This is a genomic window from Pseudomonas sp. IT-P100 (assembly GCF_949767185.1).
Lineage (GTDB): Bacteria > Pseudomonadota > Gammaproteobacteria > Pseudomonadales > Pseudomonadaceae > Aquipseudomonas > Aquipseudomonas fluorescens_B.
This window is the reverse complement of the sequence record NZ_CATKQK010000011.1, coordinates 511,133-568,390: the sequence shown is the minus strand read 5'-3', so window position 1 is coordinate 568,390 and position 57,258 is coordinate 511,133. Positions and strand designations below refer to the sequence as shown.

Below are 57,258 nucleotides of genomic sequence, written 5' to 3'. Positions count from 1 at the left end.
TCAGGGTGAAACCGAGCACGTCCAGGGACACGCTTTCGGAGGCGATCATGTACTCGACGCCTTCGTCGGTGTGACGCTGGCCGAAGACGATCGGGCGGATGCCGTGCGGGTCGCGGAAACCGACGATGCCGTAGCCGGTCACCATCGCCACGACGGCGTAACCACCGACGCAGCGGTTGTGCACGTCAGTGACTGCAGCGAACACGTCTTCTTCGGTCGGCTGCAGCTTGCCGCGCTGGGCCAGTTCGTGCGCGAACACGTTCAGCAGCACTTCCGAATCGGAGTTGGTGTTGACGTGGCGAAGGTCAGATTCGTAAATCTCCTTGGCCAGCTGTTCAACGTTGGTCAGGTTACCGTTGTGCGCCAGGGTGATGCCGTAAGGCGAGTTGACGTAAAACGGTTGAGCTTCGGCCGAGGTCGAGCTGCCCGCGGTCGGATAGCGCACATGGCCAATGCCCATGTGGCCGACCAGACGCTGCATGTGACGCTGATGGAACACGTCACGCACCAGGCCATTGTCCTTGCGCAGGAATAACCGGCCGTCATGGCTGGTCACGATACCGGCAGCGTCCTGGCCGCGGTGCTGGAGGACGGTTAGCGCGTCATACAGCGCCTGATTGACGTTCGACTTACCGACGATACCGACGATGCCACACATGCGACGCAACCCCTACTTAATGGATCTGAACTGAACACAACTCACTGAGGCGTTTTGGCCGTCGGCAAGAGGTGCTCCTTGAACGGTATTTCAGCGGGTACGCTGATACCGCTGGCAAGCCACTGACTGCTCCACCCGAGGATCAGGTTTTTGGACCAGTCTGCGACCAATAGAAATTTTGGCACGAGCTGCGACTGTTGCCACCACCCGTCCTGCTGTACCGGCCCCAGGCTCAACAGCCCGACCGCCACGACCACCAGCAACACGCCACGCGCAGCGCCGAAGGCCATGCCGAGGAATCGATCGGTCCCGGACAACCCGGTAACGCGAACCAACTCGCCGATAAGATAATTGATCATTGCGCCTACGATCAGCGTGGCGACAAACATTATTGCGCAGCCCGCGATCACGCGAGCCGATGGCGTTTCGATGTATCCGGCGAGGTACTCGGACAATGCACCACCGAACATCCAGGCAACGACTCCTGCGATGATCCAGGTCACCAGCGATAATGCTTCCTTGACGAAGCCGCGGCTCAGACTGATCAATGCGGAGATGGCGATGATTGCAACGATCGCCCAGTCAACCCAGGTAAATGGCACAGTGCAGCCTACAGACGGATAAGGCGGCGCATTTTAGCAGAGCCCATGCTTATCGGTAAGCTGCGATTGTCAGTGCATTTCAAATCGGGGCGATAGTTTTTAACCGCGCTCAGGCTGGAAGCGCACCACAAAACCCTTGAGGTTCTGCTGACGGTTCAACAAGTCACGCAGACGATCGGCTTCTGCCCGCTCGATCAGCGGCCCGACGAATACCCGATTCTTGCCGTCAGCCGTGCGAATGTAGGCGTTGTAACCCTGGCTGCGCAGGGTTTTTTGCAGATTTTCAGCGCTGGCACGATTCGACAGGCTGGCCAGTTGCACGGACCAGCTGACCGACAGGCCATTGGCGTCGACCCGGCTTTGCGTCGTGTCCGGTTTACCCGGTGCGGCAGTGATCGGCTGGCTTGGCGCAGTCGTTGGTTTGTTGACCGGAGCCGGTGCCGGAGGCGGTGTAACCGGCTTGGCGGCGGGCGCAGGTGCAGGCGCAACGGGAGCCGTCGGTGCGATCGGCATCTCTGGCTCTTCCTGCTGGGCGATTTCGTCATCACTCGGCACAGGCTCTTGCGGCAAGGCTTGAGGCTCAGGCACGACCACCGGCTCAACCTGAACCTGCGGCACCGCAGGCACTTGCGGCGCAGCCGGCGCTTCGACCGTGACCTGACGCTGCTCATCCTGACGGGAAAACAGCATCGGCAGGAAAATCACTGCCAGTGCCACCAGCACCAGGGCGCCGACCATGCGCTGTTTGTAGGCCTTATCCAGCAATGCCATTTGCCGCTTCCTCCGTGGAGCGCCGGGCCAGCCATTCAAGGGCCTCGGCGACACAATAAAATGATCCGAACAACAGAATCTCGTCGTCGCTCGTCGCTTGCGCGCACTGCCCGTCCAGGGCAGCGGCCACGCTGTCATAGGACGTTACCGAAGCACCAAGGTTCTGCAACGACCCATGCAAATCGGCAACCGGCCGCGCCCGCGGTGAATCCAGCGGCGCAACAGCCCAGTGCTGGACACTAGCATTCAATTCGCTGACAACACCATCCAGATCCTTGTCCGCCAACAACCCGAACACCGCCAGACGCCTGCCGACCGGTGGACGACTAGCCAGACGGCGGGCCAGGTATTCGGCTGCGTGGGGGTTATGCCCCACATCCAGCAACAGGTTCAGGCGCTTGCCTTGCCAGTCAAACTGGCGGCGATCGAGACGACCGACAACCCGCGTGGCCTTCAGCGCAGCAATAATCTGCGCGTCCACCCAAGGCAAACCGAGCAACAGATAAGCCTGTAGCGCCAGTGCGGCATTTTCCATCGGCAGATCGAGCAGTGGCAGATCATGCAACTCGACTACTCGCCCCTGAGCGTCGAGACCGCGCCATTGCCAGTTGTGATCGGTAACGCCGAGGTCAAAATCACGACCCCGCAGGAAAAACGGGCAGGCCAGCTCGCGCGCCTTGTCCAGCAGAGGTTGAGGAGGATTCAGATCGCCACAGAGCGCAGGCGCGCCCTGGCGGAAGATGCCGGCTTTCTCAAAAGCCACGGACTCACGGGTGTCACCCAGATAATCGGCGTGATCAACGCCGATGCTGGTCACCAGCGCCATGTCGGCATCCACCACGTTGACCGTGTCCAGACGTCCGCCCAGGCCGACTTCCAGCACCACGGCATCAAGCCCGGACCGTTGAAACAGCCAGAACGCCGCCAGGGTGCCCATTTCGAAATAGGTCAGGGAAGTCTCGCCACGCCCCGCCTCTACCGCAGCAAAGGCCTCGCACAGCTCAGCGTCAGTCGCTTCGACGCCGTTGACCTGCACCCGCTCGTTGTAACGCAGCAGATGCGGGGAATTGTAGACACCGACTTTCAGACCCTGCGCCCGCAGCAACGAAGCCACGAATGCGCAGGTAGAACCCTTGCCGTTGGTGCCAGTGACCGTGATCACCCGAGGCGCCGGCTTGCCCAGCCCCATGCGGGACGCTACCTGTTGCGAGCGCTCAAGGCCCATGTCGATGGCCGAAGGGTGCAACTGCTCAAGGTAGGCGAGCCACTCGCCAAGGGTACGTTCAGTCATATGTTGGCTGGCACCGGTGGAACCACGATCGGCTCGATGGGTGCAGCAACGAATTTCGGCGTCGGCTTGCCGGTCAGTTGCGCCAACAGGTTGCCCAGACGCGGACGCAGTTCCTGACGATGAATGATCATGTCGATCGCACCGTGCTCCAGCAGGAATTCACTGCGCTGGAAGCCTTCCGGCAGTTTTTCGCGAACGGTTTGCTCGATCACACGCGGACCGGCGAAGCCGATCAGGGCTTTCGGCTCGCCGACGATCACGTCGCCGAGCATCGCCAGGCTGGCGGAAACGCCGCCGTAGACCGGATCGGTCAGCACGGAGATGAACGGAATGCCTTCTTCACGCAGACGCGCCAGCACCGCGGAGGTCTTGGCCATTTGCATCAGGGAAATCAGGGCTTCCTGCATCCGCGCACCACCGGAAGCGGCGAAGCAGATCATCGGGCATTTGTTTTCCAGGGCGTAGTTGGCGGCGCGCACGAAGCGCTCACCGACGATGGCACCCATGGAACCGCCCATGAAGGAGAATTCAAAAGCCGAAACCACCACCGGCATACCCAGCAGCGTGCCGCTCATGGAGATCAGTGCGTCTTTCTCGCCCGTCTGCTTTTGCGCTGCGGTCAGACGGTCCTTGTACTTCTTGCCGTCACGGAATTTCAGGCGGTCGACCGGCTCCAGGTCCGCACCCAGCTCGCTGCGGCCTTCGGCGTCGAGGAAAATGTCGATACGGGCGCGCGCGCCGATACGCATGTGATGGTTGCACTTGGGGCAAACGTCCAGGGTCTTTTCCAGCTCCGGACGATACAGCACAGCCTCGCAAGACGGGCATTTGTGCCACAGACCTTCAGGCACCGAGCTCTTCTTGACCTCGGAACGCATGATCGAAGGGATCAGTTTGTCTACTAACCAGTTGCTCATGCTTTCTTTCTCCAGTACCGGCGGCCCGAACGCTCTGGTTCGCAGCCCCGCGTATGCCCTTGAGCTAAATTCATGTGTGTGGCGATGATCGGTGGATAGCCGGGTCAATGAAGCATGACCTGCGTACAACCCATCAATCCTCAGCCGTGCCTGCTTTGTGCAGCGCAGTGCATTTTGGGACGGCGGCAGTCTGCCAGCCGTCACATCAACTACGTGCTACTGCGTACAGCCTTGATGAATGCCTGAATCTTTGCGTGATCCTTGATGCCCCTGCTCGCCTCCACCCCACCGCTGACGTCCACGGCGTAAGGCCGAACCCGGGCAATCGCCTCGGCGACGTTATCCGGCGTCAAGCCGCCCGCCAGGATGATCGGTTTGCTCAAGCCTTGAGGTATCAGAGACCAGTCGAATGCTTCGCCGGTTCCGCCGGGTACGCCTTCAACGTAAGCGTCGAGCAGGATACCGCTGGCACTTGGGAACGCATTGCATGCCGCGGCAATGTCGTCGCCGGCCTTGACCCGCAGCGCCTTGATGTACGGCCGGTGCCACCCCTCACAATCGGCAGCGGTTTCGTCGCCATGGAACTGCAGCAAGTCCAGCGGCACGGCATCGAGCAGTTCGCCCAACTCGCAACGGCTGACGTTGACGAACAACCCCACAGTGGTCACGAACGGCGGCAGCGCCCTGATGATGTCGCGCGCCTGCTGAAACGTCACGGCCCGTGGGCTCTTGGCGTAAAACACAAACCCGATGGCATCAGCCCCGGCCTCGACTGCCGCCAACGCATCTTCTATGCGGGTAATCCCGCAAATCTTGCTGCGAACGGCTGACATGTCGATAAAACCTCAGGGCAAATCCGGGAAAGTCCCGGATGGTAACAAATGCGTTCGAGGGCGTCAGCCGTCAAGTTCGGCGAAACCGGTCAAGAAGTGTGGACCGATGTAACGCTCGGGCAATTCGAACTCGTCGCGGTACTCGACCTGCACCAGGTACAGGCCGAATGGATGCGCCGTCACCCCGCCGGAACGGCGAATCCGGCTCTCCAGCACTTCCTTCATCCACTCCACCGGACGCTCGCCGGCACCGATGGTCATCAGTACTCCGGCAATGTTGCGCACCATGTGGTGCAGGAAAGCGCTGGCGCGAATATCCAGCACGATCATCTTGCCGTGGCGCGTGACACGCAGGTGATGCAATTCCTTGATCGGCGACTTGGCCTGGCACTGACCCGCACGAAAAGCACTGAAGTCGTGGGTGCCGACCAGGTACTGCGCGGCCTCGGCCATGCGCTCGGCGTCGAGGGGGCGGTGATTCCAGGTGATTTCTTCGTTCAGGTGCGCCGGGCGGATCTGGTCGTTGTAGATCACGTAGCGATAGCGCCGGGCGATGGCCTTGAACCGAGCATGGAAATGCGCGGGCATGACCTTGGCCCAACTGACGCTGACGTCGTGGGGCAAGTTGATGTTGGCGCCCATGACCCAGGCTTTCATCGAACGCTCGACTTGCGTGTCGAAATGCACCACCTGACCGCAGGCATGCACGCCCGCATCCGTGCGCCCGGCGCAGAGCAGCGACACCGGTGAGTCGGCGACTTTGGACAAGGCCTTTTCCAGGGTCTCCTGCACTGTGAGCACACCGGACGCCTGACGCTGCCAGCCGCGAAAACGCGAGCCTTTGTATTCAACGCCCAAGGCGATGCGGAAAAAGCCGTCAGCCGCCATTTCGGCAGCCGGGTTATCTATATTTGCCAAGGAGTAACAGCCTGCTGATCAACGCAAAGGCGGGCATTATAAGGCCGCCGGACCGGGACGCCAGAGGCGCGTGCCGTTTGTGCCGCTGCAGCGCCCATACCGACCTCTTTATATAGATAGCCTACCCGGCCGTTCGGTGCGCTTTATGAGGATTTGCTGGCTTAAGAAAATCAAATGTCGGTGCGGGCTTGCTGGCTCGCACATTGAATTTCGCCACTCCCAAGAAACAAAAACGGCAGCCTCAAAGGGCTGCCGTTTTGTTTACGCTTTACCGATCAATCAAGCCAGACGCGCAAGCATTTCCTTGGCTTCGCTCTTCTGACCCGCATCTCCCTCGGTCACAACCTCGTTGAGGATGTCCCGTGCGCCGTCGGCGTCGCCCATGTCGATGTAGGCCTGGGCCAGGTCGAGTTTGGTGGCGACTTCGTCGGTGCCCGAGAGGAAATCGAATTCCGGCTCGTCTGCGGCGGAGGCCAATGCGTCTTCCGCGGTGAAGGTCGGCTCGCTGATGCTCTGGGACAGACGATCCAGCTCGGCGTTGACGTCATCCAGCTCTGCCGCGAAGGCGTCCGGAGCATCCATTTCATCGGCCAGCGACAGATCGAAATCAGCCGGCAGCTCCAGATCGTCCAGCGCCACCTCAGGAACGACTGGCGCTTCAGCGGCAGGCAGGTCCTTGACGTCGTCATCCAGGCTCAACAGGAAATCGTCTTCAGCGAGGGTCGCTGGCGACGCGTCGCCACCGAGGTCCATGTCCAGGTCGAAGTCCGACAGGTCGTCGAGATTTTCCTTGATTTCAGTCTGCTGCTGCAGCACCGACTCAAAGCTCAGGTCGTCGTCCAGCGGGAATTCATCCAGTTCGGCCAAAGCCTCTGGCGAAGGCGTCGGCTCAGGCGCAGCCACCGCCGGAGAAGCATTTTCCAGATCATCCAGACTCAGATCAAACGCGCTATCGAAATCGTCATCAGCCAGTGCCGGGGCCGGGGCTTCGGGCTCGTCCATCAGCAGGTCCTTGACGTACTGGGCGTCCAGTTCGGCGGCGACAGCCGCAGCCGCCAGGCCACCCGCCACGACGACCGCCATGGCCGGGAAGCGGCTTTTCAGCTCTTCGACACGGGCAAAGTTTTCGCCGTTGGCCACGAGCTGACGCTCCTGGGCCACGAACGCATCGCGATCGCCCTGCTGACCGTAGACTTCCATCAGCTTCAGACGCAGGTCACTGCGCTGAGGTTCTTGTTTGATGCCGTCTTCCAGCAACGCAGCCGCCTGATTCAGGCGACCGGCAGCCATGTGCGACTGCGCCTTGGTCAGCACGTCGTCATCGCGATCAGCGGCAGGCGCGACCAATGGCGCGGCGATCGGTGGCGTTACCACCACTGGTGCAATCACTGGAGCCGGTGCCGGTGCCGGGGTCGGCGCTGGCGCAGGAGCCGGTGCAGTCGCGAGCTTCACGCTTGGCGGCGGCACTTCCAGACCTTCAAAGCTGCTTTCAGGCAAGTCCAGATCAGCAGAGAACTCCTGCTCCTCGGACAACGCACGCGCCATGCGCAGGTGCTTCTCGGCTTCCTGCTGGGCTTTGCGGCGACGGGCCAGCAATAGCAGCAACAGCAGCAGAACCACCGCCCCGCCACCGACCATGCCCAGCAACCACGGATTGGTCAGCAGTTCATTAAACTTCTGGTCGTCAGATGTTGCAGGCGCTGGCTCGGCAGGCGTCTCGGCCGGGGCCGGCGTTGCTTCGGGGGCCGTCGCCGAAGGGGCTGGCGTCGCCGGCGCGCCTTCGACAGGCGCAGGGGTCGGGCTCAATTCGGCCGAGATGGCCGGCGCCGTCGTCGCAGCAGCCGGCGCACCCGCAGCACCTTCAGCCTGTAACTTGGCCAGTTGATTGTTCTTCAGCTCGATCAGGCGTTGCAGCTTGTCCAGCTGACTTTGCAGATCGGTCATGCGGCTTTTCAGTTCAGCGTTGTCACGACGGGTCGTGTCGAGGCTTTCCTGGGTCACGGCCAGCTTGTTGTTCAAGGCTTTGGCGTCGCCGCCCGCACCTTTGCCACCGGCCTTGCCGGACTCGGCGGACACCAGGCTCAAATTGTCCTTGGCAGCCTGCGCAGGAGTGCCTTCACCGCGAGCGCGTTTGGTCGCGTCGAGTTGCTGCTGTCCTGTTCCAGGCTTGGCTACATAGCGACGGCCCTGACGCCACGCGGTGTTCTGCGCGGCGACTTCAGCAATGGCTTTGGGTTGCGGCACGCTGGTGGCCTGCGCCTGATCCGGCAGGCGCAGGACCTGACCGGTCTTCAGCAGGTTGATGTTGCCGTTGATGAACGCATCCGGATTCAGCGCCTGGATGGCCAGCATGGTTTGCTGAACCGAGCCGCCATTACGCGCCTTCGCAGCGATTTCCCACAGGGTATCGCGCGGCGTGGTGGTGTATTCGGTCGGTTTGGCGGCGCCCGTCACGGGAGCAGTGACCGTCTGGGTCGGCGCCGGTTGCGCAGCCGCTTCAGCGGTTTGCGGCGAGAATTTGGATGGATCGAGCAGCACACTGTAATCGCGCAGCAGGCGACCATTGGGCCACATCACCTGAACCAGGAATTTCACCATCGGTTCGGACAGCGGCTTGCTGGAGGTCACACGCAGGACGCTTTTACCACTGGCGTTGAGCACCGGGGTGAAGCTCAGGTCATTGAGGAATGCCTGGCGGTCGACACCGGCCTTGGCGAAATCTTCGGGCGACGCCAGGCTCGGCACCACTTCGGCAGCGGTGAGTTCCTTGACGTCGAGCAATTCGATTTCCGCCACCAGCGGCTGGTTCACCGACGACTTCAGGGTCAGCTCCCCGAGTCCGAGGGCATGCGCCATACCGGAGGACAGCGCCGAGGCGGCCGCTATTGCTAACACCAGTTTGCGAACTTGAACCATAGCCTCATCCTTTGTTTGAACATTCCTCGGCCAGCGAGAAGGTGTTGATAGTCGCTGCCGCAAGGCATTGCGCGCGACGGCGAAGTGTCGTCGCGCGCGAACTTTTCTTGCATGCCCCGGAAAGCCCCGCAGGGTAGCTCGCCTTCAGCAATCCGGCCAGGCATCGCCCGGCTAGAATCATTCTGTAATTTGTTGCCAAGTATCTTTTACAGCAGGTCTTTTATCAACAATTCAGCCACCTGCACAGCATTGAGCGCCGCGCCTTTGCGTACGTTATCTGACGTCAGCCACAAATTAAGTTCCGACGGGTCGTCGATTCCAGCGCGAACCCGACCGACGTAGACCACATCCTGCCCTACCGCATCGCCGACAGCGGTCGGGTAATCACCGGCTTCCACCAGCTCTACACCGGGTGCGTCTTCCAGCGCTTCGTTGATTTTTGCCAGGTCCACGACGCTTGCTGACTGCAAGGTCACACTAAAGCTATCGCCAAAAAACACCGGGGCTTGAATGCAAGTGACGGAAATCTTTAATAAAGGCAAAGCCATGACCTGACGCAGCTCACGCACCAGACGTTTTTCCAGCAGCGTATGGCCTTGATCATCCGGCTTGCCGACTTGCGCCAGCAGGTTGAAAGCCATCTGCCGATCGAAAAAAGTCGGCTCCAGCGGACGCACATTGAGCAGTTCGGCGGTTTGGCGTGCCAGCTCTGTAACGGCTTCGCGGCCCTGGGCAGAAACGGCCAGACTGGCGGTCACATTGACGCGTTGCAAGTCGAGCAGACCCAGCAACGGTGCGAGCACCACGGCCAATGTGGTGGCCGACGGGCTTGGGCTGCTGACCTGGAATGGCTTTTTCAGGCCGGCCAACACCCGGGCATTGGCTTCCGGCACCACTTGCGGCGCCTGATCGGCCGGCAAGGCGCCGGACAGATCGATCAGCGAGCACCCGGCGGCCGTGGCGCGCGAGGCGAAACTCAAGGTCACCGCCGGGCCTGCGGCGAAAAACACCAACTGCACTTTGCTGAAGTCGAACTCATCGACTTCCCGCACCCGCACGTTCTTGCCGCGAAACGGCACCGAATGCCCGGCGGATTCGCTACTGGCCAGCAGGTGCAAATTGCCGACCGGAAAGTCGCGTTCTTCGAGTATCTGCACCAGCGTTTCGCCAACAGTACCGGTGGCGCCGATCACGGCAATATCAAAGGACTGGCTCATGGTTCTACCTCTGGCGAAACGGGGGGAGCGGCACTTTACCGGGTGGGTGGCGTGCAGGCAATTCGGCCTGGGTCTGCGGCGTCTGTTCCGGCCCCTTCGCGAGCAAGCCCGCTTGTGTCTAGGCCTAGGGATAAACCCTGGGGTGAGAGGGGTGGATGGCAAGCACCTGATCAATGTCAGACTACCGGGAATAAAAAAACCCGCACCTCTTTCAAGGCACGGGCTCTTTCATTGCTTCAATCAATCAACGCTCAAGCAGAATCCGCAGCATGCGACGCAGCGGCTCGGCCGCGCCCCACAGCAGCTGGTCGCCGACGGTGAACGCGCCGACGAACTGCGAACCCATGTTCAGCTTGCGCAGACGACCCACCGGAACATTCAGGGTGCCGGTGACCTTGGTCGGGCTCAGCTCCTGCATGCTGATGTCGCGGTTGTTCGGCACCAGCTTGACCCATGGGTTGTGCTGGCTGATCAGCCCTTCGATGTCGGCGATCGGCACATCTTTGTTCAGCTTGATGGTCAGCGCCTGGCTGTGGCAACGCATGGCGCCGATGCGTACGCAGATGCCATCCACCGGGATCGGGCTCTTGAAGCGACCGAGGATCTTGTTGGTCTCGGCCTGGGCTTTCCACTCTTCGCGGCTCTGACCGTTCGGCAGTTCCTTGTCGATCCACGGGATCAGGCTGCCGGCCAACGGTACACCGAAGTTTTCGGTCGGGTACGCGTCGCTGCGCATGGCTTCGGCGACACGGCGGTCGATGTCGAGGATGGCACTGGCCGGGTCTGCCAGTTGATCGGCGACAGCGGCGTGAGTCACACCCATTTGCTTGATCAGTTCACGCATGTGCTGCGCGCCGCCACCGGAGGCCGCCTGATAAGTCATAGCGCTCATCCACTCGACCAGACCGGCCTCGAACAGACCGCCCAGGCCCATCAGCATCAGGCTGACGGTGCAGTTGCCGCCGATGTAGTTCTTGGTGCCCGCGTCGAGCTGCTGATCGATGACCTTGCGGTTCACCGGGTCCAGCACGATCACCGCGTCATCCTGCATGCGCAGGCTGGAAGCGGCGTCGATCCAGTAACCCTGCCAGCCGGCTTCGCGCAGTTTCGGGAAGACTTCGCTGGTGTAGTCGCCACCCTGGCAGGTCAGAATCACGTCGAGGGTTTTCAGCTCTTCAATGCTGTAAGCGTCCTTGAGCGGAGCAATGTCCTTGCCCACGGACGGGCCTTGGCCACCGACATTGGAAGTGGTGAAAAACACCGGCTCGATAAGATCGAAATCCTGCTCTTCCAGCATCCGCTGCATGAGCACGGAACCGACCATACCGCGCCAACCGATCAGACCTACACGTTTCATCGCAACTACACCTTCTTAAAAAGTGGGCCGCTGCTTTCAAGAGTGAAAGTTGCAGCGGGCCCGAGAGATTACAGATTCCGCAGCGCGGCGACTACTGCGTCACCCATTTCCTGCGTACCGACTTTAGTGCAACCGGTCGACCAGATGTCACCCGTACGCAGGCCTTGGTCCAGAACCAGACTGACGGCTTTCTCGATCGCATCCGCCGCGCCCTGCTGGTTGAAGCTGTAGCGCAACATCATCGACACCGACAAAATGGTCGCCAGCGGGTTGGCGATGCCTTTGCCCGCGATGTCCGGCGCAGAGCCGTGGCACGGCTCGTACATGCCCTTGTTGTGGGTGTCCAGGGACGCCGAGGGCAGCATGCCGATGGAACCGGTGAGCATCGACGCCTGGTCGGACAGGATGTCGCCAAACATGTTGTCGGTGACGATCACGTCGAACTGCTTCGGTGCGCGCACCAGTTGCATGGCGGCGTTGTCGACGTACATGTGGCTCAGTTCGACTTCCGGGTAATCCTTGGCCACTTCCTCGACGATTTCCCGCCACAACTGGCTGGAAGCCAGGACGTTGGCCTTGTCCACCGAGCACAGCTTCTTGCCACGTACCATGGCCATGTCGAAACCGACACGGGCGATGCGGCGGATTTCGCTTTCGCTGTACGGCAGCGTGTCGTAGGACTGACGCTCGCCGTTTTCCAGGGTACGGGTGCCGCGTGGCGCGCCGAAGTAGATACCGCCGGTCAGTTCGCGAACGATCAGGATGTCCAGACCGGAAACGATTTCGGCTTTCAGGCTGGAAGCCTCGGCCAGTTGCGGGTACAGGATCGCCGGGCGCAGGTTGCCGAACAGGCCCAGTTGCGCACGAATTTTCAGCAGGCCGCGCTCAGGACGGATGTCACGCTCGATGGCGTCCCATTTCGGACCGCCCACGGCGCCCAGCAAGACAGCGTCGGCTGCGCGGGCACGTTCCAGGGTTTCGTCGGCCAGTGGCACGCCGTGCTTGTCGATGGCGGCGCCGCCGATCACGTCGTGGCTCAGCTCGAAGCCCAGGTTGTACTTGTCGTTGGCCAGTTCCAGCACCTTGACCGCTTCGGCCATGATTTCCGGACCAATGCCGTCACCCGGGAGAATCAGAATCTGCTTGCTCATGCTTTCCTCATGTCTTCAATCGGTGTGCCCTTGAGCACACCCGGAAAAATTCTATCGCTCGGCCATCAGCACAAGCACATCGGTACTGAATGAACCATCGGGTTCAATCTCAAAATATTCGCGCACTTCATTGCCCATCGACTGCTGCAACTCGCGGATCGCGGCGCGCATCACCTGTGGCGTGCGCATGCGCTCGACCCAGCTGTTGTACTCCAGACGCAGGCGCTGGCGCGTGGTGCTGCGAGTGTGCAGCCCCGCCTCGCTGACCTGGCGCAACCACTCGCCGGCGGAATAATCGCGCACATGGCTGGTGTCGCGCAGCACTTCGACGCTTTGCAGATAAGTGTCGAACAACGGACTGCCCGGTGACAACACATCGACGAACGCCGCCACGCCGCCCGGCTTCAGTACCCGACGGACTTCGCGCAGGGCCAGGCCGAGATCACTCCAATGGTGCGCCGAATAACGGCTGAACACGAAGTCGAACTCGCCATCGGCGAACGGCAGGCGTTCGGCGGCGCCTAGGGCCGTGGTCACGTTACTCAAACCGCGGTCAACGGCGGCGGCGGCGACCACGTCGAGCATTTGCTGGGACAGGTCGTAGGCCACCACTTCCTTGACCAGCGGGGCCACGTGAAAACTCACGTGGCCGGCGCCGCAACCCAGGTCCAGCACTCGGGCATCGCCCTGCCCGGCCACTTCGGCTTGTAGCAGTGCGAATTCGGTGCCTTGAGCGTGCACGGCGCTGCTCAGATAGGCTGCGGCCTGTTCACCGAATTGCTTTTGTACAACCTGAGTGTGCTGGGCGGTGCTGGTCATAGTCATATCCTTGATATGTGTGTTGTCTGAACTGTCGTCATCGCCAGAAAGCTCGTTCCCACAGGGTTTTGTGAACGCCGCAAATCAATGTGGGGCCAGCCTGCTGGCGATGGCGTCATCACGCCTTACGCAAACTTACGCGTCGCGAAACAACCAGGGCTGGCTCGCCCGGTGCTTGGCTTCAAACGTCGCAATCGCCTCGTGGTCCTGCAAGGTCAAACCAATGTCGTCCAGGCCATTGAGCAGGCAATGCTTACGGAATGCGTCGATTTCGAAGCTCAACACTTTGCCATCTGGCCGGGTCACGGTCTGAGCTTCGAGATCCACCTGCAACTGGTAGCCAGGATTCGCTTCAACCTGCTGGAACAGCTCATCCACCTCAGCGTCGCTCAAGATGATCGGCAGCAAGCCGTTCTTGAAGCTGTTGTTGAAGAAGATGTCGGCGTAGCTCGGCGCAATGATGCTGCGGAAACCGTACTCTTCCAGCGCCCACGGCGCGTGTTCACGACTGGAACCGCAACCGAAGTTTTCGCGGGCCAGCAACACGCTGGCGCCTTGATAACGCTCGGCATTGAGGACAAAGTCCTTGTTCAGCGGACGCTTGGAGTTGTCCTGATACGGCTGGCCCACATCCAGATAACGCCACTCATCGAACAGGTTCGAGCCAAAACCGGTGCGCTTGATCGACTTCAGGAACTGCTTCGGAATGATCTGGTCGGTGTCGACGTTGGCACGATCCAGAGGCGCGACAAGACCAGTGTGCTGGGTAAAAGCTTTCATGCTGCGCTCCTTAGATCAATTCACGGACGTCGACAAAACGACCGTTCACAGCGGCGGCGGCGGCCATGGCCGGGCTCACGAGGTGGGTACGACCACCGGCGCCCTGACGGCCTTCAAAGTTACGGTTGGAGGTCGATGCGCAATGCTCGCCCGACTCCAAACGGTCCGGGTTCATCGCCAGGCACATCGAGCAACCCGGCTCGCGCCATTCAAAACCGGCGTCGAGGAAAATCTTGTCCAGGCCTTCCGACTCGGCCTGCGCCTTCACCAGGCCCGAACCCGGCACCACAATGGCCTGCTTGATGGTCGAAGCCACTTTGCGGCCCTTGGCGATGACAGCTGCAGCGCGCAGGTCTTCGATCCGCGAGTTGGTGCAGGAGCCAATGAAAACACGGTCGAGCTGGATGTCGGTGATCGCCTGATTGGCGGTCAAACCCATGTATTTCAAAGCGCGTTCGATGGAGCCACGCTTGACCAGGTCCATTTCCTTCGCAGGATCGGGAACGTTCTGGTCAACGGCCAACACCATCTCGGGCGAGGTGCCCCAGCTGACTTGCGGCTTGATCTGGGTCGCGTCGAGCTCGACGATGGTGTCGAACGTGGCGTCTTTATCCGTCACCAGGTCTTTCCAGGCTTCGACAGCCAAGTCCCATTCCGCGCCTTTCGGGGCAAATGGACGACCCTTCACATAAGCCACGGTTTTTTCATCCGCTGCCACCAGGCCTACGCGAGCGCCGGCCTCGATGGACATGTTGCAGATGGTCATGCGGCCTTCGACCGACAGATCGCGAATCGCGCTACCGGCGAACTCGATCGCATGGCCGTTACCGCCGGCGGTGCCGATCTTGCCAATGACCGCGAGAACGATGTCCTTGGCCGTCACGCCGAACGGCAATTTGCCTTCGACGGACACCAGCATGTTCTTCATTTTCTTGGCGACCAGGCACTGGGTGGCGAGTACGTGCTCGACCTCGGAAGTGCCGATACCGTGAGCCAGAGCACCGAATGCGCCGTGGGTCGAGGTGTGGGAGTCGCCGCAAACCACGGTCATGCCCGGCAAGGTCGCGCCCTGCTCCGGGCCGATCACGTGCACGATGCCTTGACGCACATCATTCATCTTGAATTCGACGATGCCATATTCATCGCAGTTGTCGTCGAGGGTCTGGACCTGCAAACGCGAGACCTGGTCGACAATGGCGTCAATGCCGCCCTTGCGCTCCGGCGTGGTCGGTACGTTGTGGTCCGGGGTCGCGATGTTGGCATCGATGCGCCAAGGCTTGCGCCCGGCCAGACGCAGGCCTTCAAAGGCTTGCGGCGAGGTCACTTCGTGGATGATGTGACGATCGATGTAGATCAGCGCAGAGCCATCGTCGCGCTGCTTGACCAAATGCGAATCCCAGAGCTTGTCGTAGAGCGTTTTGCCGGCCATCAGACGGTTCCTCATCAGCTTGTTTCTATGCCCCGGGTCTTGAGATTTTCAATAACCCTTTGGCTTGTGAGGTCGATCCTAGGGGGTTACATTAAATAACTCAAATTCATATTTTTTATGCTTTGGATAACCAACTGGAATACAGCAATGGACCTCGCCAACCTCAATGCCTTTATTGCCATCGCCGAGACCGGAAGCTTCTCCGGCGCCGGTGAACGGCTGCACCTGACACAGCCGGCGATCAGTAAACGCATTGCCGGGCTGGAGCAGCAGTTGAAGGTGCGCCTGTTTGACCGCCTGGGCCGCGAAGTCGGGCTGACCGAGGCCGGTCGAGCCCTGCTGCCACGGGCTTATCAGATTCTGAACGTGCTGGACGACACCCGCCGCGCCCTGACCAACCTGACCGGCGAGGTCAGCGGCCGCCTGACCCTGGCCACCAGTCACCACATCGGCCTGCACCGTTTGCCGCCCTTATTGAGGGAATTCACCCGCCGTTACCCGCAAGTCGCGCTGGATATTCAGTTCCTCGATTCGGAAGTGGCCTACGAAGAAATTCTCCACGGCCGTGCCGAACTGGCGGTCATCACCCTCGCGCCGGAGCCCCACGCGCTGGTCAAGGCCACGCCGGTGTGGGACGACCCGCTGGATTTCGTGGTCGCCCCGGAGCATTCATTGATCAGCAATGGCGCGGTGACCCTGGCGGACATTGCCCTGCACCCGGCCGTATTCCCCGGCGGCAACACCTTTACTCACCACATCGTCCAGCGCCTGTTCGAAGCGCAAGGCCTGACGCCGAATATCGCCATGAGCACGAATTATCTGGAAACCATCAAGATGATGGTCTCGATCGGCCTGGCCTGGAGCGTGTTGCCGCGCACCATGCTCGACGATCAAGTTGCACGAATACCTTTGCCGGGCATACAACTGTCTCGCCAGCTAGGCTATATCTTGCACACCGAACGGACGCTGTCGAACGCAGCACGGGCCTTCATGGCCTTGCTGGATGCACAAATCGATTTGCCAGGGACTCCAGGCTAACTTGTGCTACGCCTATAGAGCCGCGAATTCCTGTGCCTAACGCCCAATTCAGCCCAAGGCCTGCCAATGCCGAAATCTGTTGACCGTATTCCGCCGATGCCACGTATACAGGCGCTTGACCCGAAACGGTCCGAGCAGAGCTGGGAAAGCGCGCCGCAGTTGCTGGCCGCCCTCAACGGCGCACGGCTGGGCGCCTGGTATTGGGACATTGAGCGCGGGCAGATCAGCTGGTCGCGGGGCACGCAGGCTTTGTTCGGCTTCGATCCCCGGCAGCCGTTGCCGGCCGACCTGGAATACCTCGACCTGCTGCCGCCCGAAGATCGGGCCAAAACCATTCGCGCGTTCCACGCGGTGATTGCCGGCGCCCCGCTGGAGCAGGCGATGCACCACCGCATCCGCTGGCCCGATGGCAGCCTGCACTGGCTGGAGATCAATGGCAGTTTGCTACCGGATAAACACGGTCGGCCGCGCATGATCGGGGTGATCCGCGAAATCACCCATCAGCGCCAGCGTGAACAGGCCCTGAGCAGCTCGGAAAAACGTTTCGCGACGCTGTTTCACCTGTGTCCGAACATGGTGCTGCTGACCCGCCAGGAAGACGGCTTGATCACCGAAGCCAACCAGTATTTCGAAAGCCTGTTCGGCTGGCCGGTGCAAAACGCGATTGGCCGCACCACCATTGAACTGGGTTTGTGGGTTCACCCTGAGCAACGGGAGAAACTGGTCAAGGCGACCAAGGCCAAAGGCGAATTGGTCAGTATGGAAGTGCAGTTTCGGGCCAGCAATGGCCAGGTCCACGACGGCATCCTCAGCGCGCAGAAAGTCGAACTCGAGGGCCAGCCCTTTCTGCTCAGCACCTTCCTCGACACCACTGAGCGCAAGATCGCCGAGCTCGCCCTGAAAGACAGCCAGGAACGCCTTGATCTGGCGCTGGACTCGGCACAACTCGGCACTTGGGACTGGCACATTCCCAGCGGCATGCTTTACGGCTCGGCCCGGGCCGCGCAACTGCACGGGCTGGATCCCATACCGTTCCATGAGTCGTTCGAAGCGTTTTTCGAAGGTGTGCCCGGCGAAGAGCGCGACAGCATGCGCGATGCCTACCGCAGCCTGCGTGAAGGCCCGGCGGGCAACTATCAGCTGACCTACCGCGTGCAACTTGAGGACGGCACTTCGCGCTACCTGGAAAGCCGCGCCCGCCTCTATCGCGATGAAAACGGCGCCCCATTGCGCATGGCCGGCACCTTGCTGGACATCACCGATCAGGTCGAGCGCGAACAGAAACTGGTCGCCTCCGAAGAAAAGTTTGCCACCCTGTTCCAGGTCAGTCCGGACCCGATCTGCGTCACTCGCCAGGACACCGGCCAGTTCATCGAGATCAACTCCAGTTTTACCCAGACCTTCGGCTGGAGCACCGTCGAGGTGATTGGCCGCAGCGCCGACGAAATCGGCCTGTGGGACGCGTCGGCAAAAAGCCTGCGCCGGATCGAGCAAGTCATCCGCGAACAGGGCCTGAACAACGTGGCCATCCTCGTTCAGCACAAGGACGGTCAATCGCTGACCTGCGTGATATCCAGTCGACAGATCAGCGTCGGCGACCAGCCGTGCATCGTCACCACCTTGCGCGACATCACCCAGCAACAACGTTCGGAAGCGGCGCTCAAGGCCAGCGAAGAGAAGTTCGCCAAGGCCTTCCACTCCAGCCCTGACGCCATCACCATCACCGAGCGCGACACCGGGCGTTATCTGGAGGTCAATGATGGTTTCTGCCGACTGACCGGCTATCGCGCCGATGAAGTGGTCGGCCGCACGGTCTACCAGGTCGGCATCTGGGCCGAAGAAAAACAACGCTCGGCGCTGCTGGCCGAGCTACAGATCAAGGGCCGGGTGCATCACCAGGAAATGCTCGGCCGCAACAAGCGCGGCGAACTGCTGACCGTCGAAGTGTCGGTGGAACCGATCACGCTCAACGAAACCGCTTGCCTGCTGCTGACCGCGCGGGACGTCAGCCTGCTGAAAAACGCCGAAGCGCAGATCCGTCACCTGGCCTACCACGACCCGCTGACCAACCTGCCGAACCGCGCACTGTTGATGGACCGCCTGAGCCAGCAGATCGCCCTACTCAAACGCCACAACCTGCGTGGCGCCCTTATGTTTCTCGATCTCGACCACTTCAAGCACATCAACGATTCGCTCGGCCACCCGGTGGGCGACACGGTGCTGAAGATCATCACCGCCCGCCTTGAAGCCAGCGTGCGCATGGAAGACACCGTCGCCCGGCTGGGCGGCGACGAATTCGTGGTGTTGCTCAGCGGCCTGGAAGGCTCGCGTAATGAAGTCAGCGCCCAGGTCCGTGACCTCGCGGACACCTTGCGCGAGCTGTTGTCCGAACCGATGTTCCTTGATGGTCAACGCCTGCAAGTGACGCCGAGTATCGGCATCGCGCTGATTCCCGATCACGGCTCGACCCCGACCGACCTGCTCAAACGCGCCGACATTGCGCTTTATCGGGCCAAGGATTCCGGGCGCAACACCACGCAGATGTACCACAACACCATGCAGAAGGCCGCCAGTGAACGCCTGCGCATGGAAACCGACTTGCGCCTGGCCCTTTCCCGGGGCGAGTTCGAGGTGCATTACCAGCCTCAAGTGGATGCTCGCGACAACCGTATCGTCGGCGCCGAAGCGCTGGTGCGCTGGAGCCACCCGGAACTCGGCGCCCAATCGCCGACCGAATTCATCAAGGTGCTGGAAGACAGCGGGTTGATTCTGGAGGTCGGCACCTGGATCGTCGACGAAGTGTGCGCGGCCTTTAAAAAGTTGATCGCAAAGGGCCTGATCGACCCATTGAATTTCAGCCTGTGCGTGAACATCAGCCCGCGGCAATTCCGCCAGAACGACTTCGTCGAGCGTATCGAGCACAGCCTCTTCAGCCACGGCCTCCCCTGCTCGCTGCTGAAACTGGAAATCACCGAAGGCATCGTCATCCAGAATCTGGAAGACACCATCAGCAAAATGCGTCGCTTGAAAAAAATCGGCGTGAGCTTCGCCATGGACGACTTCGGCACCGGTTATTCCTCGCTGACCTACCTCAAGCGACTGCCGGTGGACACACTGAAAATCGACCAGTCATTCATCCGCGACGCCACCACCGACCCCAACGATGCCGAAATCATCCGCGCCATCGTCGCCATGGCTCGCAGCCTGCAATTGAAAGTGATTGCCGAAGGGGTGGAAACCCCGGAGCAGCTTGAGTTCTTGCAGGGGCTGGGTTGCCATTTTTATCAAGGGTATTTGCACAGTTCGCCGCTGCCGGTGGAGGCGTTTCAGAAGCTTCTGAAATAAAGCGGACGGTGTAGGAGCTGCCTTCGGCAGCTCCTACATGGAAAAAGAAAAAAAGGGCGCCATTGGCGCCCTTTTCATTGCCCTGCCTTAGTGCTGCAGTGCTGGTTTTTGCGTCCCGTTGATCGGGATACGTTTGGCTTTCGCCTCTTCCGGAACCACCCTCAACAGGTCGATGCTCAACAGACCGTTGCTCAGGCCGGCGGCCTTGATTTCGATATGGTCCGCCAGGCGGAAGGACAGTTTGAAGGCCCGCTGCGCGATGCCCTGGTACAGATAAGTGACGTCTTCGTTCGCGTCACGTTTGCCGCCACTGATGGTCAGCACACCTTTTTCCACTTGCAGTTCCAGGTCTTCTTCCTGGAAACCGGCGGCCGCTACGACGATGCGGTATTGGTCGTCGCCGTGTTTTTCAACGTTGTAAGGTGGATAGGTGCTGCCTGGCTCATTGCGCAGTGCGGTTTCGAAAAGGTCGTTGAAACGATCGAAACCGACCGAGGAACGGAACAGTGGTGCCATGGAAAATGCAGTGCTCATGATTCAAATCTCCTGAAAACATATCAGCAAGTTTTTTTGTCTCCGCGACCCGAATTCGGCATCGCGTAATCCTTAAATAAGGACCGCCGATTGCTTTTCAAGAGATTTTTTCAAATTTTTTTAAGCCGCCTCCAACACCTGTAACCCCAGCAAACGCGAGACCTGATCCAGTTCGGTTTCACGGCGCAGGACGGTGAACAGCTCAACCGCTTCGGGATAATTGCGCGTCAGCATCGCCAGCCACTGCTTCAGGCGACCCGGCGATTGGCGCGCCGTCATCTGCGCCTTGGCTTGCAGCCAGAAATCCTGAATCAGCGGCAGCAGTTCGGCCCAGCTCATTTCGACCACTTCTTCACCGGCACGGGCGGCAGCGATTTGCCGGGCCAGGTCCGGACGCGACACCAGCCCGCGGCCGAGCATGATGTCTTCCACGCCGCTGATTTCTCGGCAACGGCGCCAGTCCTCGACGCTCCAGATATCACCATTGGCGAACACCGGAACCTTGACCACCTCCTGCACTCGGGGAATCCACTCCCAATGTGCCGGTGGTTTGTAACCGTCCATCTTGGTCCGCGCATGCACCACGATGTGTTCCGCGCCGCCTTCGGCCAGGGCCGTGGCGCAGACCAGCGAACCGTCGGGGCTGTCGAAGCCCAGGCGCATTTTCGCAGTGACCGGAATGTGCGCTGGAACGGCGCGGCGGACATGCTCGACGATCTGATTCAGCAGCTCAGGCTCTTTGAGCAACACCGCGCCACCGCGCGACTTGTTGACGGTTTTGGCCGGGCAACCGAAATTCAGGTCGATGACTTCGGAGCCCAGCTCGCAGGCCAGCGCGGCGTTTTCCGCCAGGCACACCGGATCGGAGCCCAATAGTTGCACGCGCAAAGGCACGCCAGACGCCGTGCGTGCGCCCGTCAGCAATTCAGGGCCGAACTTGTGGAAATAGGCAGGCGTGAGCAACTGATCGTTGATCCGGATGAACTCGGTGACGCACCAATCGATACCGCCCACACGGGTCAGCACGTCCCGCAGGATGTTGTCGACCAACCCCTCCATGGGTGCCAAAGCAATTTGCATGAAAAACACACTCGACGAAAAACGTGCGGCAGTTTACTGGATTCCCTGTCGAAAGACTTGTTCATACCGCTGTGGCGTGGGAGCTTGCTCCCTCGCCACAGCGATCGTGTCAGCTCGGAACCTGCAACGCCGGGCCGTAGCCTTCGATGAATTCGGCGGGCATGCGCTTGGGCTTGCCCGTGGACAATTCGATACAGACAAACGTGGTCTGCGCCCGCAGCAACGTGGTGTTGTCGCTGGGGCGTTTCAGCTGGAAGTGCCGGGTCATTTTCAGACGCTGGTCCCAATCGACGATCCAGGTCGCCAGTTGCAACTCATCGCCCTCGTAGGCCGCAGCCAGGTAATCGATCTCGTGCCGCACCACCGCCATCGCCCGATCAAGCCGCCGGTACTCGACCAGGTCCAGGCCAAGCCGCTGAGAGTGGCGCCAGGCGCAGCGCTCGAGCCAGGTCACATACACCGCGTTGTTCGCGTGACCCAACCCGTCGATGTCCTCGGCGCCCACCTCCAGATCAATGATAAATGGCGTTGCCCGATCCCAGCCCATGCCCCACTCCCGGTCAGATTATGTCGACCGGGGCAGTGTAACGGATGCTCAGGCCGATTGGCGCGATTGCAGGCTGCGGCCGGCCAGCAGTGATAACACGCCATCAATCACCCGAGGGTCAGCCAATACCCGTTGATGACCGCCTTCTTCCAGTCGCAACAGACGGCTGTCGAACCAGGCTTCGTGGATCAGCTGGGACTCCTTGACCGGAACGAAGCAGTCGTCTTCGGCGTGAACGATCAGCCCGGGCATGTCGAGTTGATAGTGCGAGACATCCAGTGCAGCGGCACGCATGCCAACGTCTTTCTCTACCTGGCGGATGAACGCCGAACGGGCTTTTGGCGGCAGTCGCACGTAACGGGCAAAACCACGCAGCACCGCGAGAATTCGCGCCGGCGCAGCAATCGTCACCAGGGTTTCAGTGCGCAAACCCAACTGAACGGCGAGCATGGCACTGGCACCGCCCATCGAGTGACCGATGACCGCCTGCAGCGGCGGCAACTCGGCGGCGGCCTCGAGCATGGCCCGGGCGAACAGCGCGACGTTTGCTTCATTGCCCGGTGAGCGACCATGGGCAGGCCCATCCAACGCGACGACGGTGTAACCGGCATCCACCAGCGCGGTAATCAGGCTGGCAAACTGCGTCGGCCGGCCTTCCCAACCGTGCATCAGCAACACCGCCGGGCCTTGCCCCCAGCGCAACGCTGAAAGGCCGAAGCGTAAAGTGATGCGCTCGGATTTCGCCAGCAGAGGCAATTCCCAGTCTCGCGGCGGCAGATCCCGCGGCGTCATGAATGCCAGTCGCATTTTGCTTGCGACCAGTTTCGGTGCAAACCAGCCCAAGGTGCCATTAACGCCACGAACCCACTTTAACGTGCTCATCGCTCTCACTCCTCAGGCCATTGCCTTCAGGTCATATCACCGCCGACTTGGCGGCACGCAGCAATCGATCGGATAACTCTCCCGGCCCCAACGCTCGCGCCAGAGCCAAACCACCCACCATCAAGGCCATGTCGGCCAAGGCTTTGTCGGTGTCTTCCGGGCTGGCCGCCAACTGCGCGACCATCATTTCCACATGCTCATTCAACGCCACGCGAAACGCGTCCGGCAGGCGACCCAGCTCACCGACAGACGCCGGGATCGGGCATGCCGACTCAGAGGAATCACGGTGTTTGCGTGACAGGTAAAACGCAGCGACCAAGGCGCGACGTTCTTCGCCGGTCAATTCGGTGTCCATGTCGGCGATCAGGCCACGGCGATGACCGAGCAGTTGCTTGAACGCTTCCAGCATCATTGCGTCCTTGCTTTCGAAGTGCGCATAGAAGCCGCCCACCGTCAGGCCGGCTGCGCCCATCACTTCGCCCACGCTCGGTTCGGCCGGGCCGCGCTGAATCAGCGCTGCGCTGGCGGCCTTGAGGATGCGTTCGCGGGTTTGAGCTTTTTTATCGTTCATCGTTGCCTCCGAATATTACGACTAGAATATTATTCTCATAATAATTTTACGCAAGTCGTGGGTGTGACCGTTGGTCTGAAGCACAGTTTGAAAGAAATGAGGGGATTTGGCCAAACGCCAGACAAACAAAAGGGCCATTCAATAATTGAATGACCCTTATAAAATCCCGCAGAGCGGGTAATCGTGGCGTCCCCTAGGGGACTCGAACCCCTGTTACCGCCGTGAAAGGGCGGTGTCCTAGGCCACTAGACGAAGGGGACGCAAAACCTTCTATACAACTGATCAGTGCTGAGGGCTGATCGATTCAAGGCCGGTGTGGCCAGACCTTGAACTGTAAAATTGGTGGAGCTAAGCGGGATCGAACCGCTGACCTCCTGCATGCCATGCAGGCGCTCTCCCAGCTGAGCTATAGCCCCGGATTTTTCGCCTCGCGGCGGAGCGACATCTTGCAACATCGCTTCTGTAAAACTGGCGTCCCCTAGGGGACTCGAACCCCTGTTACCGCCGTGAAAGGGCGGTGTCCTAGGCCACTAGACGAAGGGGACGCAAACCCTTCTATACAACAGATCAACGCTGAGTGTTGATCGCTTCAAGGCCGGTGTGGCCAGACCTTGAAGTGTAAATTGGTGGAGCTAGACGGGATCGAACCGTCGACCTCTTGCATGCCATGCAAGCGCTCTCCCAGCTGAGCTATAGCCCCTCATCGCTGAGGACGGGGCGAATCTTAATGGCGCTTTGGAAACGTGTCAAATTTATTTTTAACAATTTCCAAAGTTTTTTGCCGACATAACAATCACTTACCGCCCTCCCCCCGGAAAACGGGGGACTTCGGAAAGAACACGGGTCTGTAGAAGCTGGCGCAGCCTGCGATCTTTTTGGCTACGCCGAAGAGCAAGATCAAAAGATCGCAGCCTGCGCCAGCTCCTCCTGTGTGGATCAGGCGATGTTGCCGAGGAGTTTTTCCCACTCTTTGTTTTCTTTCTTCGACACGCCGCCCAGCAGGTCGATCGCCTGGCGCAGACGGAAACGCGTCAGGTCCGGGCCGAGGATTTCCATCGCATCCAGCACCGATACCGAACTGGCCTGGCCAGTGATGGCAGCGAACATCAGCGGCATGGCGTCACGCAGTTTCAGCTCGAGGGATTCGACCACCGCCTGAATCGTCGCGGTGATGTTGTCCTTCTCCCACTGACGCAGGCTTTCCAGCTTCCACAGAATCAGTTGCATCAGCTGACGTACCTGGTCGCCCGACAGTTTCTTCGATTCAAACAGCTTGGCATCCGGGTTCACGCCCCCGGCGAAGAAGAATCCGGCCAGCGGTGCGACCTGGCTGAAAGTCTCGACGCGACCCTGCACGTGCGGCGCGATCTTCATCATGTATTCAGGGTTGAGTGCCCAGGTTTGCAGGCGCGAAGCGAACTCTGCCACCGGCAAATCACGCAGCCACTGGCCGTTGAGCCACGACAGCTTCTCGATGTCGAAAATCGGCCCGCCGAGGGAGACGCGGCTCAGGTCGAAGTTGTCGACCATTTCTTGCAGCGAGAACTTCTCGCGCTCGTCCGGCATCGACCAGCCCATTCGCCCGAGGTAGTTGAGCATCGCTTCCGGCATGAAGCCCATACGCTCGTAGAACGTCACAGAGGTGGGGTTCTTGCGCTTGGACAGCTTGCTTTTGTCCGGGTTACGCAGCAGCGGCATGTAGCACAGCTCCGGTTGCTCCCAACCGAAGTATTCGTACAGAAGAATCAGTTTCGGTGCCGAAGGCAGCCATTCTTCGCCGCGCAGGACGTGGGTGATGCCCATCAGGTGGTCATCGACCACGTTGGCCAGGAAGTATGTCGGCAGGCCGTCGGTCTTCATCAGCACTTGCATGTCCATGCGATCCCACGGGATCTCGACGTCGCCACGCAGCATGTCCGGCACCACGCACACGCCTTCGCTTGGCACTTTCATGCGGATCACATGTGGCTCGCCGGCGGCCAGGCGGCGCGCGACTTCTTCCTTGGACAGCAACAGTGCACGGCCGTCGTATCGCGGGGTTTCACCGCGAGCCATTTGCTCGGCGCGCATCTGGTCCAGTTCTTCGGCGGTGCAGAAGCACGGGAAGGCGTGACCCATTTCGACCAGTTGCTGGCAGTACTTCTGATAGATGTCGCCGCGCTCGCTCTGACGGTACGGACCGTGCGGGCCGCCGACGTCCGGGCCTTCGCTCCAGTCGATCCCCAACCAGCGCAGGGCGTCGAAAATCTGCTGTTCGGACTCGCGGGTCGAACGCAATTGATCGGTGTCTTCGATCCGCAGGATGAACTCACCGCCGTGCTGCTTGGCAAAGCAGTAGTTGAACAAAGCGATGTAAGCGGTACCTACGTGGGGGTCCCCGGTAGGCGATGGCGCGATGCGCGTGCGGACGGTGGTCATGGCAAGTCTCGAAATGAAGATAAAACAAAGGGCGAATGGTAACAGGCGTTGCCCGCCCGGCTCCAGCGAACAGGGCATTTAAGCCAAGTTTGCGTCTACAACGGGCTCGGGCCGGGATGAATGATGGATTATCAGCCGATGGCATTTACCCACTATCGACTGTATGCCAGATTCGCCTGCTGATAACTTTCCTTACAATTTCTCGACTACAGTTTGCCCCATGCCTGCCCAACTCAAGCGTCGCCTGTTTATTTTCCTGTTGATCGTCCTGCTGATTGCCGGCGGCTTCTTTGCCCAGTGGTTCTTCAAGGGACGGTTTTATGAGAGCACCGACAACGCTTACGTCCAGGGCGAGATCACCCGTGTGTCGAGCCAGTTGGGCGCGCGCATCGATCAGGTGCTGGTGCAGGACAACCAGCACGTCGAGAAAGGCCAGTTGCTGATCAAGCTCGAAGGCGATGACTTCCACCTCGCCGTCGACCGCGCCAACGCCGCCCTCGCCACTCGCCAGGCCGAACGCCTGCAAGCCCAGAGCAAACTGACCCAGCAAGCCAGCCTGATTGCCGCGAGCGAGGCGCAAGTGGCCTCCAGTCAAGCCAGCCTCGGTCGCTCGCAAATCGATTTGTCCCGCGCGCAAACCCTGCGCAAACCGGGCTACGTTTCCGAAGAGCGGGTCACCACCCTCTCCGCCGACAACCACATCGCCCGCTCACAGGTAACCAAAGCCCAGGCGGATGCTCAAAGCCAGCGCCAGCAAGTCAATTCCCTGAGCGCCGAAATCAAGCGCCTCGACGCCATGATCGCCAACGCCAAAACCGATCTGGCCCAGGCTGAACTGAACCTGACCCGCAGCGAAATCCACGCCCCCATCAGCGGCCTGATCGGCCAGCGCGCCGCCCGCGAAGGCCAGTATGTGCAGGCCGGCGCTTATTTGCTGTCGATCGTCCCGGATCAGGACATCTGGATTCAGGCGAACTTCAAGGAAACCCAGATCGGCCACATGCAGCCCGGCCAGAAAGCCGAACTGACGTTCGACGCCTACAGCGACACACCGATTGAAGCGCGGGTCGACAGCCTGTTCGCGGCCTCAGGCGCGCAGTTCAGCCTGTTGCCGCCGGACAATGCCACCGGCAATTTCACCAAAGTCGTACAACGGATTCCGGTAAAACTGACGTTCGCCGCGGACAACCCGCTGCACGGAAAGATTCGTCCGGGCATGTCGGTTACCGCCAAAGTGAACATCAAAGACGCCCCTGACGATGGCCGGTGATCAACTGATCCGCCCGGCCGGCGAACCGACCCGGCGGGACTGGATCGCGGTGATGAGTGTGATGCTCGGCGCGTTCATGGCGGTGCTCGACATTCAGATCACCAATTCGTCGCTCAAGGATATTCAGGGCGCGCTGTCGGCGACCCTGGAAGAAGGCTCCTGGATTTCCACGTCGTACCTGGTCGCGGAAATCATCATGATTCCGCTGACGGCGTGGCTGGTGCAGCTGCTCTCGGCGCGTCGACTGGCGGTATGGGTTTCGCTTGGATTCCTTGCCGCGTCCCTGCTCTGCTCGATGGCGTGGAGCCTGGAAAGCATGATCATTTTCCGCGCACTGCAAGGCTTCACCGGCGGCGCGTTGATTCCTCTGGCGTTCACCCTGACGCTGATCAAGCTTCCCGAGCACCACCGCGCCAAAGGCATGGCGATGTTCGCCATGACCGCAACGTTCGCGCCGTCCATCGGACCGACACTCGGCGGCTGGCTGACGGAGAACTGGGGCTGGGAATACATCTTCTACATCAACATCCCGCCGGGCCTGATCATGATCGCCGGCCTGATGTATGGCCTGGAAAAAAAAGAAGCGCACTGGGAACTGCTGAAAAGCACCGACTACACGGGGATTGTCACCCTCGGTATCGGCCTCGGTTGTTTGCAGGTGTTTCTGGAAGAAGGCCATCGCAAGGACTGGCTGGAATCGGACCTGATCGTTGCGCTCGGCAGCATCGCCCTGATCAGCCTGATCACCTTTGTGATCGTGCAATTTTCCAAGCCCAATCCGCTGATCAACCTCGGCATCCTGGGCAATCGCAACTTCGGTTTATCGAGTATTTCCAGCCTGGGAATGGGCGTCGGGCTGTACGGCTCGATCTTTCTGTTGCCGCTGTACCTGGCGCAGATCCAGAACTATAACGCCCTACAGATCGGCGAAGTGATCATGTGGATGGGCGTGCCACAACTGTTCCTGATTCCGCTGGTGCCGAAGCTGATGAAATACGTCTCGCCGAAATGGCTGTGCACGCTGGGCTTCGGGTTGTTCGGCCTGGCGAGTTTTTCCTCGGGTGTGCTGAACCCGGACTTTGCCGGACCGCAGTTCAATCAGATCCAGATCATCCGCGCACTCGGCCAGCCGCTGATCATGGTGACCATCTCGCTGATCGCCACCGCGTACATCCTGCCGCAGGATGCGGGCTCGGCGTCGAGCCTGTTCAACATCCTGCGCAACCTCGGCGGCGCAATCGGCATCGCCCTCCTCGCCACCTTGCTGGATGCGCGGACCAAGACCTACTTCGATTATTTGCGTGAATCCATCGTGCCGAGCAACCCGCAGGTCGCCGAGCGCATGGCGTCGCTGACCGACCGGTTTGGCAGTGAAACGGCGGCGCTGGGCAAACTCAGTGAGATCGCCCATCAACAGGCGTCGATCATGGCTTACAACGATGCGTTTCATTTTGTCGGGATTGCGCTGGGGATCAGCATGATTGCGGTGTTGCTGACCAAGCAATTACCGGCGGGGTTGAAGGCTGGCGAGGCGCACTAGTTGAGTATTGTGTCGTCAAGACTGGCCTCATCGCGAGCAGGCTCGCTCCCACATTGGATCGCGCTCACTGGGTCAACTGTGGGAGCCTGCTCGCGATGGCGGCCTGACAGGCACTGCAAATCTCAAACAGCGATCAACCGATCCCGCAGCTTGGTAATTTCATCGCGCATCTGCGCCGCCGCTTCGAATTCCAGGTCGCGCGCCAAGGCGTACATCTTCTCTTCCAGGGCCTTGATGCGCTTGGCGACCTCTCCCGGCGAACGCAATTCCGCTTCGTACTTGGCGCTTTCCTCGGCGGCCTTGGCCATGCCTTTGCGCTTCTTGCTGCGCGAGCCTGGCACGGTGGCGCCTTCCATGATGTCGGCAACGTCCTTGAACACACCTTTCGGCGTAATGCCGTTGGCCAGGTTGAAGGCAATCTGCTTGTCGCGTCGACGTTCGGTTTCACCGATGGCCCGCTCCATGGAGCCGGTGATGCGGTCCGCGTACAGAATCGCCCGACCGTTGAGGTTACGCGCCGCGCGACCAATGGTCTGGATCAGCGAGCGCTCGGAACGCAGGAAGCCCTCCTTGTCCGCATCAAGGATCGCCACCAGCGAGACCTCCGGCATGTCCAGGCCTTCACGCAGCAGGTTGATCCCCACCAGCACATCAAAGGTTCCGAGTCGCAAATCGCGAATGATTTCAACCCGTTCCACGGTGTCGATGTCCGAGTGCAGATAACGCACCCGCACCCCGTGGTCGGCCAGGTAATCGGTCAAGTCTTCGGACATACGCTTGGTCAGCGTGGTGACCAACACCCGCTCTTCGAGGGCGACGCGTTTGGTGATTTCCGACAGCAAATCGTCGACCTGAGTCAGCGCCGGACGGATTTCGATTTGCGGGTCCACGAGACCGGTCGGGCGCACCAGTTGCTCGACCACCCGGCCCGCATGTTCAGCCTCGTAGTTGCCCGGCGTGGCCGAGACAAAAATCGTCTGCGGGCTGATGCCTTCGAACTCGTCGAAACGCATCGGTCGGTTGTCCAGCGCCGAGGGCAGACGGAAGCCGTACTCCACCAGCGTTTCCTTACGTGAGCGGTCGCCCTTATACATGGCACCGACCTGCGGCACGCTGACGTGGGATTCGTCGATCACCAGCAAGGCATCGGCCGGCAAGTAATCGAACAAGGTCGGCGGCGCCTCGCCGGACGCACGGCCCGAGAGGTAGCGCGAGTAGTTTTCGATCCCGTTGCAGTAGCCCAGCTCGAGGATCATCTCCAGGTCGAAGCGCGTGCGTTGCTCAAGACGTTGCGCTTCCACCAGTTTGTTGTTGGAGCGCAGGTATTCCAGGCGCTCCTGCAACTCGACCTTGATCCCTTCAATGGCACCGAGCAGGGTTTCTCGCGGCGTCACGTAGTGGCTTTTCGGGTAGAAGGTGAAGCGCGGCAGCTTGCGAATCACCTCGCCGGTCAGCGGATCGAAGGCCGACAGGCTCTCGACTTCGTCATCGAACAGCTCGATGCGGATCGCTTCGAAATCGGATTCTGCCGGGTGGATGTCGATCACATCACCGCGCACGCGGAAGGTCGCTCGGGCGAAATCCATGTCGTTGCGGGTGTATTGCAGGTCCGCCAGGCGACGCAGTAAAGCGCGCTGATCGAGCTTGTCACCCCGATCCACGTGCAGCACCATTTTCAAATAAGTTTCCGGACTGCCCAGACCATAGATGCACGACACCGTGGTGACGATGATCGCGTCCTTGCGCTCCAGCAACGCTTTGGTCGCCGAGAGTCGCATCTGCTCGATGTGATCGTTGATCGAGGCGTCTTTCTCGATGAAGGTGTCCGAGGACGGCACGTAGGCTTCGGGCTGGTAGTAGTCGTAGTAGGACACGAAGTATTCGACGGCGTTGTTCGGAAAAAACGCTTTGAATTCACCGTACAACTGCGCGGCCAGGGTCTTGTTCGGCGCCAGCACCAGTGTCGGGCGCTGAACCTGGGCGATGACGTTGGCAATGCTGAACGTCTTGCCCGAGCCGGTCACACCGAGCAATGTCTGGTGCGCCAGCCCGGCTTCAATGCCCTCGACCATCAGGCGAATGGCTTCCGGCTGATCGCCGGCGGGCTCGAAGCGGGTGACTAGCTGGAATTCAGACATGAAATACCCTCTGGGTCGCGCCCGTCCGGTCAAGCCGGACAGCTACGAAAAAGACCACAAACGACCGACGTCGCCCGAGGAAAAAACTGGATTGTGCTCAATGTGGAGCCGATTGCCCTCGCTTTCAAGGCAAACGTCCTACATCCCTTGAAGTCTTTGACGGGATCAATCGACTAACGGTCGAAAAATAATCGGGAAAACTTACGGTAAAAGCCAAATCGACTGTCGCCATCAATCGCAGATGGCCTCTATACTAGCTCCCCGTTTGTGCACCGCTCTAGTGCATTCGGCTGGAGCGCGACACGTCCCTCCACTCTCCATTCAGAGCCGCCGCAAAAATGAGCCTGTTCTCCGCTGTCGAAATGGCACCACGCGATCCAATCCTGGGCCTCAACGAAGCATTCAACGCCGATACCCGTACCAACAAGGTCAACCTGGGGGTCGGTGTTTACTGCAACGAGGAGGGGCGAATTCCACTCCTGCGCGCCGTTGTCGAAGCCGAGACGATTCGCGTCGCTCAACACGCTTCCCGTGGCTACTTGCCGATCGATGGCATCGCGGCTTACGACCAGGCCGTTCAGAAACTGCTGTTTGGCAATGACTCGCCGCTGATCGCTGCTGGCCGTGTCATCACCACTCAGGCCGTGGGCGGTACTGGCGCACTGAAAATCGGTGCCGACTTCCTCAAGCAACTGCTGCCGAACGCTGTCGTGGCGATCAGCGACCCAAGCTGGGAAAACCACCGCGCGCTGTTCGAAACCGCCGGTTTCCCGGTGCAGAACTATCGCTACTACGACGCCGCGACCCACGACGTTAACCGTGTCGGCCTGCTGGAAGACCTGAACGCCCTGCCGAACGGCTCGATCGTTGTGCTGCACGCCTGCTGCCACAACCCGACCGGCGTGGACCTGAGCCCGGCGGACTGGAAAAACGTTCTGGAAGCCGTGAAGGCCAAGGGTCACGTACCGTTCCTCGACATGGCCTACCAGGGCTTTGGCGATGGCATCGACGAAGACGCCGCCGCCGTGCGTCTGTTCGCTGAATCGGACCTGACCTTCTTCGTTTCCAGCTCGTTCTCCAAATCCTTCTCGCTGTACGGCGAGCGCGTGGGCGCCCTGTCGATCGTCAGCGAATCGAAAGAGGAAAGCGCGCGCGTGCTGTCGCAAGTCAAACGCGTGATCCGCACTAACTACTCCAACCCGCCGACCCACGGTGCAAGCATCGTCGCCGCTGTGCTGAACAGCCCGGAGCTGCGCGCCAAGTGGGAAGAAGAACTGGCCGAAATGCGCCTGCGGATTCGCGGCATGCGCACCCAGATGGTTGACCTGCTGGCGAAAAACGCGCCACAGCGCGATTTCAGCTTTGTGGGGCGTCAGCGCGGCATGTTCTCCTACTCCGGCCTGACGGTTGAGCAAGTCACCCGTCTGCGCAACGAGTTCGGCATCTATGCCCTGGACACCGGCCGCATCTGCGTCGCCGCGTTGAACCAGAACAACATTGATGTTGTGACCAAGGCCATCGTTGCGGTGATCTGAGTCGTACGGTAATACGAAAAACGGGAAGCCTCTGGGCTTCCCGTTTTTTTATTGGCTCAGATAATTCTCAACCTCATGGTCGAGCGCTCTAGACTGCACATCATATTACTGTGGGAGCCGGGCTTGCCCGTGATGGTGGCCGGTCAACCAACAACTGTGTTGAATGTGAGGGCCCTATCGCGGGCCAGCCCGCTTCCACAAGTTCTATGTACATTCCGGAATTCTGACGAGAACCCACATGAAAAACGATGACCTGCGCGCTGAGCGCGATGACCTGAATGACCTGAATGACTTCATCCCCCGCGTCCCGGCCAAACGCAGCAGTAACCTGGTGCTGCAAGTGGCTGCGGGTGTGTTCCTCGGCGGGCTGGCCTTGTGGCTGGTGCAACTGGGTGCGACGCTGCTTTACGCCAAACTGATGCTCGCCACCGTGACGTTCGGCGGTTAAGCCAGTTCGGTCGCGCGCTGGCTGGCTGCATCGTCATAGGCGACGTACAGCGATTCGGCGACCTGGCTTTTGATGGCCTTGGTGCTTTCCAGGCCCAGGACAAAACCTTCGGCCTTGCCGCCTGCGCGATTCAATTCGTCAGCGGTGCTGGCCTGAGTGATGGCGTCGAACAGTTTTTCGGCGTGCGGACCGACCCCTTTGGGCAGGCTGATCTGAGCGATGCTCATGCGGACACCTCGTTGTTGCGAAGTGTGAGGGCTGGGTGATTCATGGCGCGTACCTTTTCGGCGAATGGCCGGCAGCGCGTGTAACCACTTCCGGGCGGCCATGGTAGACCTCTGGTGCCGTTCTGGTAACCGCCAATCGCCGATAAACCACCGTCCGTCCCGATGAATTCCTCAAGTTGTCAGCAGGTGCTTGACTTCTCTTTTTGAATCAGTAACATACACGCCATTCCGCGATAGCTCAGTTGGTAGAGCAAGTGACTGTTAATCACTGGGTCCCTGGTTCGAGTCCAGGTCGTGGAGCCAGACAAGGTTCGGAGAATGCTTTCAAAATCTCTGAACACCAAAAACCCGCCTTAATGGCGGGTTTTTTCATTTCGGCATGATTATCCAGAAATCTTGGCCTGCAACATCGAGCCGCGCCGCTTGAGTCAGGCCAACCGGAATCGCCCCTCACCCCTCTCATGCCTGAGACCTCATCGTCTGCTTCGGCAACTCTCCAAAGCGCTGCCGATAGTAATTGGCAAACCGCCCCACATGCCCGAACCCGAACTCCAGCGCTACCTCGGTCACGCTGGTGTGCGGTCTCGCCAGCAAGTACTCCCTGGCGGCTTCAAGCCGTAATCCGCGCAAGCGGTCCATCGGACTTTGGCCGTATTCGCGTTGGCATAAGGTGTTCAAGCTGCGAATGCTCACCCCGCCAGCAACCGCCAGTTCAGCCAGGGAGATGCCTTGAACAAGGTGCTCGCGCATGCAGGCGTCGATTTTTTGCAGTTGACGGGAGGGCTGCCGCGGCAAAGGCGACTCTTGTTGAGCAACGCCACAATGGCTGAGCAGAAACAGAGGCAGGCTTTGCTCCAGATGCTGCAACCAGCGTGAAGGCGGTGCACTCGATTCGCCCTCGGGCAAGTGCTCCAGCAACTCGCTGACCAGACGAAACCAGCGCACCGCCAGTGGCCGTTCCAGGCGGCTGACCGGCGCTAACGTGAAGCCCGACGGCAAGTCATCGGCCAGCGCATTCTGGCTGGCATCGAGCAATGCCCGTGGCAGTTTGAGGATCAGTTGCTCGCAACCCTCCTCCCACACCACTCGAGCCTGCTTGCGCGGAGACAGGATCGCTACTTCTCCCGGGCTGACGTCATAGCCCATGCCGTCGGACTCGAGAGTGGCACTGCCTCGCAGCGGCATTTGTACCAGCACGAAATCTTCGAAAGGCTGTGGCCGGATTTCTACCTGGCCGCCGTAACGCAGCGCATACAGTTCGCAACTGGCGACCTGGCCGCGATAGAACGCCGTATCGACGCCGCCCCGCGGCCAATCCAGCTCATGTTCCACCAGCGCCTGCCCCATCAAACGCTGGGTTTCCTGCGCCGAGCGACTGGTGAAGACCGGCTCGCGGCACATCAGCGATAAGTTCAGGCCCACGCTGTTGGCGGTGGCCGCGTGGAAAGTCGTCATGTCAAAGCGACCGGTTGCGACGGGCTTCGCTGCGCTGAAGAGTCGCACTGGGCGTTTCGTTGAACAGCTTGCGGTACTCGCTGGCGAACCGGCCCAGATGCGAAAACCCCCAGCACATCGCGATCACGGAGATGTTGCGCACCGAGGCGTCTTCGAGGATTTCCTGGCGAACGGCGCCGAGGCGAAACTTTTTCAGGTAAGCCATGGGTGAGACACCCATGTGCTTGCGAAAGCCTTCGAACAGTTTGAAGCGGGATACACCCGCCGCCGCCTCGATGTCCTCCAGGTGGATGTCTTCGCGGGCGTTGCTTTCTATGAAATCCTTTGCGCGCACCAGGTAATACGGCAACTTGACGCCCAGTTGATCACGAAGTTCGGCGCTGTAGTTATTGGGCTGGGAAAGGATGAGCCCCTTGATCAGCGCGCTTTCGATATCGCGGGTGAAAAACACCTGACTGAACAGGTCGTGACCGCGCTCCAGCTCATCGATGTAGTAACGGGCCAGCCGCCACCAGGAGGCAGAGGCGCCGTTGACCGCATCCATCACCGGCTCGAACTTCAGCGGCATTTCCAAAGGGCGTTGCAGCATGCCTTCCAGTGTCTGGCGCATGGCCATGCGGGTGATCACCACGGAGATCTTGTGACAGTCACCGGCCATGCTCAGTGTCTGGGTTTCGTGCGGTGTCACGATCAGTCCCTGATCCTGATTGGAGTACAACCGACGGCCATCCTTGACCAACTCCTGCTCGCCGCGAATCGGCAGGCTGAGGCTGTAGCAATTGAGGTGTTCGGCATCCTCGACGCCAATGGTCACGTCTGTGCCGTATTCCATCCGGCCCAAGGTCGTGGACATGGATTTGAAGACATTGGCCTTGTGGTGAAACTGAATCCGGTTCGGCTGCGAGGTCTGCAGTTCGTGCGGCCCGCAAATGCCGGCCATCCACGCCCGGGCACCAGCCAGGTCGTAGCGATCTATGCGGATATCTCGAAACTGGACAACATTTGGTTCGGTCATGACGGTGCACCCACGGCAATGAACATCGACACGCTCTTCGGCGCGTATTCTCATTGGATTTGCAAGGGCTATGCCCAGCCGGTGCGAACAGGCGAAATCCGCACTTTTCGGCCAGTAATCGGAAACTATCTGGATATCGAACGCGTTGCGCGGCCTTGACGCGCACAGCGATGGTGCCAAGAGCGGTCGACGCAATGGGTAAAACGCTACCCGATGCGTCACTTCCGCGCGCAACCGCGTCCGATTTCAGGGCAGGACGTTACCAAAATTTCCAGGTGTAAGTTGTGATCAGGCGGTTTTCCACCCAGTCATTGCCGTGGCTGAATTTGGCGACGACGTTGCCGGCCTCCACGCCCACGCCTTTGAGCGGACCGCTTTGCACCACGTAAGACAGCACCAGGTTGCGCTCCTGCTCCGCTGCCTGGCTGAGGTTGTCACCGCGGTCCACCGAACTGCCTTTCAAGTATCGGGTCATGAAACTCAGGCCCGGCAGACCCATGGCGGCAAAGTCGTAGTCATAACGCAGTTGCCAGGATTTTTCGTTGGGCTTGATGAACGCCACCCGCGACCAGTTCACCAGGAACGGTTGCGGCACATAACCGCCCAGTGTCGGGAAGTTGCTGTCGCCGAGCATGCGCTGGTATCCCACGCCGAATCGGTGACCGCCCTTTTTCAGCGATGTCATGGCGCCATAGGAACGGTTGTCAATGTCGCCGTAGAGAGCGTCGCCGTCTTCGCTGTTGTTGAAGTAACGCAGGTCAGTCTTCAGCGCATAGCCGTCGCCCAGGTCTGCCAGATGGGTGATGCCCAGGTAGTGCTGCTGGTAGATGTCTTCCAGTTGCGCGTAGAAGTAAGTACCGGTCAGCGACGGAGTGAAAGCATAACTGGCACCGGCAAGGTTGAGCCCGTCACTGCCGTGGCGCACACCCGAGCCGGTCTGCAGGTACAGTTTTTCGTAGTTGGAGGAGTTACGCGCACCGATCTGCGTCAGCCGCCCGGCGGTCAATGTCAGGCCGTCGATTTCCTTGGATTCGAGCAGACCACCGCGATAGGTCGTGACCAACTGGCGTGAATCGTCAATGATCACCACCGGCAGTAACGGCCGCAGTTCACCGACTTTCAGCTCGGTTTTCGAATAGCGCATTTTCAGCGTCGCCCCGCCACGGCCATACTCATCGGCCTGCTCCTGACGGCTTCGGCTGTAAGGGATGATGGAGTCATCGCCGCGCCCGCCACCGCCATCCAGTCTGTAGGCATACTGCACCTCGGCATCCAGGCCGAACTGCACCGGGCCTTCGGTATAGCCGGAGGCGAAACGCAGGTCGAAACCCTGAGTCCAACTGCCCACCCGTGAATGGGGTGGGTTGTCCTGCTTGAAATCCCGATCGATGTAAAAGTTGCGGGTACCCAGTGTGAGCCGGCTGTCAGAGACCACGTCGGCCTGCGCCAGTATTGGCGTCAACAAGCCAACTGTTTGAATCCCTCGAACTAACCACGTTTTATGCAACATATTATTTCTTCCCCCTGCCGCGTTTAGAGCAACACATGAATAGAAGGCACTTCTGGTTAAAACCAGGGCCATGAGTAATGGCAGTTTCCAGTGACCTGCAGCGAGACACTCTGGTGGTGCTTCGATTGAAATTAAGCCGCAACAAGTTCCCCAGCGGCTATCCCGTTACTGGAAGACAATTAGCCGTTTGCTCAGCCTTCATATGCGACATAACCCAGTGTTTACGGGATAAAACCACCAGCAACCCAAGATCAAGGCTTATTTTCCGGATGGGTTTCCACTAATAAGCGGATAGACCCTGTCCATCGCCACGTCATTTAATGAAGGCGTGAATTAGCCCATTGGCCGAGGACTGGGATATGACAACTACACGAAGTATCGAACAGTGGAAAAGTTATATAGAAAGTTGCCTGGACTTCCGTCCGGAAGACGGTGTTTACCGCATCGCTCGCGATATGTTTACCGACCCGGAATTGTTCGATCTGGAAATGGAACTGATCTTCGAGAAGAACTGGATTTACGCCTGCCATGAAAGCGAGATCGCCAATAATCACGACTTCATGACCCTGCGTGCCGGCCGCCAGCCGCTGATCATCACCCGCGACGGTGAAGGTCGTCTCAACGCCTTGATCAACGCCTGCCAGCACCGTGGCACCACCCTTACCCGCGTTGGCAAGGGCAACCAGTCAACCTTTACGTGCCCCTTCCACGCCTGGTGCTACAAAAGCGACGGCCGGCTGGTAAAGGTCAAGGCGCCTGGCGAATACTCCGAAGGCTTCGACAAGGCTACCCGCGGCCTGAAGAAGGCTCGTATTGAAAGCTATAACGGCTTCGTGTTCGTCAGCCTCGACGTGGAGGGCACCGACACCCTGGAAGACTTCCTCGGTGACGCCAAGGTGTTCTTCGACATGATGGTGGCGCAGTCTCCTACCGGCCAGCTCGAAGTGCTGCCGGGCAAGTCGGCCTACACCTACGACGGCAACTGGAAATTGCAGAACGAGAACGGCCTGGACGGTTACCACGTCAGCACCGTCCACTACAACTACGTGGCCACCGTGCAGCACCGCCAACAGGTCAACGCCGAAAAAGGCCTGACTTCCAGCGACACCCTGGACTACAGCAAGCTGGGGGCCGGCGACAAGGAAACCGACGACGGCTGGTTCGCTTTCAACAACGGCCACAGCGTTCTGTTCAGCGACATGCCCAACCCTGCCGTGCGCCCGGGCTACGCCACCATCATGCCGCGCCTGGTCAAGGAACACGGCCAGGGCAAGGCCGAGTGGATGATGCACCGCCTGCGTAACCTGAACGTCTACCCGAGCATGTTCTTCCTCGACCAGATCAGCTCGCAGCTGCGCATCATCCGCCCGCTGGCCTGGAACAAGACCGAGATCAACAGCTTCTGCCTGGGCGTGGTCGGCGAATCGGACGCCGATCGGGAAAACCGCATTCGTCAGTTCGAAGACTTCTTCAACGTATCCGGCATGGGCACCCCCGATGACCTGGTGGAGTTCCGTGAAGCCCAGCGTGGCTTCCAGGCTCGCCTGGAACGCTGGAGCGACATTTCCCGCGGCCAGGGCAAATGGGTCGAAGGCGCTACCCGCAACAGCGAAACCATTGGCATCGCCCCGGCGCTGACGGGCACCGAGTTCACCCATGAAGGCCTGTACGTCAACCAGCACGCTAACTGGCAGCGCTTTTTGCTGGAGGGCCTGGCGCGCAAGGCGGCCGAACAACAACCGTTGAAACTGCGTGAGGTGTGAACATGAATTCGCAACTGCAATACCGCGTCGAGCAATTTCTCTACCGCAACGCCGAGGCTTGCGATGCCCAGGACTGGGACACCTACCTGGCCATGTTCAGCGATGACAGCGAATTCCACCTGCCGCAATGGGATTCGGAGCACGTCTACACCACCGACCCGAAAAAAGGCATGTCGCTGATCTACTACCCCAACCGGGGTGGCCTGGAAGACCGGGTGTTCCGCATTCGCACCGGCAAGGCGGCATCGACCATCCCGATGCCGCGCACCCTGCACCTGATCAGCAACGTGCGAATCGCGCCGCTGCAGGATGATGAGCTGGAGGTCCGGGTCAACTGGAGCACCCTGTACTACCGCATGCAAACCGCCGAGCAGTTCTTCGGCCGCGCGACCTACCGCCTGCGCCCCAACGGCGAGAGCTGGAAGATCGCCCGCAAACACGCAGTGCTGCTCAACGACACGATCAACTCAGTGCTCGATTTCTACCATCTCTGAACCCTGCGGATTAACGCTCATGACGTACAAGGTCGCCTTCAGTTTCGCCGATGGCAAAACACTCTTCTGCAACGTGCAGAACAATGAAATCCTGCTCGACGCGGCCCTGCGCAGCGGAATCAAGATTCCGTTGGACTGCCGCGAAGGGGTTTGCGCGACCTGCCAGGGCCGCTGCGAATCCGGGCAGTACACTCAGGACTATGTGGACGATGAAGCACTGTCGGCCAGTGACCTGGCCGAGCGCAAGGTGCTGACCTGCCAGACGCGTGTGCAGTCCGACGCCGCCTTCTACTTCGACTTCGATTCCAGTCTCTGCGGCAGCAGCGGCCCGAGCAGTCTGCAAGGCACCGTAAGCGAAGTGCGACAGGTATCCCCGAGCACCGCCATCGTGCATGTGGAAGTCGGTGCAGCGGGTGCGGCGCTCGACTACCTGCCAGGCCAGTACGCGCGCCTGCAAGTACCGGGCACCGAGCATCGGCGCTCGTATTCCTTTGCCTGCGCGCCGGGCAGCAGCAACCTGCAGTTCCTCATTCGCTTGCTGCCCAGCGGCGTGATGACCGATTACGTTCGCGATCGTTGCCAGGTCGGTGACGTGATCCACATGGAAGCACCGCTGGGTGCTTTCTACTTGCGTCATATCGACCGCCCGCTGGTGATGGTGGCCGGCGGCACCGGGCTGTCGGCGTTCCTGGGCATGCTCGACCAGATCGCCGACCAGCACGGCTGCGGCCATCCGGTGCATCTGTACTACGGCGTGCGCGAGGCTGCGGACCTGTGCGAGGTTTCGCGCATCGAGGCCTATGCCGCACGCATCCCCGGGTTCCGTTTCACGCCCGTGGTCAGCAATCCCAACCCCGAGTGGCCGGGCAAGACCGGCTATATCGCCGAACACCTGGAGTTGGCCGAGCTGCGCGACCAGCCGTTCGACCTGTACCTGTGCGGCCCGCCGCCGATGGTCGAGTCGATCAAGGACTGGCGACAGCAGCAAGGCCTGGATCAAAGCCGCCTTTATCTGGAGAAGTTCACCGAGAGCAACAGCTGACACGGCACCCCATAACAACAATCAATCGGCCCGACCGAACACTGAATCACTGCCCTCATCGATATCCACCGTGCGTTGGCACGACCTACTTCATAGGCCGCCTCATGAAAAACCTGGTATTGCGTGCATGTCTGGCAACCTCCCTCTGTGCAGCGACGGCTGCCCAGGCCATGGAGCCTGTCCGAATCGGCTTCATCACCACCCTCTCCACCCCCGCCGGCTACCTGGGCGAAGACTCGCGGGACGGCTTCCAGCTGGCGATCGATCAGGAGGGCGGCAAGCTCGGCGGGGTGCCGGTGCAACTCATTGTGGAAGACGACGGACTGCAACCGGCCAAGGCCAAGCAGATCGCCGACCGCATGAGCCTGGACGGTATTTCGCTGTACACCGGGGTGATTTTTTCCAACGTGCTGGCGGCCGTGATCAACACCGCCACCAAGGACGGTTTCTACGTCAGCAACAACACCGCGCCCTCGACCCTGGCCGGTGAAAAGTGCATGGCCAACTACTTCGTCGCCTCCTACCAGAACGATACCCCGCACGAGATGGCCGGTGTCGCCGCCAACGAGCTGGGCTACAAGAAGATGGTGATTCTGGCGCCCAACTATCAGGGCGGCCGTGACGCACTGGCCGGTTTCAAGCGCACCTTCAAGGGCGAAGTGACCGAGATCTACACCAAGCTCAACCAGCTCGACTTCTCGGTGGAACTGGCGCGCGTGCGTGCGCTGGCGCCGGATGCGATCTTCCAGTTTCACCCGGGCGGCGGCGGCATCAACTTCGCCAAGCAGTACGGCGGTTCGGGCCTGTCGGCGCAAATCCCGATGGTGGTGCCGGTGTTCTCCATGGATGAACGCATGCTTGCCGCCACCGGCGATGTGGCCAAGGGCACCAACATCGTCACCCTGTGGAACCCGCAATCGGACAACCCGGCCAACCAAGCCTTCGTCAAAGCCTTCACCGAGAAATACAAGCGCGCCCCGACGGTGTATGCCGCCCAGACCTACGACACGGCACGACTGATCGGCGCCGCCCTGAAGACCTCCCAGGGCAATCTGAAAGACCAGGCGGCCTTCCGCTCGGCCATGAAGAACGTCAAGTTCGACTCCATTCGCGGTGACTTCAGCTTCGCCCAGAACCAGCACCCGGTGATCGACTGGTACCTGCTGCAAGTACAGGCCGGCGCCGACGGCAAGCTGATCGAAGTGCCGATCAAGACGCTGGCGACCCGCCATGTCGACAGCTACGCCGCTCAATGCTCGATCTGACCGGCACCTGAGCCCCCGTCCTCGCCCTGCAGAAACCTGCGGGGCGTTTTCATGAGGAACGCAGTCATGTTATTGCTCGAACAGATTCTCAACGGCCTGCAATACAGCGCCTTGCTGTTTCTGCTGGCCTCGGGCCTGACCCTGATTTTCGGCATCATGGGCGTGATCAACCTCGCCCACGGTGCCTTTTACATGGTCGGCGCCTTCTGTGCCGCCTACACCGCCATGGCGACCGGCTCGTTCTGGCTGGGCGGCCTGGCCGCGCTGATCGGCTCGGCCTGCTATGGCGCGCTGATTGAAACGTCGATCATGCGTCACCTCTACAAACGCGATCACCTGGATCAGGTGCTGGCGACGCTGGCCGTGGTGTTTTTCAGCAACGAATTGCTGACCCTGATCTTCGGTCGCAGCCCACCGGCGATGCCCACGCCCGAGTGGTATTCCAGTTTTGTCCAAGTGCTGCCGGGATTGATGTACCCGGTCAGCCGACTGCTGTTCATCGCCGCAGGGCTGGTGGTGGCGGTCGGCATGTGGCTGCTGATCAACCACACGCGCCTCGGCATGCTGATTCGCGCCGGTGCCGACGACCATGAAATGGTCGGCGCGCTGGGCGTCAACATCGCCCGACTGTACACCCTGGTGTTCGTCTTCGGCTGCGTACTGTGCGGCCTGGCCGGCTTCATGGCGGCACCGCTGCTGTCGGTGGAAATCGGCATGGGCGAAAAGATCCTGATCACTACCTTCGTGGTCATCGTCGTCGGCGGTGTCGGTTCGGTGCGCGGTGCGCTGGTCGGGGCCCTGCTGATCGGCATGGTCGACAGCCTGGGCCGTGCCTACATTCCGCCGCTGCTGGACCAACTGCTGCCCAGCGAAACCAGCGGCACCCTGAGCGCCGGGCTGATTTCCGCCAGCGCCTACATCGTCATGGCCCTGGTGCTGCTGGTGCGTCCGCGCGGCCTGCTGCCGGCCCGTGCCTGAGGAGAACGCTATGTCACCACGCCTTATCATTGACCTTGCGTGCCTGGCGACCTTCGCCTGCATGCCGCTGCTGGCCCACTGGCTGCACGAACCCTACCTGGTCAGCTTCTTCACCCGCCTTGCGATCTACGGCATGGCGGCCATCAGCCTGGACTTGCTGATCGGCTACGGCGCCATGGTCAGCTTTGGCCATGCGGCGTTCTTCGGACTGGGCGGTTACATCGTCGGCATCGTTGCCTTCCACACGTCACAAGGCATGCCGCTGTGGGGCTGGGAAGGCAGCAACAGCGCGCTGGTGGTGTGGCCTCTGGCCCTGCTGGTATGTGCGTTGCTTTCGTTGCTGGTGGGTTATCTGTCGCTGCGTACCAGCGGCGTGCAGTTCATCATGATCACCCTCGCGTTCGGCCAGATGCTCTACTTCGTGCTCGGCTCGCTGTCGCTGTACGGCGGTGACGACGGCATCCTGCTCAACGAGCGCAATACCCTCGGCGCACTGGACCTGGGCGACGCCAACCACTTCTACTACCTGTGTGTAGCGCTGCTGACCGGTTGGTTGCTGTTGTGCCGGCGACTGGTCAATTCGCGTTTCGGTTTTGTTCTACGCGGGCTCAAGCAGAGCGAGCGGCGCAGCGTCAGCCTGGGCCTCAAACCCTTGCGCTATCGCCTGACGGCCTTTGTGATCGCGGGCACCGGCGGTGGCCTGGCGGGAATTCTGTGGGCCAACTACGCGCTGTTCGTCAGCCCCGACATGGGCGCCTGGCACAAGTCCGGCGAGTTGATGGCGATGGTGATCCTCGGCGGCGTCGGCACCCTGCTCGGCCCGCTGCTGGGCGCGGCCACCTACCTGGGCCTTGAACAAGTGCTGAGCCAGTGGACCGAACACTGGATGCTGATTTTCGGCCCGCTGTTGTTGCTGGTGGTGCTGTTCGGCAAAAAAGGCGTTTACGGACTGCTGCTGAGCTTGCTGCAGCGCAAACAGAACGTGGTTGCCGTCAAATCGAACACCGCCGTGGAGGCACGCCCATGAGCGCAAAACTGTCGATTCAGGATTTGCACAAGGCCTTCGGTGCGGTGAAAGCCACCAACGGCGCCAGCCTTGAACTGGCCGAAGGCGAGTTGCACGCCATCATCGGCCCGAACGGCGCCGGTAAATCCACGCTGATCGCGCAGATCGCCGGGGAAGTTTTCCCAGACCATGGCCAGATCCATCTCAATGGTCAGGACATCACCCGCGTACCAGCCTGGCAGCGGCCGCGCCTGGGACTTGCGCGGGCATTCCAGGTCAGTCAGCTGTACACCGAGTTCACCCTGCTGGAGAACGTCGCCCTGGCTATCGCCGCTCGTGACGGCAAGACGTTCGGCATGTGGCGTCCGCTGAGCCGCGACACTCGCCTGCTGGAACCGGCGCTGGGCTACTTGCAGCAAGTGGGCCTGGGCGCTCGCGCGCAAGACCCGGTCCACGAGCTTTCCCATGGCGAACGACGGCAACTGGAGATCGCACTGGCCCTGGCTCAGGAAGCATCGGTGCTATTGCTCGACGAGCCTATGGCCGGGATGGGGGCCGACGAATCCGCGCGCATGACCGAGTTGCTGCACAGCCTCAAGGGCCGCTACGCAATCCTGTTGGTGGAACATGACATGGACGCGGTATTCGCCCTCGCCGACCGTATCACTGTGCTGGTCTACGGTCAGACGGTGCTGACCGGCAGCGTCGAACAAGTGCGCAACGACCCGCAAGTGCGGGCCGCCTACCTGGGAGAAGAACATGCTTGACGTTCAAGGCTTGAAAGCGGGCTATGGCTTGAGCCAGGTGTTGTTCGACATGCACCTGAGTATCGAGCAAGGCCAGGTGGTGTCGTTGATCGGCCGCAACGGCATGGGCAAGACCACCACGGTCAAATCGATCATGGGGTTGCTCAAGCCCAGTGCCGGCAGCATCCGTATCAATGGCACGGAAATGCGGGGTGCTGCGCCCTATCGCATCGCCAAGGCCGGCCTGGGACTGGTGCCGGAAGGCCGCCGCGCCTTCGGCACCTTGAGTGTGCGGGAAAACCTGCTGGCCACCGCCACGCGGGGCAAGTGGGACCTGGCGCGGGTCTATGAACTGTTCCCGCGCCTGCTGGAGCGACAGGACCAGCTGTCTCGCACCCTGTCCGGTGGCGAGCAACAAATGCTGGTGGTGGGCCGCGCGCTGCTGACCAACCCCAGCCTGTTGATTCTCGACGAAGCCACTGAAGGCCTGGCACCCATCATCCGCGAGCAGATCTGGCGTTGCCTGGCCACCCTCAAGGCCGAGGGCGAGACGATTCTGGTGATCGACAAGAACCTCAAGGAAATGGCTCGGGTAGTTGACCGTCATCACATCATTGAGAAAGGACGGCAGGTCTGGGATGGCACGCCTGTGGAGCTCGCGGCTCAACCCGAACTGTCGCAACGCTACCTGGGAGTGTGAGCAGCCATGGACCTCGATCAGGCTTACAACAACGTTGCAGCAGTGGGTGATTTTCCACAGATCATGCAGCGTTTTCGCCATCGCAGCGCCGAGACCTATGCGAGTCACGCCTGGCAGCGTGACTTGCCCTATGGCGATGCCCCGCGCGAGCGTTTCGACTGGTACGCCCACGCGGATGCCGGGGCGCCGACACTGCTGTTCATTCATGGAGGTTACTGGCAGGCCTCGGACAAGGACGACTACGCCTTTATCGCCGAGGGGCTGATCGAGGCCGGCTTCAACGTCGGACTGCTCGAGTACACCCTGGCGCCCGAGGCGAACATGAGCACCATCGTCGGGCAGATCGCCAAGGCACTGGACCACCTGATGGCGCACCGTGAAGCCTTGAACATCGATCGACAGGTGGTGCTTTGCGGGCACTCGGCGGGAGGCCATCTGACCGCGCTGCATCGCCGACATCCGCTAGTGACCCTGGCCCTGCCGATCAGCGGCCTGATGGAGCTCGACCCCATCAGCCGCTGCTGGTTGAACGACAAGCTGCAACTGAGCAAAGAGGATATCCAGCGCTTTAGCCCGCAAAGGCTGATCGGCGATGGAGCACCGTTGCTGGTGACCGTGGGCGCGGATGAGTTGCCGGAGTTGATTCGACATTCGCGCGAGTACGCCAGTGCCTGTCGCGAGGCCGGGCAGACCGTGAGCCTGGTCGAACTTGCAGGGTGTCATCACTTCGCTGTGCTGGACGATCTGGCCCAGGCGGATGGCGAACACTTGCGAGCCCTGCTTGTGCATCTCAAGCGTTAGCCTGCCTGCAGGAGCGCGCTCGCTCCTGCAATTCACTCTCGCCAGAAGTGGATACCGGTTTGCCTTTAACGGCTTTTTTGCCCTCCTCAAGCTTCATACAGTGGCTACGAATTCAGACAGGAATTGCGTATGTCCAGCCTCTCGCTCAGGGTCGAACACATCGAGCTATTGACCCCCAGAATCCGCCGCGTCCTGCTGGTATCCAGCGACGCCCGGCCACTGCCGGGTTTCACCGCCGGGGCGCACCTTGAGTTGCACGTACCCGGCAATCGCACTCAACGCCGGGCCTATTCGCTGGTCAACCTGCCCGACGGCGAGCACTACGAAATCGCCGTCCAGCTCGAAGTGTCGAGTACAGGTGGATCGCGTTGGGTGCACTCGCTCAAGGTCGGCGATGAACTGCTGGCCGAATCGCCACGCAACCACTTTCCACTGCATGAGCACACCGAACATGCACTGCTGATCGCCGGCGGCATCGGCATCACGCCCATGCTGGGCATGGCCCGGTCGCTGCGAGCAGCGGGCAAGCCCTTCACCCTGCACTACGCCGGTCGCGATGAAACACAGATGGCCTATCTGCCAGAGGCCCGCGCCTGCCAGGACAACCATTGCTGGATCAGCGGCGGCGACCCGCAAAAGCGCCTTCCGGCCGCTGCAATCCTGACCGCGCCAAGACCCGGCCTGCACCTCTACATCTGCGGCCCTACCGCCCTGCTCAACAGCGTGCTGGCCTGCGCTCGAGAACAGGGTTGGGCAGAAGATCACCTGCATTACGAACTGTTCAGCGGCGCCCTGGAAATGGCCGGCGATCAAGGTTTTGAGGTGCACCTGCGCGAAAGCGGCGTGAGCCTGCAAGTGGCCGCCGGGCAAAGCGTACTGGACGCCATGCTCCAGGCCGGCCTGGACCCGATGTTCGACTGCCGACGGGGTGACTGTGGCGTGTGCGTCGCCCAGGTCATCGACGGGCAACCCGATCACCGCGATATCTGCCTGTCGGAGCGTGACCGCGCCAGCGGCAGTTTCTGCACTTGTGTCTCCCGTGCCCGCAGCGCGCTGCTGGTGCTCGATCTGTGACAAACCGAGGACATCCCGTGATACCGACCAACGAGCAAATTGCTGCCTTGATCCGTGAGGACAGCGTCCACAAGAGCGTCTACACCGACCCGACCCTGTTCAAGCTGGAGATGGAGCGCATCTACGGCAACGCCTGGATCTACGTCGGCCATGAAAGCCAGGTCAAGAACCCCGGCGACTACCACACCACGCGTATCGGTGATCAGGACGTGATCATGGTGCGCGGCGCCAACCAGCAGGTCAGCGTGCTGTACAACCGCTGCCCGCACAAGGGCGCCAAACTGGTGGCCGACGGTGACGGCAGTGTCGGCAAATTCTTCCGCTGCCCGTATCACGCCTGGACCTTCAAACTCGACGGCCAGCATTTGTCGGCACCGCTCAAGAGCGGTTTCGAAGGCACCTGCTACGACCCCAAACACCCGGATTTCTCCATGGTCAGCCTTGCCCGCGTCGAGACCTATCGCGGCTTCGTGTTCGCCAGCCAGGCGGCGTTCGGACCGGACCTGAAAGCATTTCTGGGTGGCGTCATCACCTCCATCGACAACCTCTGCGACCGTTCACCCGTCGGCGAAGTCGAGGTGGCCGGCGGCATCTTCCGAGTTCAGCAACGCTCAAACTGGAAAGTGTTCTACGAGAACCTGCACGACACCATGCACGCCCGTGTGACCCATGAATCGTCGGTAGACGCTGCGCGTGACGAAGCCCAGGCCATCGGTGAAATGCCCTTCGAGCTGCTGATCATGGACGGCAATGGCGAACCCTACGACTTCTGGGAAAAACTCGAACTGCGCGCCTACCATAACGGCCACGGCTACATGGAAGCGATCTTCGACCCGGGCGCTGCCGAACGCGACGAGGTCTCCCGCGCTCACTTCGAATGCCTGAGCCAGGCCTACGGCGAGCAACGCGCCAAGGAAATCCTGGGCATGAACCGTCACAACACGGTGATCTACGGCAGCGGCTCGCCGCACACAGTGTTCATGCAGTTCCGGGTGATCCGCCCCATCGCCGTGGACCGGACCATGGTCGAGATCCAGACCTTCCGCTGCAAGGGTGCTCCGGATGCCGTGTTCGACCGCGCGCTGACCTACGCCAACGTCATCAACTCGCCCTCCTCCAACGTGATGCCCGACGATGTCGAAGTCTATGCCCGCTGCCAGGAAGGCAACATGACCCGCGGTGGCGAGTGGATCAGCATGCACCGCTATGTTGGCACCGACAGGCCGCTGGAGGACGGCGCGGTGTCCACCAACGGCACCAGCGAACTGCCGATGCGCAACCAGTTTGCCGCCTGGAAACAGTTCATGACCGCCACCCTGATCGCCAAGGAGAGCACCCATGCTGCTTGACCGCCGAATCGACGTCGACACGCGCCAGTTGACCCCCGCCCAGGTTCCCGTCGAGACCCTGCGCCAGATCGAACAGTTTCTTTACCGCGAGGCGCGCCTGCTGGACGAGCGGCGTTTCTGGGAGTGGGACAAGCTGTTTACCGACACCGGCATGTACTGGGTGCCGCACAAGCATGAGCAAGCCGACCCGTTCGATCATATCTCGCTGTTCTGGGAAAACCGCATGCTGCGCGAGGTGCGGATTCGGCGGGTGGAAAACGCCCGCAACTGGTCCCAGCAACCGCAAACCCAGACCGCGCACCTGGTCGGCAATGTGATGGTCGAGGGTCTCGACACCCAGGGGCTGCTGGTGGTCAGCGCCAGCTTCCAGTACAGCGAGTGGCGCCTGGAGCAACGTCAACTCGCTGGTCGCTACACCTATAAATTGGCCGCTCAGGACAATGGTGGCTGGCAGATCCAGCTCAAGCGCGTCGACCTCATCAACTGCAACGATGTGTTCGCCAACCTTGAGGTCTTCGTGTGATGAACGCGCCGGTGGTGATCGCCCTGCACTATCAGAATGACGTGTTGCACCCCGACGGCAAGATAAGGGTCGGGCTGGGGTCAGATGACAGCCTGCGTGCTGCACTGCTCGATGCCGCCGGCAGATTACTGGCCGGCGCACGCGCCAAGGGATGGCCGATCGTTCACGTGCGCGTGGCGTTCCGACCGGACTATGCCGACCTGATCCAGAACGCGCCGATTCTGCGCACTGTCGCCACCCTTGGCGCTGCCCGGGAAGGCAGTTGGGGAGCGGAGTTTTTCAGTGCCCTGGCGCCGCTGGACAGCCGCCATGAATTCGTCGTCACCCACAACCGGATCAATGCTTTTTATGGCTCACCGCTGGAAACCGTGGTGCGCCAGTTCAACCCTACGCACCTGTTAATCGCTGGCGTGGCGACACACTCGGTGGTGGAAAGCACAGTGCGCCATGCGGTGGATTGCGGATTCGAAGTGACGGTGGCGGCAGATGCCTGCGCCAGTGCGGACAGCGGCACGCATGCGGCCTCGCTGGCGAGCATGGCGCTGATCGCCCGTATCAGTCACGTCAACGAAGCACTGGAGGACTGGGCATGATGCTCGAAGGCAAAGTGGCGATTGTGACCGGCAGCACTCAGGGACTGGGTCTGGACATCGCTCGACAGCTCTTGGCCGAGGGCGCTCAGGTGATGCTGGTGGGGCGTAACGCCGATAGCGGTCAAGCATTGGCGCAAGCAATGGGATGCGGGTTTTCAGCCTGCGACGTGGAGCGCGACGAAGATATCGACGCGTGCATCACGGCCACGCTGGCCCACTTCGGCAGGCTCGACATTCTGGTCAACAACGCGTGCCTGTACGCCGATCAGGGACTGGCCTCTGACCGCGCGCAGTGGCTGAAAACCCTGAACGTCAATCTGGTATCGGCGGCGATCTTTACCCAAAAGGCCGCGGTGCATCTGCCCAGCGGCGGCGTAGTGATCAACATTGGCAGCACCGGCGGTAAATTCGGCGCAGCCGGGCGTGCACTCTACCCCGCCTCCAAGGCCGGCATCCTGCAACTGACGAAAAACCTGGCCGTGACCCTGGCCCCGGAGCAAGTCCGGGTGCTGAGCGTATCCCCGGCCTGGACCTGGTCGCCCAGCGTCGCCGACCTCAGCGACAACGATCCGCACTTGGCCGATCGGGTCGGGGCACCTTTCCATCCGCTCGGGCGCATTGGCCGGGGTCATGAGATCGCAAGCGTGGTGGCTTTTCTATGCAGTGCCGGCGCCGGCTGGATGACCGGTGTCGACGTGCCGGTGGACGGCGGCTTTTCGATCCTCGGGCCAGACCGTGGCGTGTCGCCGCGAGTGTGGTTTCAACAACACCGTGACAGCCAATAAAACCTGATAACCGAGTGAGGTAGAAAACATGGGCAAGATGATTGAGATACGGGCAACGGACAGCAACGCCACGTTCGGCGGTTACCTGGCTCTGCCAGCCAGCGGCAAGGGCCCCGGGGTGGTGATCGGCCAGGAGATTTTCGGTGTCAACGCCAATATGCGCGCGGTGGCCGATTTCTATGCCGAAGAGGGCTACGTGGCACTGGTGCCGGACCTGTTCTGGCGCCTGCAACCGGGCGTTGACCTGGGCTACACCGAAGCGGATTTCGCCGTTGCCATCGACCTGTTTCAGCGTCTGGACGTGGACAAGGCCATCACCGACATCGACGCCAGCTTCAAAGCCCTGCGTGCCCTGCCTGAAGTCGAAGGTTCGGGCCTGGGTTATGTCGGCTTCTGCATGGGTGGCAAACTGGCCTGGCTGACCGCCGCGCGTACCGATGTGGCCTGCTCGGTCGGCTACTACGGCATGGGTATCGAACACCTGCTGCACGAATCGAAAAACCTGAAGGGCCGGCTGGTACTGCATTTTGCCGAGAATGATGGCTACTGCGACGCCAATGCCCGCGCCCGGATCAGCGAGCACCTGGCCGGCAACGACAAAGCGGAAATCTACGTGTACCCAGGCGTCGACCATGCCTTCGCCAGGGCCGGGGGCTCACACTATGACAAGCCAGCCACGCTGATGGCCCATGAACGCAGCATCGCCGCACTCAAGCGCGAGATCGGCCCCCACTTCAACCTGTCAGCCCTGTGGGAAGAACACATCCGCCACGAATTCGAGACCCGCGACGTACCCGCCACCATGGCTACCATGGTCGCTGAACCCTACGTCAACCATATCCCGACCATGACCGGCGGCGTTGGCGCCAGGGAACTCAGCCGCTTCTATCAACACCATTTTGTCCACGGCAATCCACCGGACATGAAGCTCATCCCGATTTCCCGCACCATCGGCGCACTGCAGATCGTGGATGAGTTCATCATGTGCTTCACCCACAGCACTGAAATTGACTGGATGCTGCCCAACGTCGCACCGACCGGCCGGTACGTCGAGATTCCGATGCTGGGTGTGATCAAGTTCCGCGGGGACAAGCTGTACCACGAGCACATCTACTGGGACCAGGCCAGTGTGCTGGTGCAGATTGGCTTGTTGAATCCTGAAGGGCTGCCGGTGGCGGGAGTGGAAACGGCAAGAAAGCTATTGGATGAACAACTGCCGTCCAATACGTTGATGGGGCGCTGGACGCAAAGCGAGCAAGAATGACTGCGACCTTCTGATCTGTAAAAAGGCCGATCTGTCGCTCAACAGATCGGCCTTTTTTCATACGCTCAAACGTCAGACATGCTCACTGCTTTTCGCAGGCACCGCCCGTGGTTCTCCATGCCCATGATCCACCTCCACCACCGGGACCTCTTTACCGTCGCAGTCGTGCAACTTGCCTTCGCTGAAGTAATCCCCTTCGCGCAGCGCGGCCAGATCCTGATAACGCAGGACCCGTTCAGTACCCGCCGCAAACACCGACTGCTGATCCGAGTTACCGGCAGTGAGGTGGTTGAAGGTCAGGTTCAGCACGATGGCCATGATCGCCGAGGAGCTGATGCCCGAGTGGAAGATCGTCGCGAACCAGCTTGGGAAGTGGTCGTAGAAATTCGGCGCAGCGATGGGGATCATGCCGAAACCGATGGAGGTGGCGACGATGATCAGGTTGACGTTGTTGCGGTAGTCGACCTTGGACAGTGTGCGAATGCCGCTGGCCGCCACGGTGCCAAACAGCACGATTCCGGCACCACCCAGCACGGAAGTCGGCACGGCGGCGATGACTCGGCCCATGAATGGCAGCAGGCCGAGGATCACCAGAAACAACCCGCCGGTGGCCACCACGAAACGGCTCTTGATCCCGGTCACCGCCACCAGGCCGACGTTCTGGGCGAACGCGCTTTGGGTGAAGGAGCCGAAGATCGGCGCGATCATGCTCGACAGCATGTCGGCGCGCAGGCCATTGCCCAGGCGTTTGGAGTCGACCTTGGTGTCGATGATTTCACCGACGGCGAGGATGTCCGCCGAGGTTTCCACCAGTGTCACCATGACCACGATGCACATCGACAGGATCGCTGCGAAGTGGAAGGTCGGCATGCCGAAGTGGAACGGTGTAGGGAAGCCGAACATCGGGCCCTGGGTGACGGACGAGAAGTCTGCCATGCCGAGAAACACCGCGATGACTGTGCCGATCACCATGGCCAACAGAATCGAGAGCCGGGAAATGGTCGCGCTGCCAACCTTGCTCAGCAACAGCACCAGCACCAGCGTCACTGCCGCCAGACCGATGTTCGCCATGCTGCCGAAGTCTGGTGCATGACTGTTGCCACCCATGGCCCAGCGCGCGGCCACCGGCATCAGCGTCAGGCCAATGGTCGTGATCACGATGCCCGTCACCAGCGGTGGGAAGAATTTGGTGATGCGCGAGAACACCGGCGTGATCAGCAATCCGATCAACGACGCGGCAATCACCGCCCCGAGAATCGACTGAAACCCGCCCTCGCCACCACTGCTGACGATCGCCACCATCGTCGCGACGCCAGAGAACGACACGCCCTGCACCAGCGGCAACTGGCAACCGAAAAACGGTAAACCGAGGGTCTGCAGCAACGTCGCCAAGCCCCCCGCAAACAATGAAGCAGCAATCAACAAGCCGATGTCCGCCGGCGAGAGCCCGGCCGCCTGGCCGATGATCAAAGGCACCGCGACGATACCGCCATACATGGTCAGAACATGTTGCAGGCCGTAAGCCATATTCGCGCCGACTCCGAGGTTTTCGTCCTCAGGCCGTTGGTGTGAAACATGGGGCGTTTTCATGGTTGGGGGGTTCCCTGGTTTTTTGTTATGCGCACACTGTATGCAAGACTCAGGACAAATGTCTATAGAGTTGTATACAACTCGCCAGTCAGATTATGGACAGGTGTCCATCCCCACCCGCAGCATCCTTCAATAAACCTTGAAATATATCCGTCCCGAGCCTCGTTCGCTCCCCCGCTAGTCTTTTGAGTTCCTGGCGACCGCCGGTAGCGTCGCTCTCTTTTTTATACATATAAAGTATGCATAATGAAGCCATTCGAAATTCAGTATCACAAGGCAAAAAACGCGGCGAACAAACTGAAGCACCAAGGCATCAGCCTCGCAGAGACTGAAGCCGTGTTCCATGACGAACGGGCGCTGACGCTCCAGGATGATCTTCATGACGAGCAACGATGGATCATCATGGGGCTGGACGCCAAAGGTCGCCTGCTGGTCGTCGCGTACACCTACCGTGAGCCGAATTTCGTTCGAATCATTTCCGCGCGTCTCGCCACAAAAAACGAGCGTCGCCAATATTTGGAGGCTTGAGTAATGAAAGATGAATACGACTTCAGCAATGCCAAGCGTGGGGCGGTTGCCCCCGGCAAAGGCAAGACCCGCATTACCATCATGCTGGATGAAGCGGTCATAGAAGCCGCTCGCACGCTTGCGGAAAGCGAGGGGTATGGCTACCAGACGGTGATCAACAACACACTGCGACACGCGTTGCTCAGCGACAGAAACACACCTGCCGGGACCGGGCATCTCAAAAAGGGCATAACGCCCTCCGATCTGAAAAGCCTGGAAAAGAAGTTGCTGGATGCCGTCAGCGAAATCCGTCAATTGATGGAGCCTGACGTCCGCCCCTAGTCCTGTTCGATCAACCGCCCAAGCACCTGCTTCAAATGTGCGTGCTCAGGCACCCGGATCCCGAACTCGCTCGCCAGCAACCGGACCAGATCAGCCACCTCAGTGATCTGCCGCCGCTCGCTCTCGCTGCCGATCCGGTGGATGGCAAAACTGCCATTGTTCAGCGTACGGCGCCACCCTTCCCCTGTCCGCGCCACCATAAGCTGTTTGGCAAAAGATGATTCGGGATGGGTTGAGACATACCAGTTGCCGACGGCGTAATCGATGTCTTCCTGGCGTTGCAGGTCGAAGATGTACATCGCGCGCCACTCACCAGCGACTTTGGCGCGCAGGGTGTAGCCGTCTGCGTGGCGTTCAATCCGATAAGGTTCATGAGGCGTGAGTTGCTCCTCCGGAGTGTCGAGCAGCAGCGGCGCGGTGGGGACCATACCGCCGAATCCCACATCGGTGATGTAGCGCACGCCCCCCAGGGTGACCAGGCTCAAGCGGTGCGTACGCGCGGTCCACGCCCCCTCGGGCTGGCCCATGACCACGCGGCCGGAAATGCCGCAAGCGTCGAAACCCAGCGCCTGAAGCAGGGCCAGGAACAGGTTGTTGAGTTCATAGCAGTAACCACCGCGGCCATCGTGCAGGACTTTTTGCTCGATGGACGGCAAGTCGATGAGTACCGGCTCGCCAGACAACGTGGTGAGGTTTTCGAACGGGAACGCAGCGGTGTGACGAAACTGCAGCTGACGCAGGGTTTCCAGGGTTGGCGCCGGTGGCGCGTCGAAACCCAGACGTTGCAGGTACAACGCAAGATTGCTCAGACGTAGCTCGCTCATTGCTCGATCCTTATGCATGGGGCCGCGGATCTCTCCGCCGATGGGCGCCATGTATAAGGGAAAAAGCGGTCCGCCCGACAATTGATTTCGCCAATAGCCACGCATATACAATCAACGGCGCTTGCGTGAACCCAGTTGAATCCACGTCGGGGCATGGTCGCTGGCATGTGGCTCGTTGCGCACCCACGCATCGACACCCGCGTCTTGCAGATAAGGGCTCAGCGCCGGGTTGAGCAACAGATGATCGATGCGCAACCCGGAATTTTTCTGCCAATGCTGTCGGAAATAGTCCCAGAAGGTGTAGAGCCGATCCTCCGGATACAGATGGCGCAGGGCGTCGGTCCACCCCTGATCCAGCAACCGTTGATAACACTCGCGGCTTTCCGGTTGCAGCAGCGCATCCTTGAGCCAGGACCGTGGGTTATAGATATCCAGGTCAGTCGGCACCACGTTGTAGTCACCGGCCAGCACCACCGGGTGTTCGCTGCTCTGGAGATCCTTGGCGTAGGCAATCAGCCGCTCGAACCAGGCCAGCTTGTAATCGAACTTCGGCCCCGGCTGCGGATTGCCGTTTGGCAGATACAGGCAGCCCACCAGGACACCGTGCACAGCAGCCTCCAGATACCGACTGTGGGTATCACCGTCGTCACCCGGCAAACCACGGCGACTCTCCAGCGGTTGCGCATCCCGGGCCAGAATCGCCACCCCGTTCCACGAGGCTTGACCCTGCCATATCGCGCCGTAGCCGGCAGCCTCAAGCTCTGCGGCAGGAAATGCACTGTCCACCGACTTGAGCTCCTGCAGGCAGGCGATGTCCGGTTTCTCCCGCTCCAGCCAGGCCAGCAGGTTTGGCAGCCGGGCGCGCATGCCATTGACGTTGAACGTTGCGACTCGCAGATTCTTCATGGGCCAGCGCTCCGGACATGTGTGTTCAGTGTGTGACATCCACGCATTCCGGTGGTTGCGTCGGCCGGATCGACGATGGCGCCCAACAATAATCCCGGTGAGCCTTCCGGCGGCCACAGCAGCGACGGCGGCAATAAGGGCGATGGCGGCTCGGGCTCTTCAAGCGACAGCTCCGGCGAAACGGGCAGCTCCAGTCGCTCAGGTGCGGGAGGCGAAACTGGCGGTAGCTGACCGCGCGCAAGCCGACCTCATCTCAACGATCCGAGCGCATCAGTTCCCCGACACCGCCGTCCATCGACAGCACCGCCGAACGGTTTCGTCCGGAATGCTTGGCCTGATACAACGCCGCGTCCGCGCGCTCAATGAGCACTTCGGTGCTGTCCAGGCGCGTCGGTACGAAGGCATAACAACCGAGACTGACCGTCACATAACCACTGGGCGCGGCGCTGTGATTGATGTTCCGGGTCATGACGCTGCGGCGGATCTGCTCGGCAATGACCATCGCACCCTGAATATCCGTATTCGGCAGCAACACAGCGAATTCCTCGCCGCCGTAACGCACCGCCAGATCGGTGGTTCGATGGCAGCAACTCTTCACCACCCTCGCCACTTCGGCCAGGCAATGGTCACCCGCGACATGGCCGTAAGCGTCGTTGTAGCGCTTGAAGTAATCGATATCGAGCATGATCAGGCTCAACGAACTCGACTGCCGGATTCCACGGCCAAACTCGAGGTCCAGCGCTTGTTCGAACAGTCGGCGATTGGCCAGGCCGGTGAGACTGTCATGGGTCGCGATCAGCTTCAGCGCCTCCTTGGCCTTGCGCAAATCCTTCTCGACCCGTTCACCGAGGCGCACCTGGCGCACGAACACCCAACCGAACAGCCCCACGCCCAGCACAACCAGCGCCACAATGACGCTGGATTTAAACGCCGTGTCATACCAGCCCTTGAGAATCGAATCCCGGGACGAGGCCGCGGACACCACCAGCGGATAGGCGTCGAGTTGCCGGTAGCCTTGCAAGCGGACAGTGCCATCGAGTACAGAACTGATCATGGCGTTGCCGGACATTGCGCCTGCCAGGTACTTGCTGAAAATCTCCCCTTTGGCCAGTGACTGGCCAATCTGCGCTTCCACAAACGGCCGTCGCGCCAGCAGCGTTCCATCAGTCAGCGCCAGAAAAATAGAGCCGTCGTCATCGATGCTGAAGCTTTTGAAAAACTGATCGAAGTAGGACATTTTGATGCCGGCCAGCAACACGCCCTGGAAATGGCCGTCCTTGTCATTCACCCGCTTGGAAACCGGAATGATCCACTCGCCATTCACGCGACTGCGAATCGCCGGGCCGATGTGCGCCAGGGACGATACGTTCTGCTGGTGAAACAGGAAATAGTCGCGGTCCGCCACGCCGGGGCCGCGGGGCAGATCCTCGAATGAGGTGACGACCCATTGCCCCTTTTGATCGAACAGGAAGATCCCGTGCAACTGACTGAGTG

The 57,258-nt window shown here is 60.5% G+C and carries 52 protein-coding genes and 5 tRNA genes (2 of these 57 only partly in view); 24 read left to right on the top strand and 33 right to left on the bottom strand.

The window, feature by feature from the left end:
- The 14 genes from purF to leuC form a co-directional block, all read right to left on the bottom strand.
- Positions 1-658: the beginning of an amidophosphoribosyltransferase gene (gene purF, locus ACM6IQ_RS10810; protein WP_007905939.1), read on the bottom strand. The gene continues 848 nt to the left of window position 1, outside the view; the window shows 658 of its 1,506 coding nt (coding positions 1-658); it begins with the start codon at positions 656-658; its stop codon lies off the left edge, out of view.
- A gap of 41 nt (positions 659-699) precedes the next feature.
- A complete protein-coding gene (locus ACM6IQ_RS10805; RefSeq protein WP_017337640.1) occupies positions 700-1,260 on the bottom strand; it encodes a CvpA family protein in 561 nt (186 codons plus the stop codon).
- A 99-nt stretch (positions 1,261-1,359) separates the two neighbouring features.
- Complete coding sequence (locus ACM6IQ_RS10800; RefSeq protein ID WP_414878705.1) at positions 1,360-2,031, bottom strand: SPOR domain-containing protein; 672 nt, start codon at positions 2,029-2,031, stop codon at positions 1,360-1,362.
- Positions 2,015-3,322: a bifunctional tetrahydrofolate synthase/dihydrofolate synthase gene (gene folC / locus ACM6IQ_RS10795; protein ID WP_414878704.1), complete on the bottom strand. Its 1,308-nt coding sequence runs from the start codon at positions 3,320-3,322 to the stop codon at positions 2,015-2,017. Before folC ends, ACM6IQ_RS10800 begins: the two co-directional genes overlap by 17 nt.
- On the bottom strand, positions 3,319-4,239 hold the full coding sequence (accD, locus tag ACM6IQ_RS10790; protein ID WP_008028281.1) for an acetyl-CoA carboxylase, carboxyltransferase subunit beta: 921 nt from the start codon (positions 4,237-4,239) through the stop codon (positions 3,319-3,321). The genes folC and accD overlap by 4 nt, the downstream gene beginning before the upstream one ends.
- A gap of 209 nt (positions 4,240-4,448) precedes the next feature.
- Complete coding sequence (locus ACM6IQ_RS10785) at positions 4,449-5,072, bottom strand: phosphoribosylanthranilate isomerase (RefSeq protein ID WP_017337637.1); 624 nt, start codon at positions 5,070-5,072, stop codon at positions 4,449-4,451.
- Between the two features lie 63 nt (positions 5,073-5,135).
- A complete protein-coding gene (gene truA, locus ACM6IQ_RS10780) occupies positions 5,136-5,960 on the bottom strand; it encodes a tRNA pseudouridine(38-40) synthase TruA (RefSeq protein ID WP_031318628.1) in 825 nt (274 codons plus the stop codon).
- Positions 5,961-6,269: 309 nt separating this feature from the next.
- Positions 6,270-8,906, bottom strand: coding sequence for a FimV/HubP family polar landmark protein (locus ACM6IQ_RS10775; RefSeq protein ID WP_414878703.1), 2,637 nt, complete (start codon positions 8,904-8,906; stop codon positions 6,270-6,272).
- Positions 8,907-9,112: 206 nt separating this feature from the next.
- Positions 9,113-10,123 (bottom strand): aspartate-semialdehyde dehydrogenase, encoded by a 1,011-nt coding sequence (locus ACM6IQ_RS10770; protein ID WP_017337634.1) that lies wholly within the window; start codon positions 10,121-10,123, stop codon positions 9,113-9,115.
- 244 nt (positions 10,124-10,367) lie between these two features.
- A complete protein-coding gene (gene asd, locus ACM6IQ_RS10765; protein WP_414878702.1) occupies positions 10,368-11,480 on the bottom strand; it encodes an aspartate-semialdehyde dehydrogenase in 1,113 nt (370 codons plus the stop codon).
- A 68-nt stretch (positions 11,481-11,548) separates the two neighbouring features.
- Positions 11,549-12,631 carry a 3-isopropylmalate dehydrogenase gene (leuB, locus tag ACM6IQ_RS10760; protein WP_017337632.1) on the bottom strand — a complete coding sequence of 361 codons (1,083 nt, stop codon included), beginning with the start codon at positions 12,629-12,631 and terminating at the stop codon, positions 11,549-11,551.
- A 51-nt stretch (positions 12,632-12,682) separates the two neighbouring features.
- Complete coding sequence (locus tag ACM6IQ_RS10755) at positions 12,683-13,450, bottom strand: class I SAM-dependent methyltransferase (protein ID WP_017337631.1); 768 nt, start codon at positions 13,448-13,450, stop codon at positions 12,683-12,685.
- Positions 13,451-13,585: 135 nt separating this feature from the next.
- Positions 13,586-14,230, bottom strand: coding sequence for a 3-isopropylmalate dehydratase small subunit (gene leuD / locus ACM6IQ_RS10750; protein ID WP_414878701.1), 645 nt, complete (start codon positions 14,228-14,230; stop codon positions 13,586-13,588).
- A 10-nt stretch (positions 14,231-14,240) separates the two neighbouring features.
- Positions 14,241-15,659 (bottom strand): 3-isopropylmalate dehydratase large subunit, encoded by a 1,419-nt coding sequence (leuC, locus tag ACM6IQ_RS10745; protein ID WP_414878700.1) that lies wholly within the window; start codon positions 15,657-15,659, stop codon positions 14,241-14,243.
- A 147-nt stretch (positions 15,660-15,806) separates the two neighbouring features.
- Between leuC and ACM6IQ_RS10740 the strand changes: the two genes are divergently transcribed.
- Both ACM6IQ_RS10740 and ACM6IQ_RS10735 read left to right on the top strand, forming a co-directional pair.
- Positions 15,807-16,697 carry a LysR family transcriptional regulator gene (locus tag ACM6IQ_RS10740; RefSeq protein WP_017337628.1) on the top strand — a complete coding sequence of 297 codons (891 nt, stop codon included), beginning with the start codon at positions 15,807-15,809 and terminating at the stop codon, positions 16,695-16,697.
- A 66-nt stretch (positions 16,698-16,763) separates the two neighbouring features.
- Positions 16,764-20,042, top strand: coding sequence for a PAS domain S-box protein (locus ACM6IQ_RS10735; RefSeq protein WP_414878699.1), 3,279 nt, complete (start codon positions 16,764-16,766; stop codon positions 20,040-20,042).
- Positions 20,043-20,129: 87 nt separating this feature from the next.
- Here the strand turns inward: ACM6IQ_RS10735 and ACM6IQ_RS10730 are convergent, their stop codons facing one another.
- The 10 genes from ACM6IQ_RS10730 to gltX form a co-directional block, all read right to left on the bottom strand.
- Positions 20,130-20,576 (bottom strand): Hsp20 family protein, encoded by a 447-nt coding sequence (locus ACM6IQ_RS10730; protein ID WP_414878698.1) that lies wholly within the window; start codon positions 20,574-20,576, stop codon positions 20,130-20,132.
- Between the two features lie 120 nt (positions 20,577-20,696).
- Positions 20,697-21,656, bottom strand: a complete 960-nt coding sequence (locus ACM6IQ_RS10725; RefSeq protein WP_017337625.1) for a tRNA dihydrouridine synthase — start codon at positions 21,654-21,656, stop codon at positions 20,697-20,699.
- Positions 21,657-21,765: 109 nt separating this feature from the next.
- Positions 21,766-22,203: an acyl-CoA thioesterase gene (locus ACM6IQ_RS10720; protein ID WP_017337624.1), complete on the bottom strand. Its 438-nt coding sequence runs from the start codon at positions 22,201-22,203 to the stop codon at positions 21,766-21,768.
- Positions 22,204-22,251: 48 nt separating this feature from the next.
- The gene (locus ACM6IQ_RS10715) at positions 22,252-23,085 is read right to left on the bottom strand and encodes an alpha/beta fold hydrolase (RefSeq protein ID WP_017337623.1); all 834 of its coding nucleotides are present in this window, start codon (positions 23,083-23,085) and stop codon (positions 22,252-22,254) included.
- A gap of 31 nt (positions 23,086-23,116) precedes the next feature.
- Positions 23,117-23,656, bottom strand: coding sequence for a TetR/AcrR family transcriptional regulator (locus tag ACM6IQ_RS10710; protein WP_017337622.1), 540 nt, complete (start codon positions 23,654-23,656; stop codon positions 23,117-23,119).
- A 184-nt stretch (positions 23,657-23,840) separates the two neighbouring features.
- A tRNA-Glu gene (locus ACM6IQ_RS10705) sits at positions 23,841-23,916 on the bottom strand.
- An 80-nt stretch (positions 23,917-23,996) separates the two neighbouring features.
- Positions 23,997-24,072 (bottom strand) — tRNA-Ala (locus tag ACM6IQ_RS10700).
- Positions 24,073-24,125: 53 nt separating this feature from the next.
- Positions 24,126-24,201 (bottom strand) — tRNA-Glu (locus ACM6IQ_RS10695).
- A gap of 79 nt (positions 24,202-24,280) precedes the next feature.
- A tRNA-Ala gene (locus tag ACM6IQ_RS10690) sits at positions 24,281-24,356 on the bottom strand.
- 236 nt (positions 24,357-24,592) lie between these two features.
- Entirely contained in the window at positions 24,593-26,074 is a 1,482-nt protein-coding gene (gltX, locus tag ACM6IQ_RS10685) for a glutamate--tRNA ligase (RefSeq protein ID WP_017339644.1), read from the bottom strand.
- A 220-nt stretch (positions 26,075-26,294) separates the two neighbouring features.
- Here gltX and ACM6IQ_RS10680 point away from each other — a divergent pair, with 220 nt between their 5' ends.
- Positions 26,295-27,344 carry an HlyD family secretion protein gene (locus ACM6IQ_RS10680; protein ID WP_017339645.1) on the top strand — a complete coding sequence of 350 codons (1,050 nt, stop codon included), beginning with the start codon at positions 26,295-26,297 and terminating at the stop codon, positions 27,342-27,344.
- A gap of 49 nt (positions 27,345-27,393) precedes the next feature.
- Positions 27,394-28,884, top strand: coding sequence for an MDR family MFS transporter (locus ACM6IQ_RS10675; protein ID WP_193393025.1), 1,491 nt, complete (start codon positions 27,394-27,396; stop codon positions 28,882-28,884).
- Between the two features lie 122 nt (positions 28,885-29,006).
- Here ACM6IQ_RS10675 and uvrB read toward each other — a convergent pair whose 3' ends face one another.
- On the bottom strand, positions 29,007-31,022 hold the full coding sequence (uvrB, locus tag ACM6IQ_RS10670) for an excinuclease ABC subunit UvrB (protein WP_150632484.1): 2,016 nt from the start codon (positions 31,020-31,022) through the stop codon (positions 29,007-29,009).
- Between the two features lie 338 nt (positions 31,023-31,360).
- Here uvrB and ACM6IQ_RS10665 point away from each other — a divergent pair, with 338 nt between their 5' ends.
- Positions 31,361-32,557 (top strand): amino acid aminotransferase, encoded by a 1,197-nt coding sequence (locus ACM6IQ_RS10665; protein ID WP_017339648.1) that lies wholly within the window; start codon positions 31,361-31,363, stop codon positions 32,555-32,557.
- A gap of 238 nt (positions 32,558-32,795) precedes the next feature.
- Positions 32,796-33,005: a hypothetical protein gene (locus tag ACM6IQ_RS10660; RefSeq protein WP_414878697.1), complete on the top strand. Its 210-nt coding sequence runs from the start codon at positions 32,796-32,798 to the stop codon at positions 33,003-33,005.
- On the opposite strand, the gene ACM6IQ_RS10655 is transcribed toward ACM6IQ_RS10660, so the two are convergent.
- Positions 33,002-33,232 (bottom strand): hypothetical protein, encoded by a 231-nt coding sequence (locus ACM6IQ_RS10655; RefSeq protein WP_008007186.1) that lies wholly within the window; start codon positions 33,230-33,232, stop codon positions 33,002-33,004. The two genes, ACM6IQ_RS10660 and ACM6IQ_RS10655, sit on opposite strands and share 4 nt — an antisense overlap.
- Positions 33,233-33,459: 227 nt before the next feature.
- Between ACM6IQ_RS10655 and ACM6IQ_RS10650 the strand changes: the two genes are divergently transcribed.
- Positions 33,460-33,535: transfer RNA gene (locus ACM6IQ_RS10650), tRNA-Asn, on the top strand.
- 156 nt (positions 33,536-33,691) lie between these two features.
- Here ACM6IQ_RS10650 and ACM6IQ_RS10645 read toward each other — a convergent pair.
- From ACM6IQ_RS10645 to ACM6IQ_RS10635, 3 genes are all read right to left on the bottom strand, one after another.
- Positions 33,692-34,687 carry an AraC family transcriptional regulator gene (locus ACM6IQ_RS10645; RefSeq protein ID WP_414878696.1) on the bottom strand — a complete coding sequence of 332 codons (996 nt, stop codon included), beginning with the start codon at positions 34,685-34,687 and terminating at the stop codon, positions 33,692-33,694.
- 1 nt (position 34,688) lies between these two features.
- Entirely contained in the window at positions 34,689-35,702 is a 1,014-nt protein-coding gene (locus tag ACM6IQ_RS10640) for an AraC family transcriptional regulator (protein ID WP_017339657.1), read from the bottom strand.
- Between the two features lie 259 nt (positions 35,703-35,961).
- A complete protein-coding gene (locus tag ACM6IQ_RS10635) occupies positions 35,962-37,212 on the bottom strand; it encodes an OprD family porin (RefSeq protein ID WP_031319027.1) in 1,251 nt (416 codons plus the stop codon).
- A 359-nt stretch (positions 37,213-37,571) separates the two neighbouring features.
- Here ACM6IQ_RS10635 and antA point away from each other — a divergent pair, with 359 nt between their 5' ends.
- The 15 genes from antA (at position 37,572) to ACM6IQ_RS10560 (ending at position 51,595) form a co-directional block, all read left to right on the top strand.
- Positions 37,572-38,975: an anthranilate 1,2-dioxygenase large subunit gene (gene antA / locus ACM6IQ_RS10630; RefSeq protein WP_414878695.1), complete on the top strand. Its 1,404-nt coding sequence runs from the start codon at positions 37,572-37,574 to the stop codon at positions 38,973-38,975.
- Positions 38,976-38,977: 2 nt separating this feature from the next.
- A complete protein-coding gene (gene antB, locus ACM6IQ_RS10625) occupies positions 38,978-39,469 on the top strand; it encodes an anthranilate 1,2-dioxygenase small subunit (protein WP_414878694.1) in 492 nt (163 codons plus the stop codon).
- Positions 39,470-39,488: 19 nt separating this feature from the next.
- Entirely contained in the window at positions 39,489-40,511 is a 1,023-nt protein-coding gene (gene antC / locus ACM6IQ_RS10620; protein WP_414878693.1) for an anthranilate 1,2-dioxygenase electron transfer component AntC, read from the top strand.
- 104 nt (positions 40,512-40,615) lie between these two features.
- Complete coding sequence (locus tag ACM6IQ_RS10615; protein WP_414878692.1) at positions 40,616-41,776, top strand: ABC transporter substrate-binding protein; 1,161 nt, start codon at positions 40,616-40,618, stop codon at positions 41,774-41,776.
- 66 nt (positions 41,777-41,842) lie between these two features.
- Positions 41,843-42,754: a branched-chain amino acid ABC transporter permease gene (locus ACM6IQ_RS10610; protein WP_017339663.1), complete on the top strand. Its 912-nt coding sequence runs from the start codon at positions 41,843-41,845 to the stop codon at positions 42,752-42,754.
- 10 nt (positions 42,755-42,764) lie between these two features.
- The gene (locus ACM6IQ_RS10605) at positions 42,765-43,781 is read left to right on the top strand and encodes a branched-chain amino acid ABC transporter permease (RefSeq protein ID WP_017339664.1); all 1,017 of its coding nucleotides are present in this window, start codon (positions 42,765-42,767) and stop codon (positions 43,779-43,781) included.
- The gene (locus ACM6IQ_RS10600) at positions 43,778-44,527 is read left to right on the top strand and encodes an ABC transporter ATP-binding protein (RefSeq protein ID WP_017339665.1); all 750 of its coding nucleotides are present in this window, start codon (positions 43,778-43,780) and stop codon (positions 44,525-44,527) included. The genes ACM6IQ_RS10605 and ACM6IQ_RS10600 overlap by 4 nt, the downstream gene beginning before the upstream one ends.
- Positions 44,520-45,206, top strand: coding sequence for an ABC transporter ATP-binding protein (locus ACM6IQ_RS10595; RefSeq protein ID WP_017339666.1), 687 nt, complete (start codon positions 44,520-44,522; stop codon positions 45,204-45,206). The genes ACM6IQ_RS10600 and ACM6IQ_RS10595 overlap by 8 nt, the downstream gene beginning before the upstream one ends.
- Before the next feature lie 6 nt (positions 45,207-45,212).
- Positions 45,213-46,007 (top strand): alpha/beta hydrolase, encoded by a 795-nt coding sequence (locus ACM6IQ_RS10590; protein ID WP_414878691.1) that lies wholly within the window; start codon positions 45,213-45,215, stop codon positions 46,005-46,007.
- 129 nt (positions 46,008-46,136) lie between these two features.
- Complete coding sequence (locus ACM6IQ_RS10585) at positions 46,137-47,081, top strand: PDR/VanB family oxidoreductase (protein ID WP_414878690.1); 945 nt, start codon at positions 46,137-46,139, stop codon at positions 47,079-47,081.
- Positions 47,082-47,098: 17 nt separating this feature from the next.
- Positions 47,099-48,430, top strand: coding sequence for an aromatic ring-hydroxylating dioxygenase subunit alpha (locus ACM6IQ_RS10580; RefSeq protein WP_017339669.1), 1,332 nt, complete (start codon positions 47,099-47,101; stop codon positions 48,428-48,430).
- A complete protein-coding gene (locus ACM6IQ_RS10575) occupies positions 48,420-48,953 on the top strand; it encodes an aromatic-ring-hydroxylating dioxygenase subunit beta (RefSeq protein ID WP_414878689.1) in 534 nt (177 codons plus the stop codon). The genes ACM6IQ_RS10580 and ACM6IQ_RS10575 overlap by 11 nt, the downstream gene beginning before the upstream one ends.
- Entirely contained in the window at positions 48,953-49,546 is a 594-nt protein-coding gene (locus tag ACM6IQ_RS10570; RefSeq protein WP_017339671.1) for a cysteine hydrolase family protein, read from the top strand. Before ACM6IQ_RS10575 ends, ACM6IQ_RS10570 begins: the two co-directional genes overlap by 1 nt.
- Entirely contained in the window at positions 49,543-50,331 is a 789-nt protein-coding gene (locus tag ACM6IQ_RS10565; RefSeq protein ID WP_414878688.1) for an SDR family oxidoreductase, read from the top strand. Before ACM6IQ_RS10570 ends, ACM6IQ_RS10565 begins: the two co-directional genes overlap by 4 nt.
- 28 nt (positions 50,332-50,359) lie before the next feature.
- Positions 50,360-51,595 carry a dienelactone hydrolase family protein gene (locus tag ACM6IQ_RS10560; RefSeq protein ID WP_017339673.1) on the top strand — a complete coding sequence of 412 codons (1,236 nt, stop codon included), beginning with the start codon at positions 50,360-50,362 and terminating at the stop codon, positions 51,593-51,595.
- A 72-nt stretch (positions 51,596-51,667) separates the two neighbouring features.
- On the opposite strand, the gene ACM6IQ_RS10555 is transcribed toward ACM6IQ_RS10560, so the two are convergent.
- Positions 51,668-53,185 (bottom strand): nucleobase:cation symporter-2 family protein, encoded by a 1,518-nt coding sequence (locus ACM6IQ_RS10555; protein ID WP_017339674.1) that lies wholly within the window; start codon positions 53,183-53,185, stop codon positions 51,668-51,670.
- Between the two features lie 246 nt (positions 53,186-53,431).
- Here ACM6IQ_RS10555 and ACM6IQ_RS10550 point away from each other — a divergent pair, with 246 nt between their 5' ends.
- Together ACM6IQ_RS10550 and ACM6IQ_RS10545 are read left to right on the top strand one after the other, a co-directional pair.
- On the top strand, positions 53,432-53,713 hold the full coding sequence (locus ACM6IQ_RS10550) for a BrnT family toxin (RefSeq protein ID WP_414878687.1): 282 nt from the start codon (positions 53,432-53,434) through the stop codon (positions 53,711-53,713).
- Positions 53,714-53,716: 3 nt separating this feature from the next.
- Entirely contained in the window at positions 53,717-54,034 is a 318-nt protein-coding gene (locus ACM6IQ_RS10545; protein WP_414878686.1) for a BrnA antitoxin family protein, read from the top strand.
- On the opposite strand, the gene ACM6IQ_RS10540 is transcribed toward ACM6IQ_RS10545, so the two are convergent.
- From ACM6IQ_RS10540 to ACM6IQ_RS10530, 3 genes are all read right to left on the bottom strand, one after another.
- Entirely contained in the window at positions 54,031-54,858 is an 828-nt protein-coding gene (locus tag ACM6IQ_RS10540; RefSeq protein ID WP_414878685.1) for an arylamine N-acetyltransferase family protein, read from the bottom strand. The two genes, ACM6IQ_RS10545 and ACM6IQ_RS10540, sit on opposite strands and share 4 nt — an antisense overlap.
- Before the next feature lie 111 nt (positions 54,859-54,969).
- Complete coding sequence (locus ACM6IQ_RS10535; RefSeq protein ID WP_017339678.1) at positions 54,970-55,764, bottom strand: exodeoxyribonuclease III; 795 nt, start codon at positions 55,762-55,764, stop codon at positions 54,970-54,972.
- Between the two features lie 253 nt (positions 55,765-56,017).
- A protein-coding gene (locus tag ACM6IQ_RS10530) for a GGDEF domain-containing protein (protein ID WP_017339679.1) crosses the window boundary here: on the bottom strand, positions 56,018-57,258 show its 3' portion. It continues 331 nt past the right edge of the window; only the last 1,241 of its 1,572 coding nucleotides appear in the window; its start codon lies off the right edge, out of view — the gene reads right to left on this strand; the stop codon is at positions 56,018-56,020.

Coding starts and splice junctions, on each gene's coding strand:
- ACM6IQ_RS10800 (WP_414878705.1), bottom strand. CDS start 2,031: ATGGCATTGCTGGATAAGGCCTACAAACAGCGCATGGTCGGCGCCCTG.
- folC (WP_414878704.1), bottom strand. CDS start 3,322: ATGACTGAACGTACCCTTGGCGAGTGGCTCGCCTACCTTGAGCAGTTG.
- accD (WP_008028281.1), bottom strand. CDS start 4,239: ATGAGCAACTGGTTAGTAGACAAACTGATCCCTTCGATCATGCGTTCC.
- ACM6IQ_RS10785 (WP_017337637.1), bottom strand. CDS start 5,072: ATGTCAGCCGTTCGCAGCAAGATTTGCGGGATTACCCGCATAGAAGAT.
- truA (WP_031318628.1), bottom strand. CDS start 5,960: ATGGCGGCTGACGGCTTTTTCCGCATCGCCTTGGGCGTTGAATACAAA.
- ACM6IQ_RS10775 (WP_414878703.1), bottom strand. CDS start 8,906: ATGGTTCAAGTTCGCAAACTGGTGTTAGCAATAGCGGCCGCCTCGGCG.
- ACM6IQ_RS10770 (WP_017337634.1), bottom strand. CDS start 10,123: ATGAGCCAGTCCTTTGATATTGCCGTGATCGGCGCCACCGGTACTGTT.
- asd (WP_414878702.1), bottom strand. CDS start 11,480: ATGAAACGTGTAGGTCTGATCGGTTGGCGCGGTATGGTCGGTTCCGTG.
- leuB (WP_017337632.1), bottom strand. CDS start 12,631: ATGAGCAAGCAGATTCTGATTCTCCCGGGTGACGGCATTGGTCCGGAA.
- ACM6IQ_RS10755 (WP_017337631.1), bottom strand. CDS start 13,450: ATGACCAGCACCGCCCAGCACACTCAGGTTGTACAAAAGCAATTCGGT.
- leuD (WP_414878701.1), bottom strand. CDS start 14,230: ATGAAAGCTTTTACCCAGCACACTGGTCTTGTCGCGCCTCTGGATCGT.
- leuC (WP_414878700.1), bottom strand. CDS start 15,659: ATGGCCGGCAAAACGCTCTACGACAAGCTCTGGGATTCGCATTTGGTC.
- ACM6IQ_RS10740 (WP_017337628.1), top strand. CDS start 15,807: ATGGACCTCGCCAACCTCAATGCCTTTATTGCCATCGCCGAGACCGGA.
- ACM6IQ_RS10735 (WP_414878699.1), top strand. CDS start 16,764: ATGCCGAAATCTGTTGACCGTATTCCGCCGATGCCACGTATACAGGCG.
- ACM6IQ_RS10730 (WP_414878698.1), bottom strand. CDS start 20,576: ATGAGCACTGCATTTTCCATGGCACCACTGTTCCGTTCCTCGGTCGGT.
- ACM6IQ_RS10725 (WP_017337625.1), bottom strand. CDS start 21,656: ATGCAAATTGCTTTGGCACCCATGGAGGGGTTGGTCGACAACATCCTG.
- ACM6IQ_RS10720 (WP_017337624.1), bottom strand. CDS start 22,203: ATGGGCTGGGATCGGGCAACGCCATTTATCATTGATCTGGAGGTGGGC.
- ACM6IQ_RS10715 (WP_017337623.1), bottom strand. CDS start 23,085: ATGAGCACGTTAAAGTGGGTTCGTGGCGTTAATGGCACCTTGGGCTGG.
- ACM6IQ_RS10710 (WP_017337622.1), bottom strand. CDS start 23,656: ATGAACGATAAAAAAGCTCAAACCCGCGAACGCATCCTCAAGGCCGCC.
- gltX (WP_017339644.1), bottom strand. CDS start 26,074: ATGACCACCGTCCGCACGCGCATCGCGCCATCGCCTACCGGGGACCCC.
- ACM6IQ_RS10680 (WP_017339645.1), top strand. CDS start 26,295: ATGCCTGCCCAACTCAAGCGTCGCCTGTTTATTTTCCTGTTGATCGTC.
- uvrB (WP_150632484.1), bottom strand. CDS start 31,022: ATGTCTGAATTCCAGCTAGTCACCCGCTTCGAGCCCGCCGGCGATCAG.
- ACM6IQ_RS10665 (WP_017339648.1), top strand. CDS start 31,361: ATGAGCCTGTTCTCCGCTGTCGAAATGGCACCACGCGATCCAATCCTG.
- ACM6IQ_RS10660 (WP_414878697.1), top strand. CDS start 32,796: ATGAAAAACGATGACCTGCGCGCTGAGCGCGATGACCTGAATGACCTG.
- ACM6IQ_RS10655 (WP_008007186.1), bottom strand. CDS start 33,232: ATGAGCATCGCTCAGATCAGCCTGCCCAAAGGGGTCGGTCCGCACGCC.
- ACM6IQ_RS10645 (WP_414878696.1), bottom strand. CDS start 34,687: ATGACGACTTTCCACGCGGCCACCGCCAACAGCGTGGGCCTGAACTTA.
- ACM6IQ_RS10640 (WP_017339657.1), bottom strand. CDS start 35,702: ATGACCGAACCAAATGTTGTCCAGTTTCGAGATATCCGCATAGATCGC.
- ACM6IQ_RS10635 (WP_031319027.1), bottom strand. CDS start 37,212: ATGTTGCATAAAACGTGGTTAGTTCGAGGGATTCAAACAGTTGGCTTG.
- antA (WP_414878695.1), top strand. CDS start 37,572: ATGACAACTACACGAAGTATCGAACAGTGGAAAAGTTATATAGAAAGT.
- antB (WP_414878694.1), top strand. CDS start 38,978: ATGAATTCGCAACTGCAATACCGCGTCGAGCAATTTCTCTACCGCAAC.
- antC (WP_414878693.1), top strand. CDS start 39,489: ATGACGTACAAGGTCGCCTTCAGTTTCGCCGATGGCAAAACACTCTTC.
- ACM6IQ_RS10615 (WP_414878692.1), top strand. CDS start 40,616: ATGAAAAACCTGGTATTGCGTGCATGTCTGGCAACCTCCCTCTGTGCA.
- ACM6IQ_RS10610 (WP_017339663.1), top strand. CDS start 41,843: ATGTTATTGCTCGAACAGATTCTCAACGGCCTGCAATACAGCGCCTTG.
- ACM6IQ_RS10605 (WP_017339664.1), top strand. CDS start 42,765: ATGTCACCACGCCTTATCATTGACCTTGCGTGCCTGGCGACCTTCGCC.
- ACM6IQ_RS10600 (WP_017339665.1), top strand. CDS start 43,778: ATGAGCGCAAAACTGTCGATTCAGGATTTGCACAAGGCCTTCGGTGCG.
- ACM6IQ_RS10595 (WP_017339666.1), top strand. CDS start 44,520: ATGCTTGACGTTCAAGGCTTGAAAGCGGGCTATGGCTTGAGCCAGGTG.
- ACM6IQ_RS10590 (WP_414878691.1), top strand. CDS start 45,213: ATGGACCTCGATCAGGCTTACAACAACGTTGCAGCAGTGGGTGATTTT.
- ACM6IQ_RS10585 (WP_414878690.1), top strand. CDS start 46,137: ATGTCCAGCCTCTCGCTCAGGGTCGAACACATCGAGCTATTGACCCCC.
- ACM6IQ_RS10575 (WP_414878689.1), top strand. CDS start 48,420: ATGCTGCTTGACCGCCGAATCGACGTCGACACGCGCCAGTTGACCCCC.
- ACM6IQ_RS10570 (WP_017339671.1), top strand. CDS start 48,953: ATGAACGCGCCGGTGGTGATCGCCCTGCACTATCAGAATGACGTGTTG.
- ACM6IQ_RS10565 (WP_414878688.1), top strand. CDS start 49,543: ATGATGCTCGAAGGCAAAGTGGCGATTGTGACCGGCAGCACTCAGGGA.
- ACM6IQ_RS10560 (WP_017339673.1), top strand. CDS start 50,360: ATGGGCAAGATGATTGAGATACGGGCAACGGACAGCAACGCCACGTTC.
- ACM6IQ_RS10555 (WP_017339674.1), bottom strand. CDS start 53,185: ATGAAAACGCCCCATGTTTCACACCAACGGCCTGAGGACGAAAACCTC.
- ACM6IQ_RS10550 (WP_414878687.1), top strand. CDS start 53,432: ATGAAGCCATTCGAAATTCAGTATCACAAGGCAAAAAACGCGGCGAAC.
- ACM6IQ_RS10545 (WP_414878686.1), top strand. CDS start 53,717: ATGAAAGATGAATACGACTTCAGCAATGCCAAGCGTGGGGCGGTTGCC.
- ACM6IQ_RS10540 (WP_414878685.1), bottom strand. CDS start 54,858: ATGAGCGAGCTACGTCTGAGCAATCTTGCGTTGTACCTGCAACGTCTG.
- ACM6IQ_RS10535 (WP_017339678.1), bottom strand. CDS start 55,764: ATGAAGAATCTGCGAGTCGCAACGTTCAACGTCAATGGCATGCGCGCC.